The 57,671-nt window shown below is 55.6% G+C and carries 32 protein-coding genes (2 of these 32 only partly in view); 28 read left to right on the forward strand and 4 right to left on the reverse strand.

Annotated elements, in window-relative coordinates; all coding sequences use genetic code 11:
* Window positions 1-265 carry the 5' portion of a hypothetical protein gene (locus JSS75_02060; protein ID MBS1902473.1) on the reverse strand. Its footprint begins 209 nt before the window's first position, so 265 of the gene's 474 nt are visible here — the first part of the coding sequence; it begins with the start codon at window positions 263-265; the stop codon falls past the left edge of the window.
* Between the two features lie 216 nt (window positions 266-481).
* Between JSS75_02060 and JSS75_02065 the strand changes: the two genes are divergently transcribed.
* From JSS75_02065 to JSS75_02080, 4 genes are all read left to right on the forward strand, one after another.
* Window positions 482-2,560, forward strand: coding sequence for a hypothetical protein (locus JSS75_02065; protein MBS1902474.1), 2,079 nt, complete (start codon window positions 482-484; stop codon window positions 2,558-2,560).
* Between the two features lie 27 nt (window positions 2,561-2,587).
* Window positions 2,588-2,896 carry a hypothetical protein gene (locus tag JSS75_02070; GenBank protein MBS1902475.1) on the forward strand — a complete coding sequence of 103 codons (309 nt, stop codon included), beginning with the start codon at window positions 2,588-2,590 and terminating at the stop codon, window positions 2,894-2,896.
* A 478-nt stretch (window positions 2,897-3,374) separates the two neighbouring features.
* Window positions 3,375-4,922: a hypothetical protein gene (locus JSS75_02075; protein ID MBS1902476.1), complete on the forward strand. Its 1,548-nt coding sequence runs from the start codon at window positions 3,375-3,377 to the stop codon at window positions 4,920-4,922.
* A gap of 113 nt (window positions 4,923-5,035) precedes the next feature.
* Window positions 5,036-8,062, forward strand: coding sequence for a S8 family serine peptidase (locus JSS75_02080; protein ID MBS1902477.1), 3,027 nt, complete (start codon window positions 5,036-5,038; stop codon window positions 8,060-8,062).
* A gap of 103 nt (window positions 8,063-8,165) precedes the next feature.
* Here the strand turns inward: JSS75_02080 and JSS75_02085 are convergent, their stop codons facing one another.
* Both JSS75_02085 and JSS75_02090 read right to left on the reverse strand, forming a co-directional pair.
* Window positions 8,166-9,719, reverse strand: a complete 1,554-nt coding sequence (locus tag JSS75_02085) for a hypothetical protein (protein MBS1902478.1) — start codon at window positions 9,717-9,719, stop codon at window positions 8,166-8,168.
* A gap of 56 nt (window positions 9,720-9,775) precedes the next feature.
* Window positions 9,776-10,351, reverse strand: coding sequence for a tRNA-(ms[2]io[6]A)-hydroxylase (locus JSS75_02090; protein ID MBS1902479.1), 576 nt, complete (start codon window positions 10,349-10,351; stop codon window positions 9,776-9,778).
* 507 nt (window positions 10,352-10,858) lie between these two features.
* On the opposite strand from JSS75_02090, the gene JSS75_02095 reads away from it, so the two are divergent.
* The 8 genes from JSS75_02095 (at window position 10,859) to JSS75_02130 (ending at window position 22,697) form a co-directional block, all read left to right on the forward strand.
* Window positions 10,859-15,379 carry a T9SS type A sorting domain-containing protein gene (locus tag JSS75_02095; GenBank protein ID MBS1902480.1) on the forward strand — a complete coding sequence of 1,507 codons (4,521 nt, stop codon included), beginning with the start codon at window positions 10,859-10,861 and terminating at the stop codon, window positions 15,377-15,379.
* Window positions 15,380-15,521: 142 nt separating this feature from the next.
* A complete protein-coding gene (locus tag JSS75_02100; GenBank protein MBS1902481.1) occupies window positions 15,522-17,822 on the forward strand; it encodes a T9SS type A sorting domain-containing protein in 2,301 nt (766 codons plus the stop codon).
* A gap of 435 nt (window positions 17,823-18,257) precedes the next feature.
* On the forward strand, window positions 18,258-19,238 hold the full coding sequence (locus JSS75_02105; GenBank protein MBS1902482.1) for a hypothetical protein: 981 nt from the start codon (window positions 18,258-18,260) through the stop codon (window positions 19,236-19,238).
* Between the two features lie 176 nt (window positions 19,239-19,414).
* On the forward strand, window positions 19,415-20,224 hold the full coding sequence (locus JSS75_02110; GenBank protein ID MBS1902483.1) for a hypothetical protein: 810 nt from the start codon (window positions 19,415-19,417) through the stop codon (window positions 20,222-20,224).
* Window positions 20,225-20,267: 43 nt separating this feature from the next.
* Window positions 20,268-20,675: a hypothetical protein gene (locus JSS75_02115; protein ID MBS1902484.1), complete on the forward strand. Its 408-nt coding sequence runs from the start codon at window positions 20,268-20,270 to the stop codon at window positions 20,673-20,675.
* Window positions 20,676-20,684: 9 nt separating this feature from the next.
* Window positions 20,685-21,137: a hypothetical protein gene (locus JSS75_02120; GenBank protein MBS1902485.1), complete on the forward strand. Its 453-nt coding sequence runs from the start codon at window positions 20,685-20,687 to the stop codon at window positions 21,135-21,137.
* 121 nt (window positions 21,138-21,258) lie between these two features.
* Window positions 21,259-21,816, forward strand: a complete 558-nt coding sequence (locus tag JSS75_02125) for a YceI family protein (GenBank protein MBS1902486.1) — start codon at window positions 21,259-21,261, stop codon at window positions 21,814-21,816.
* The gene (locus JSS75_02130) at window positions 21,813-22,697 is read left to right on the forward strand and encodes a hypothetical protein (GenBank protein ID MBS1902487.1); all 885 of its coding nucleotides are present in this window, start codon (window positions 21,813-21,815) and stop codon (window positions 22,695-22,697) included. The genes JSS75_02125 and JSS75_02130 overlap by 4 nt, the downstream gene beginning before the upstream one ends.
* A 69-nt stretch (window positions 22,698-22,766) precedes the next feature.
* On the opposite strand, the gene JSS75_02135 is transcribed toward JSS75_02130, so the two are convergent.
* Window positions 22,767-23,153, reverse strand: coding sequence for a DUF302 domain-containing protein (locus JSS75_02135; GenBank protein ID MBS1902488.1), 387 nt, complete (start codon window positions 23,151-23,153; stop codon window positions 22,767-22,769).
* Between the two features lie 98 nt (window positions 23,154-23,251).
* Here JSS75_02135 and JSS75_02140 point away from each other — a divergent pair, with 98 nt between their 5' ends.
* The 16 genes from JSS75_02140 to JSS75_02215 form a co-directional block, all read left to right on the forward strand.
* On the forward strand, window positions 23,252-25,120 hold the full coding sequence (locus JSS75_02140; GenBank protein MBS1902489.1) for a TIR domain-containing protein: 1,869 nt from the start codon (window positions 23,252-23,254) through the stop codon (window positions 25,118-25,120).
* A 320-nt stretch (window positions 25,121-25,440) separates the two neighbouring features.
* Window positions 25,441-27,120, forward strand: a complete 1,680-nt coding sequence (locus JSS75_02145; protein ID MBS1902490.1) for a DEAD/DEAH box helicase — start codon at window positions 25,441-25,443, stop codon at window positions 27,118-27,120.
* A gap of 21 nt (window positions 27,121-27,141) precedes the next feature.
* Window positions 27,142-29,034 carry an ABC-F family ATP-binding cassette domain-containing protein gene (locus tag JSS75_02150; GenBank protein ID MBS1902491.1) on the forward strand — a complete coding sequence of 631 codons (1,893 nt, stop codon included), beginning with the start codon at window positions 27,142-27,144 and terminating at the stop codon, window positions 29,032-29,034.
* 632 nt (window positions 29,035-29,666) lie between these two features.
* Window positions 29,667-31,604, forward strand: coding sequence for a threonine--tRNA ligase (thrS, locus tag JSS75_02155; protein ID MBS1902492.1), 1,938 nt, complete (start codon window positions 29,667-29,669; stop codon window positions 31,602-31,604).
* Between the two features lie 203 nt (window positions 31,605-31,807).
* A complete protein-coding gene (locus tag JSS75_02160) occupies window positions 31,808-32,479 on the forward strand; it encodes a translation initiation factor IF-3 (protein MBS1902493.1) in 672 nt (223 codons plus the stop codon).
* A gap of 33 nt (window positions 32,480-32,512) precedes the next feature.
* A complete protein-coding gene (gene rpmI / locus JSS75_02165) occupies window positions 32,513-32,707 on the forward strand; it encodes a 50S ribosomal protein L35 (GenBank protein ID MBS1902494.1) in 195 nt (64 codons plus the stop codon).
* Window positions 32,708-32,878: 171 nt separating this feature from the next.
* Window positions 32,879-36,097: a hypothetical protein gene (locus JSS75_02170; protein ID MBS1902495.1), complete on the forward strand. Its 3,219-nt coding sequence runs from the start codon at window positions 32,879-32,881 to the stop codon at window positions 36,095-36,097.
* 241 nt (window positions 36,098-36,338) lie between these two features.
* Window positions 36,339-39,158, forward strand: a complete 2,820-nt coding sequence (locus JSS75_02175) for an IgGFc-binding protein (protein ID MBS1902496.1) — start codon at window positions 36,339-36,341, stop codon at window positions 39,156-39,158.
* A 6-nt stretch (window positions 39,159-39,164) separates the two neighbouring features.
* A complete protein-coding gene (locus JSS75_02180) occupies window positions 39,165-42,431 on the forward strand; it encodes an IgGFc-binding protein (protein ID MBS1902497.1) in 3,267 nt (1,088 codons plus the stop codon).
* A gap of 4 nt (window positions 42,432-42,435) precedes the next feature.
* Window positions 42,436-45,747, forward strand: coding sequence for an IgGFc-binding protein (locus JSS75_02185; GenBank protein MBS1902498.1), 3,312 nt, complete (start codon window positions 42,436-42,438; stop codon window positions 45,745-45,747).
* Between the two features lie 162 nt (window positions 45,748-45,909).
* Entirely contained in the window at window positions 45,910-49,170 is a 3,261-nt protein-coding gene (locus JSS75_02190; protein MBS1902499.1) for an IgGFc-binding protein, read from the forward strand.
* A 47-nt stretch (window positions 49,171-49,217) separates the two neighbouring features.
* Complete coding sequence (locus JSS75_02195; GenBank protein MBS1902500.1) at window positions 49,218-52,484, forward strand: T9SS type A sorting domain-containing protein; 3,267 nt, start codon at window positions 49,218-49,220, stop codon at window positions 52,482-52,484.
* A 132-nt stretch (window positions 52,485-52,616) separates the two neighbouring features.
* On the forward strand, window positions 52,617-53,540 hold the full coding sequence (locus JSS75_02200; protein ID MBS1902501.1) for a hypothetical protein: 924 nt from the start codon (window positions 52,617-52,619) through the stop codon (window positions 53,538-53,540).
* A gap of 1,509 nt (window positions 53,541-55,049) precedes the next feature.
* Window positions 55,050-55,892: a phosphoribosylglycinamide formyltransferase gene (purN, locus tag JSS75_02205; protein ID MBS1902502.1), complete on the forward strand. Its 843-nt coding sequence runs from the start codon at window positions 55,050-55,052 to the stop codon at window positions 55,890-55,892.
* On the forward strand, window positions 55,889-57,424 hold the full coding sequence (purH, locus tag JSS75_02210; GenBank protein ID MBS1902503.1) for a bifunctional phosphoribosylaminoimidazolecarboxamide formyltransferase/IMP cyclohydrolase: 1,536 nt from the start codon (window positions 55,889-55,891) through the stop codon (window positions 57,422-57,424). Before purN ends, purH begins: the two co-directional genes overlap by 4 nt.
* 57 nt (window positions 57,425-57,481) lie before the next feature.
* Window positions 57,482-57,671, forward strand: partial view of a rod shape-determining protein gene (locus JSS75_02215; GenBank protein MBS1902504.1) — the start only. It continues 830 nt past the right edge of the window; only the first 190 of its 1,020 coding nucleotides appear in the window; its start codon is at window positions 57,482-57,484; the stop codon falls past the right edge of the window.

Genomic DNA, 57,671 nt, shown 5'->3' on the forward strand with positions numbered 1-57,671 from the left:
CGGCGTCGCGAGGCGAAACGATACTCCAGCTCATGGTCAGTTTGTATTTGCCGGAGGTCAGCGGCTTGCCGTTGGCGTCGACGATGGTCACGGTCCATTCGCCCGGTGCAAGGCCGTCCGCGCTGCAGGCGCCGTTCGAGCAATCGACGGTCTTGGTGGATTGTCGCGGGCCTTTCATCATGATGTGAATGTTCTCGGCTGCGAACGATGCTGTCGTGCTTGCGGCGACGACGAGCGCGAGGAATACAGGAATGATGCGTTTCATACTGGTCTCCTTTGTTGGAACGATGAATGTGTATGTGTGTAACTTCAATACCGTCTTAACGGTTTGCGCCCCGCCGTTCGTGACAACGCGAGCGTGAATAGTTGTTCACGCCCCGGCGAGGGATGAAAAAAGAGAATTGGGGCGCATATTTTCACGAAATATGTCGTATGTTTGTATCACTCTCCAGACCTGACAGTTCACCGATCCATTACGAGCATGAAAACACTACTCGCAATTGGGCTTTGCTGTGCAGGCATGGTTTCTATCGGATCCGCACAGTCCGGCCTTCGCATTCTCGGGGCGCAACAATTCCAGGTTGACGACAACAATCCCGCTCACGTCAAGACATACCTCAGCAGCCTCAACGGGTCGCTCGGTATCGATCAGACGGGCTCGGTCACTCCGGGTGTATTCCCGAGTGCGTGTGCATTGCTCGATCTGGCAAGTACGACACAGGGCTTCCTGCCTCCGCGCATGACCTCGGCGCAGGAGTTGGCAATCTGTGGCGGCACACCGCCTGCCGGACTCGTCGTCTATAATACAACTACCAATACACTCGATGTCTATAACGGCACGATGTGGGGCGCATCGGGATGGGCACTGACGGGCAACACGCTCAGCGGTGGTTCGCCGTCGACACCTGCGCAATACTTCGGCTCGAACAATGCGTACGATGTCGTGATGAAGACGAACGGGACCGAACGAATGCGCATCGGATCGAGCGGATCGGTGTATGTCGGCAACCTCACCGGCTTCGGCCTGTTGAACATCGGCCGGACCATGACATCCACCATCGGGGCTGCAACGACTGATGCAGAAACGTCGCTCTCGCCGTCGGCTCCGAGCTCCGCTCAGTTCGATGGGATCCTCGGGAACATGCAGATCAACACTCCGAATGCACTGAGCGGCCAGGAGATCGGGATGTTCTCGACGGTACAATCGGCGACCGGGTCGACCGGCACACTCTCGACGATATTCGGCGCTGTTGGGAACGTCGGAAATTACTCGGGCGCGACGATCAATCGTGCTGACGCGGTGTATGCCCAGATCCAATCGCAGGGGACGGGCGGCATCATGACCGACGGCGCCAACTACCGCACGGGTTCGTTCATTGCGGGAACACAGTCGATTACGAACTTGCGCGGTCTCTACGTCACGAATCCTGCGGTACTAGGTACTGTGACCAACAGTTACGGCATCGACATCGACCAACTGACCTCGGCAACGAACAATACGGCCTTTCGCTACAATCATGCGACGCAGCCGGTGACCATTAGCGGTGCTGGCGATGTCCAGATCGGCGGCACGGGCTCGATCTTTTCACCGGTGCCGGGTCTGATGGTCAATCGAAATATCACATCGGTTGTCGGCGGCGCAAAGGTTGCGGGAGAAGTTCAGCTTGTGGCGAATCCGTCGGCTGCGAACTTCAATCAATACATCGGTCTTTACGCCCATGCCGATGCAGCCAACAGCAGCGCGATCAACGGCTCGCTCTATGGCTTATGGGGTGGTGCGGAGCTGAACACTACGGCGACTGCGCCGATCGGGTCGGCGCGCGGCGTGATTGCAGAGCTGTTCTATCAGACGTCGCAACCGCTGACCGACGGTGCGGGCATCAATGCAACGGTGGATGTCGAAGGGACCGGGACGGCGTCGAATCTCTCGGCAGTGCGCGCTACGTTCCAGAACAATGCGGCATCGACAATCACGGACCTGAAGTTGCTCAACGTGCTCGATCTCTTCTCGAATGCCGGGACGATCACGAACACATACGGACTCTACATCGGCGATCTGACGATCGGGACGCAGACGAACACGCCGTATTCGATCTTTGCTGTCGATGCCGGAACGCGCAGCTTCGTCGATGGTAAGTTCGGCTTCGGTTCATACTTCGGAGGTGGCCCCGCACCGGCAAGCGATCCGCAAACCACCGTCGATATTTCGGGCTCGATCGCCATTCGGTATCAGAACCTATCGTATTCATGGGGCGGCGGCGCAGTCTCGCTCAATACGAACGTGCAGGAAGGGTTTGTAGATGTCAACCCGACGGCTGCCGGTACGGTGATCAGTTTCCAGAATCCCGCCAACGGCAAAGTTTTGGTAATCCACAAGGTCGCAGGCTCAGCACAATTGACGATCTCCAATGAAGACGCCGCGGAAGCCACGCCGGCGAATCGCATTCATTGTATGAGCGGAGCAAACGTCGTCATCAACGGCGAAGCGCTCATCACGTTCATCTATCAAGGCAGTTCAGGCCTGAATCGTTGGCTCATTCAAAGTATCAGTCAGAATTAACTACGAACAGAAAGGAGTGTATAGAACATGAACAAGATCACACTATTTACGGCATCCGTTGTCGCCATCACCCTCGCATCGAATGTCCATGCACAACAAACGAACGACCGCCTCCTTAATCCCGTCGTCACGTCCACCTCGGTCGCCACAACGCCTGCGGCCATCCCTGCTCGTGTTGCCACGCCGGTGAAGGACGCACACATAGCGCCCACACCGAATACGGCGCCCCGAGCAGTCACAGTACAAGCCAAGCCACAGCATGTGCCTGCTGTGGCCGAGCCACTGCTCGTCCCGAACGCACAGGCTCGTAACACCGAGCAGAAAAAGCAGCAGTAGTTCTGCGCAGTTTTAGTAGTACGAATGCAAGCCCAGCTATCTCAGCCGAGAGATAGCTGGGCTTAGTATTGAATTCGAACCGACTCGGTTCAGGCGAGTAGCGGCATTGTTTGAACGCTTAACACAGACGTCATTCTGAGCGAAGCGAAGAATCCCTTCGGCGGAGCCTTACTGCGTTTCATTAAGGGATTCTTCGCTTCGCTCAGAATGACGTACCTATGGGATTCTTCGCTCAGAACAACGTACCTATGGGATTCTTCGCGGAGTTTACACTGAGCGCAGCGAATGTGTTCGGAATGACGTACTTCATAGAGTCAAACTGAGCTTCAAGCGCCTCCGAAGGGTGTAACAAACCATACGTTGCGTTGTTAATGACAATGCCGGACCACGTTTTGCCCCCGGCAATTATAGTATTGCTTATTTTTGTGCAATCCCACATTAGGGGCTGTATTCCTATTTTTTTGATCAACGAGTAACCATGAAAAAAATCGCTTCCCTGACTCTCGTTCTGTTTCTGGGCGCAAGCGCGTCGTACGGCCAGTCCGGCCTCCGCGTATTCGGCGCACAGCAATTTCAGCTCGACGACAATATTGCCGGTAATCCGAAAGGATATCTCAGTCTCAATAACGGATCGATCGGTATCGACGGCAGTGGTGTCGTGAACGGGACATTCCCGAACGCGAGCGCGCTGCTGACGCTGCTTGCCGGCTCGAAGACCACGAACCTTCGTGTCGATGGCGGCTCGACGTGGGGCATCGACGTCGTCAATACGAACAACTCTGTTCGTACGTCCGGCCGCAGTATGCTTGGCGACGGTTCGGGAGCGGATGACGCGACGTTTAATATTGGCACCGGAAACATTATCATCAATACACTTCCGGCGCCGGCGCTTCCGGCTCCGCTGTCGAACGTCGTGTATATGAACGGGTCGAACCAGATGAACATGACCCCGGGCGGCGTGAATATCGTCACCGGTTCCGGCACGACCAATACGCTTCCGCTCTGGACGCCGAACGGGTTTCAGCTCGGCAACAGCTATATCAAGCAATCGACGAATGTTGCAGGCGGTACGCTGACCTCGAGCGAGCGCACGGTCATCAACTCGACGGTCAATGGCGTCAATACGCTGACCGTGAACAACGCCGATAATACATCGACGGGCCTGAAGATCAATGCCAACGGCGGCATCGGTATCAACGTCGATCCGGCGAGCACGGGTATTCAGATCGATGCGACGACACTCGGTATTGACCTCGGTACGGGTGCGACGAAACCGGCAACGGGTATGAATATCCAGGCGAAGGGTACCGGCGAGTCGATCACTGTGAACGGTCTGACGAGCGGTAATGTGGGTTCGCAGGTGAATGTCAGTGGCGCCAACGGCACAGGGAATGTCGGGTTCCGTGCGACATTGTCGTCGGGCGGCGGCTCCGGTTCGTGGAATCGGGGTATCGAGTTGAACATCAGCGGTAACGGCGCAACGGGTATCTCTGCGGGCATTCAAAATACCGGCACCGTCAATCCGACGTTCGGCGGTTCGTTCAGCGTCACTGGCGGCGGCTTCTCGAACACGACTGGTCTCTCGGCCGATGTGAACGGCGTCAACTTCGGAACAGCCCGCGGTTTGTGGATCTTCACGAATTCGGCTGCAGGCTCGACCAACATCGGTGCAGAGTTGAATGTCAGCGGCGCAGGCTCGACGGGCCTGTTAGTCAGTGGCACGCCGACCAATGCGATTTCGGTTGCAACCGGTAACGTCGTGCTCGGTTCGACGGTGAACACCATCGCTTCCGGCGGTACCATCCCCGACGGTCAGGCAATCGTCGATGTCAACGACAACGGTGTCGGTGCATCGGTCGCGACCGTAACACTGCCGACCTCCCCGACGAACGGACAGGTTGTCTACGTGACCACCGAGGATCCGGACGGCGTAAAGATCACCGTCGGACTCGCCAGCGTAACGATCTCCAACGCCGAAGTCGGCCGCTTCATGTACATCAACGGAGCATGGCGCCTTGAGCACTAATGCGATTTGATCAACCAAGCAATGCCGCTGTGCGCATCGTTGTATGCGCACGGCGGCATTCGCTCGTTGTGTTTCGAGTTGTTGCCTTCTACCACACCTTATAAGGATTCACTGTGAAACGAGTCGTACTTGTCATACTTGCAGTCTTGTGTATCATCGGCGTACACAATACTCGCGCACAGGACGAACGCAACCGTCCGCAAGTTGCAGAACCCGGACTTGTCGAAGTCAAGATCGACGCTTCGGTCCGTAACGCCGTAGCTGCGGCAAAGGCAACGCGCACGCGTGCCGAACAAAAGTTAGCGACGTCGGCGCTCGAAGTACTCGCCCAGTACAAGGCCAACGGCAACAGCTTTCAGAAGGCGAAGCCGGAGCAGATGCCGCAGTCGCCGCTCGGGATCGTGCCGGTGACGATGGTAAAAGTCGATCGCAGCGACCGCGTGTATGTATACATCCGCATCGCCAAGGGGCACCGCATCGCGGAAGTGTTGCCGCTCGTGCGCAAGAACAAAGGCACGGCCGATTATTCCAACGACAAATTTCATCTGATCCAGGCATGGATCCCTGCATCGAAACTCACGAGCATCGCCGCAAGCGCTGCGGTCGGGTCGATCGAACTGGTCGTGCCGCCACTGCATAACACCGGCCCGGTCAATAGCGAAGGCGATTCGCGTCTGCATGCCGATGTTGCGCGTTCGGTCATGACCGCCTCCGGTGCCGGAATCAAAGTCGGCGTCATGAGCGACGACTGCGGCTCGACGGAGAACCTCGTTGCACCGCGAATTGCAAACGGCGAGCTCGGCGCAACGACAACCGTGCTCGACGACAGCAAGGGCGGAACACGCACCCATGAAGGGCTTGCGATGATGGAGATTGTGCAGGATGTCGCGCCAAGTGCGCAGATATACTTCGCAACTGCGTCCACCGGCGAAGGCAATTTCGCTAAGAACATTCAGAATCTTGCCAACGCAGGATGCCGCGTCATTACCGACGACGTCATCTATTTCGACGAGCCGGTCTTCGAAGACGGCATCGTCGCGCAGGCTGTCGATGCTGTGGCAACCGTGAATAACGTCGTTTATACCAGCTCGTCGACGAACGTCGGCAATTCGAGCTACTTCGGGACCTATAATCCGTTGGCGAACCAGCCGGTCGGTAACTCGGGCAACAAGAACGTCCACAATTTTTCGGGTGGGACGTATATCAATACATTCACGTGGCCGTCGGGTCGCACGCTGTTCTTCACACTGCACTGGGACGATCAGTACGGCGCCAGCGACAACGACTACGATCTCTATCTTGTCGATCCGGCAAACACCACGACATTCCTCTCGTCGACCACCACGCAGAACGGCTCGCAGAATCCGTTCGAGTCGTTTTCGGCAACGAATAGCGGTGCGACGGCGAACTACGCGCTCGTCATCGTTCGCAACGGCGTCTCGGGTACCGACCCGAATGGAAACGCACGGTTGAAGCTGACGATCTTCCAGGGGATTCCGATGACATACGGTTCGGCGGCATCGAGCACCTGGGGACATGCGTGCGCGGTGAACGCACTCGGTTGCGGCGCGATCGGCGCCGATCGTACCAGCGCCATCGGCGGCGAGAATAATTATAACACGCTCGAAGCATTCTCCGCGCAGGGACCGGTGTATATGGTGCAGTTCGGCGCGGGGCTTGTCGGCGGGAATCGTCCGCTGCTCTCGACGCGTACGAAACCGGATGTATCGTCGTTCGACGGCGTCACGACGAGTGTGCCGGGATTTGCGCCATTCTATGGCACGTCGGCATCGGCGCCGCATGTCGCGGGTGTGGCGGCGTTGCTCCTCGGGATGTTCCCGTCGATGTCGCATTCGAGCGCACGCGCCGCGATCCGAAACGGCTGTGTCGATTATGGCGCGGCAGGAATGGATAATGCCTTCGGCGCAGGACGCACCGATGCATTCAGAACCATCGCGTTAGAAAATGCATCGTCGAATCCGTCAACGTATCTCGCGGCGTTCTCGACGCCAAGCGCTGCAATTCCCGACAATAACAGTGGCGGCGTAACGAGCACGGTGACGATCTCGCCGAGTTGCACGAACATTACGCCCGATTCGGTTTTTGTGCTCGTTACGGTTGACGGCCATCCCAAGATCGGCGATCTCGTCTATTCGCTCAACGGTCCCGATAATCAAACCGTCACGTTAATGAATCGGCCCACGAGCGGCGGCGGGACGGCGACAGGGAAGAATCCGAACGTCGTCTTCGGCGATGTTGCCAGCAGCTCGATCCAAACGACGAACGCATCGGGTGCAGAGCAGGTCGGTTTCTATATCCCGGCGAACGTCCTTTCTTCGACATCCGGTTTTCGAGGACATACACTCAGCGGTACATGGACACTGACCGTGAGCGATAATGCCGCCGGAAATACCGGCGCGCTCAAAGATTGGGGATTATACCTGAAGGAAGGACAACCGCTGCCGCCGAATATGACGCTTGCGTGGAGTCCGCTCTTTCTATTCCCGAACGATCATACGCTTCGCAACATCACGGTGACGAACTCGGCGAGCGGCGGATGTTCGCCAACGCTCACGCTGCAATCGATCGTGAGCAACGAAGCCGACGCGAGTGCCGACCCCGGCGATGTTGCCGGCGATATTCAGGGCGCGACGCTCGGCACGAACGATCTGGCCTTTCAGCTTCGATCCGAGGCGCTCTCGACAGGGAACGGGAGATATTACACCGTGACATACCGCATCAGCGATGTCGGCGGTTATCAGCGCGATACAATGTTTGCAATTCCCGCATTCTCGACGCCGGGCCGCATCGATCCGTCGGCAACAGTCGCGGCATCGGTCGGATCGGTGACGATGGATGTCGCCCCGAGCCCGAATCCGCTGACGACATCGAGCACGATCTCGTACACGATCACGGGGCCGTCGAGTGCGCCGGTGCTCTTGACGATCGTCAATAATCGCGGCAAGTGGGTGCGCAATCTCGACTACGGCACCCGCTCACCCGGCACGTATGCGTTGACATTCGATGGCAATGGGGCCGACGGTTCGCCGCTGCCGAACGGGGTCTATGCCTACCAACTCACGGCCGGCGCTCCGTACAACTCACTCAATAGCGGCATCGTGATCGTCAACAAACCGTAAGCAATCTTCCGTAGCGATACGGAACGTCGTTCAAACAAAACGCCCTTCGCTACTTTGAAAGCGAAGGGCGTTGTAGTTTTCAGACGGTTCTTGCCGCAGCAATTTATCGCTCGACGATGAACGAGACGGTCGCTTCCTCGGGGTCGTCATCATAGAGAAACTTCGCACGAGCGAAATATAGACCCGGCGAAAGCTGCCGCACCGGTAGATCGACCGTCCGGCCGGATACCGATCGCGATTCCATCACCCGACGGGCCATCGCATCGTAGATCTCGATCGACGTGAAAGAGCGACGTTCCAGCAATTGAAGATGCAGGACGTTCGAACATGGGTTCGGATATGTTTTGAGCAGGATATGCAAATAGTCGTCATGGACGGACTCTACCCCGCGTAACTGATCTGCCTCGTCATAGCGAAATACGTACGTCTGTGGGTTGTTGCCCGGTGAGAGGACTGCGGCGATCCAGCCATGACGCGGACCCGAGAACGTTACGATCCGTCCGTCGAGATATTCGGTCTCGATGCGAAGCGTCGTCGAGTCTTCGTCCCACGTGTTGCCGTTGTCGAGTGTTCTGGCGATTACATGATGCGACTCACCCCCTTGGACCAGGTACGGACGTTTCGCGGTAATCCAGACCAGGCTATCGGCAACGGCCTCGAAACCCAACCTCGTCGTGCCATACGCATGTTGGGGCGCCCACGATGCACCATAGTCGGTCGAGTAGAGCCAATTGATGCCATACTGCGCGTCGGCCCATACCGAGGATCGCTGCTCGCTTAACGATTTCCCTTCACCATCGTGTCCGCTGAAGTAATACACATGCGGTGTGTTCGGAATGCATGTGAGTGTTCCATGAAATCGTTCGTTAATGGTTTCCCCGTCGATCGGTGTTGTATAGCGTCTCCATGTTGCGCCGAAATCCGATGACAGGAGGGTTGTGAAACCGAGCGGTGCGTCTATTGTAGAATCATCGTCTAATTCGTCGATGGCGGCTGTCCAATGAAACTGGTCGCTCACATCGAAGGAAAGGCATTGTGGTCCTCTTGTGGAAGTGCGCCGCGAAGGTAACGGCCAGATCGCGGAATCGAATACTGGGTTTGGCGGCAGCGCTGCAAAGGTGGTCGCTGCATCGGTTGACCAGTAGAGCCGACCCGACCTACGGTCATACGCGAGCACGTTCCTCTCGCGGAAGACATGAAGCGGTATCAGATCGACGTTCGAATTCATTCGTGTCCACGTCTTTCCGCTGTCTTCGCTGTGGACGATCCCGTTGTGTTGTATGCCGTCATCGCGAAGTTGTGTACTGATAAGATAGCGTGTACCAAGCGTCGGCAGAAAGATCGCAGGTGTGGGGAAGGGGAAATATATTAAATCCTCATTCGCTGGTGATAGTAGCGTATCGTTGACTCGTTGCCATGACCTACCACCATCTGAGGTTACAAAGTACACGTTGTGTGCTGTTATCAATCCTACTGGCTGCACGACCCCAAGATATCCGTGCAGGCTGTCCGCAAACTCCATTGCGAACGGGATCACAGAATCGGCAGGGATTCTGATATGTTGCCAGGTCGGCATTTGCGCACGCAGTAGTCTCGGAGACCACAGCAGTATGATCGCTAAGCTTGCGGCCAGTCGGATGCAGCGAAATTTCAGCATACTAACAATAATGTTAACCAGTTGCTGCTAATATACGACCTTCCTACGGAATCTGTTCAGCCGTGCATGGTCGGCTCGGAGGGCAGTGCTTGCACGATCGTTGCCTCGACCGCTTGTAGGTGATGCAGGCGCTGTTCGACGGCGGCCTCGGGGAAATACTGCCGTGCGAGTTTGAGAAAGAGATTGCGGTGTCGTGCTTCGCTTGCAAGCAGCGATGCGTAGAAGCTGCGCAGGTCTTCATCGTCGGCATGTTCGCTCAGCAGCCGGAAGCGTTCGCACGAGCGCGCTTCGATGAGTGAACAGACGATGAGCCGGTCGAGGAAACGGTCGGGTTCTTGTTTGCGGATGTGTGCGCTTAGTAGTTGGGCGTAGGGGTCGCCGGGGTCGCGTTCGAGTTCGAGTCCTCGCTCAGCAAGTTTGCGCGTCGCCATTTTGAAATGCGACATTTCCTCGATGGCAAGGTCGGCCATGGCGTCCACCAACGCGGTGCGCGAAGGGTACCGGTTCAGGAGTGAGATCGCCATCGTCGCGGCTTTTTTCTCGCAGTGGGCGTGATCGGCAAGCAGTGCCGACGCATTGGTGCGTACCCGCTCGATCCAGGCGGCGTTGGTTTCACAATGTAATCCGAGCATGGTACGAGAACACGACGGATGCGGTTGAAGCTCCGTATCGATTGGAAGGGTGCAAGCAAACGTCATTCTGAGCACATTCGCTGAGCTCAGTGTAAACTCCGCGAAGAATCCCTTGATGAAACCCTGTGAGGCTCCGCCGAAGGGATTCTTCGCTTCGCTCAGAATGACGTTATATTAAAAATGGCAGCAATCACCATGCTATAAAGTCTACATTGTGCCACTGACGATCGGGTAGGAATAGATTGGCCCCCACAAAATAAATGAATATTTATGCGTTCGGAATGCAGAATCGGGAATTTTTGTCATTTGAATGTACTTTTCTCTACTCAGTGAGGCATGCCATGGATACACTGTGAGGGCGAATTGTCTCATTCCGGGTACATTTTTTCGGTTTTGTGTATTTTTTCTTGTAACTTCGGGTAGGGTGGGTAGTTTTACCTTGTGTCGGTAATTCCACCATAATAGGAATTTCAATACATCATTTCTTTTCGGTAACACATGACGAACATGATGAAACGTACAGGGATATCGTTGCTTGTCGCGCTTCTGCTTCTGGTTGGTCTCGGCAGTCGTGGCAACGCACAGTCGCTTGGCGGCGGTTTGAACGCAGACGGTCGAGACTTCTATATCGGCCTGCTGTATCCCTCGTTCAACGCGCAGTCCATTAACTTCTTCGGTCGTAACGTCCAAGGCTTCTTCGGCGTGTACGCACTGATCTCGAGCTATGATGACAACACCATCACCGTCGGCTACTTCGACGATAATGGCAACGAGATCAACAAGCAAACCTACAACGTGGCGAAGCGCCGCGCGGTACAGGTCCCGCTCGACATTGCGCACATGCGCATGACCGAGCCGGGCGAAGTCGCCGAATACAAGGCCTGCCACATCACGGCGAAGAAGTCGATCAACGTACAGTTTTTCAGCACGGGTTCGTGCTCGGGAGGTAGCTACCTTGCCATCCCGACGAACGTACTCGGCAAGACGTATGTCGTCCAGAGTTACCGTGATAACGAAGGCGGTGTCGGCGGCGCACTCTCGAACGAAGACGCGTCCGGTTATTTCATGGTCATCGCACCGTTCAGCGGTACGACCGTTACCATCACCCCGAGTTCGACCACAAAGAAGAAACATGCCGGTGTAAACTGCGGAAGCGGTGCAACGGGTGTTCCGGCGCCGTTCACCATTGGTCTCAATCAGGGCCAGTGTTACATGGTCAAAGGCGCTGCCGACGGATCGGGATGCGATATCTCGAACTCGACGGTTATTGCGGATAAGCCGGTGGCAGTCATCGCCGGCCACGAAAATGCATTTACCGACGGCTCAGACCCGCAGCCAGGCGGTGCTCGCACGCTCGAAGCGCGCGACTATATGGTCGAGCAGATGCTTCCGGTTGAGTATTGGGATACGATGGGCTATATCTCAATCCCGTTCGTCGATTCGCAGGCTCCGTTCAATGCCGGCGAAGGCGACGAATACCAGGTCTTTACCGGTGTAATGAAAGAGTTGGGTGGTGTCGGTGGTTCGAACATTAATATGAACGGCACACTTCGTACATACAATGGTATCGGCGAGTATCAGGTGCCTCCGCCGCAGTTACTCAACTGGACGTCGCCGGTCGATTTCTATTCGACCAATGGCACAAAGATCGGCGTAGCGATGTACGATCAACGTATGCAGGGCGGCGGCGCCCCGTATCCGGCCCCGAGCCAGATGACGATCATTCCGAAGTCGCGCTGGAAAACATCGTTCCTCTGGTACGTCCCGAACAACACGTTCGAAATTTTGCAGGGCTACTATATCAATCTTATTTGTAATCGCAGCGATTACGATAATCGCAAGATCCTCATCGCGGTCAACGGCGGTAAGCCGGCGCCGCTTCCGAACGGACTGGCAGTCAAAAAGAAATACGCTGTCATCCCGGATTATCCCGAGTTGGTGGGGTATTCATTGTCACTCGGACCCGGTGCATATTATGCAACCGCCGATACTGGGAATACACATCCGTTCATGATCTATAACTATGGCTTTCGTGCTATCGACCCCGATCGTGACCTTGGCGACTTCTGCGGTGATGACCACTTCTTTGCGTATGCATTGCCGGTCGGCTTTGCTGCGAAAGGTGATTCCGGTCAGTTAGAGATCACCGTCGATACGCTCTGCGCCAAGTGGCATATCTGTATTCACGATCATCGCACGAAGAATCCCGGTATTAAATCGCTGCAGATTCTCGACGATGCGTCGGGCGACTTTGTCCGTCCGGGCCGTGTGTATCATAATGTTCAGTTCGACGAGTCGGTGGACCCGGACCAGACGCGTGAAATCGATCTGACCGGTACCGATACGCTCTATTGCGCAGACGTTCTCGTATCGAATCCGCTCGACACTGCATACGGACCGATCTATATCCTTGACAATCAAGGTAACGATTACCTTGTCGAGTTGCGCTACAAGGCGCCGAGTTTGAAGCTCGTCGTGAAGCCGAATTATCCGAACCAGAAGGACAGCGTTATCTATCCTGCGACGGTTCCGGGTGCGACCGATTGCGCGACGATCTACTACTATAACGGTGGAAAGAAGGGCGACAATACGCTCGAGATCGACAAAGCCGAGCTCAAGCGCAACGACGGCAACTTCACTATTTCGAGTATTACTCCTGCATTGCCGGTCACACTGGCTCCGGGAGATACGCTTGCCGTTACGGTGTGCTTCTCGCCGCAGGACAAGAACGTGAAGATCGATTCGCTGCCGCTGCATCTGGATTCGCTCATCATCACCACACCGTGCTTCAAGGCTCCGATGACCTTGGTCGGGCCGGTGGGTGTGCCGCTGATCTGGGCGTCGAATAAGAACTTCGGTTCGGTCGTCGTCGGCACTACCAAGTGCGATACCGTGACGGTTCGCAACGTCGGTAATGTGCCGTTCACGCTGACGGATTCGATCATCGATGCAACGCTGCTCGGCAACCACGACTTCACATGGGATGGGTCGTCGAAGTATAATAAGAACCGTCTGCCAGTGATCTTGCAGCCGGGTCAGGGAATCCCGATCAGCTTCTGCTTTACGCCGAGCGTGAAGGGCTTCGATTCGACGAATGCTCACTGGATCACCGATGTGCAGGGTAAGTATAAGGATTCGTTGAAATCATATAGCGGACTCTACGGTAACGGTATCCGTCCGGGCGTCGTATGGGATCGCATCGTACAATACGATACGACGATCTGCGACTCTGCACTGACGATCCGGGTCAACCTGATCAATACCGCTACGGCTCCGACACACGTTCAGAAGGTATTCTTCGACGGAGCGGATGCGCCGCAGTATGCAGTCGTGGATAACAAATTCCACTACTCCCCGCTTGAAGGCTTCACGATGAATGTGGGCGACACATTGTGGGTCGACTACAAGTTCACGCCGGACCTTTCGAAGGGATTTGCCCCGCGCCACTCACACTTGGTTGCAACGTTCGATGCGCCGGGTGGAATTACAGACTCGACCGTGATCGATATGACGGGTATCGTAGAGTATCCGGCATTGCTCATCGATCCGCCGTGCGTCGATCTCAAGACAAATATCGTTGTCGGTGTACCGACCCCAACGAACTTCCTCTTGACCGACACCGGAACGGCGCCGTACATCTTCTCGGCTGTCGATTTCTCTGCGCCGATCGTCTCGATCGTCGATGTCACGACGGGTGTTGCATTGCAGCCGGGTGACACGATCATGCCGGGGCAGCAGGTTGCAGTGACGGTGACGATCACGCGCAAGACCTACGGCGATACGACCGTGTATATGAACTTTGCGAGCAACAAATCGTGCGGTAATACACCGCAGCTCTGCATCGGGTCCAACCCGAGCCAGACGTCGCTATTGCTGACGGGTTGGCCGGCACCGGACACGTACATCAATTGCCGCGATCATAAGAGCACCATCCTCGCTCGTAATCTGAGCACGGTAGGTTGGACGCTGAAGTCCCTCACGCTCGAACCGGCAGGGACAACGACCGGCCTGAACCAGTTCGATCTGATCGATTCGAACAATAACTATCAGAAGCAGATCGTGTTCAATAAGTTTGTTCCCGGAAGCGGCACGAACCAGAACACGGTGACGGTCGGCGTCGTGTTCCATCCGGATCTCCAGGGCTCGGATAGCGTCCGCGTGATGGCAATTTGGGATAGCGCCGGCGTCACGAAGGACACCGTCTTCTCGGTACTCAGCGGTACGGGTATTGCCGAAGTGACGGCTGTCTCGGCGGCGAACCCAGACCCGAATGCACCGATCCCGGGCTGGTACGTCTACACGACGGGCGAGACCTCGAGCATTCCGCTGCACTTCGAAACGAAGGCATTGCCGGCAAGCGCGAGCGCCAAGCGTGTCACGTTCGATGTGACCTGGAAACAGGATGTATTCGATGCTCCTGCGACCGGTGCATTCGTACCGAATCGGCCGACCTATGACGGAACGTACACGCTGAATGCGGCAACACCGAGCCAGGCAACGGGCGCATCGATCGATGTATCGATCAGCAACGGTGTGATCACGTCGCTCGATGAAGTCGGACGGTTGAATCTCGCTGTGCCGGTGAACAAGGATACGACAACGCAGATCCTGATTTCGAACGTCAAGTTCTACGACGACCTCGGAAACATCATCTGCTACATCGCAGCCGACACGATTCCGGGTAACTTCGTCTCGAAAGACGTGTGCGGTAACCTGGAGTTGCGCGACTTCCTGCGCAGCGACGGCAAACAGGTCTCGACGCGTATCATCAGCCTGACGCCGAATCCGGTCACCGAGAATTCGACGCCGGTACTCAACTACGAGGTTCGCGAAGCCGGCGTGCCGGTGAAGGTTGAGGTCTTCAACATGCTGGGCGAGGTCGTCCGGACCGTTCGTGAGAGCGCTCCGCAGACGGTCGGTACCCATGCGTTGCAGATCAATACGACGGGTCTCGAAAGCGGAACCTACAACGTCCGAATTTCGACGCCGACGTCAACTCAAAACGCGCAGTTCGTGTTACATAAGTAACAGTTCGTGCGACCGCGGTCAGGACGCCGCGCGAGTTTGACAGAATCAGGAGCGGGTAATCCGCCGGGGCAATGAGCTCCGACGGATTACCCGTTTCATGTTATTAGAAGTTATATTTCATAAGACAGAGGAGAAGATGACGATGAAACAGCTAATTCTTTCCTGTGCAGCACTCCTGTGCCTCCTGAGCCTTGGCGTCAGTCCGACGTCTGTGCAAGCCCAGAACAGCATGATCTGGCATCAAACGAACGGCCCGCAGGGCGGGGCGATCCGCGATGTGGCAGTCGATTCGACGAGTGGGCTCTGGGTGGCCACGGGGCGCGCGGGTGCATATTATAGCGGCGACCATGGCGAGACCTGGGAGGCCGTCAATGCCGGCCTGCCGAAGATCGGTCTGATTACGATCGCTGCGGCGAAGGATCACTACATCTATGCGGCAAGCATCAACAATCAGGACCTCTTCCGCCTGAATGCGTCGCTGCCGAGAAGCCAGTGGCGTTGGGAAGCGGTCTTCCCCGATTCAACACAAGGACCGTATAACTATGTCGTGACACTTGCCAATAGCAACGTCTTTACGAATGTCGGCGGTCATGGCGTCATGCGCTCGACCGATCACGGCACCACGTGGGTACAGTTCATCGATACGCTCAAGACCACGAACTGCATCGCCTTTGCGCACGGCAAAAATCTCTTTGCGGTGATTACCGGTAACCCCAGCGGCCCGACATTGCCGCATCCGATTTGGTCGACGACCGGATCGGGGCAGAATAAGCCGTGGGTCAAACGGGCGGACTTCCCGGATTTCTATCCGTCACAGATCGTCATTGCGCATAACGGAAATCTCGTCGCTACGACGCTGATGAAGCATCAGGTCTTCACCAAGGATACCACGATCCATGGCGGACGCATCTGGACTTCGACCGACACCGGAATGACCTGGACGAAGACGTACGAACGGCCCGACAATTCGGAAGACGGCAAGGACGACATCGACGATATCGGACTTGTCGACCAGACCGGCACGATCTATGCGAATGCGCATGGTATCACGATCCGCTCGACCGATAACGGCATGACCTGGACGACGCTCGACTCTGAAAAACGCGGTGACGAACGCTTCAAGATCGCATCGAACCCAGACGAGACGCATACGTACCAGATCTGCGAACCCGATGGCGTGTTCCGCTCTGACGATCACGGTGCGACGTTCGTGGGGAAATACTCAGGGATCAAGGTCGAATTCCTCTACGGAATGGACATCAACTCGCGTCAGGATCTCTTCGCCCTTTACGAATTCGGGCTGTCGCGTTCGACCGATCACGGCAATACATGGGGCGAGGCTGTGGAGTTCGGCGAAACATATTTCCCGACGTTCATTATCTCCCGCAATCCTTCAACCCGAGACCATATTTACATCGGCTGTGAGTATGGGTTCTTCCGTTCGACGGATTTCGGCGAGACGATTCTGCCAATTCAAAGCTCGGGCGGAGATACGATCTTCCGACAGCTTGGCATGACCTCGTCCGGAAAACTCTTTACCTACTTCACATCGAGCAACGGTTCGCGTGTGATGTATTCGACAAACGAAGGCGACAGTTGGACGCCGATCACCAATCTGCCCGATCCGACCGACGACATCCGAGGGTTGGCCGTGACGAGCGATACGATCGCACTTGCCGGCACCGGCCCTTCGTTCTATCTCTCGGTCAATGGCGGCGGCAAATGGACGACCTCGACGACAACAGCCCCGTTTAATCAGCCGTCGAAGATGCTCTTCCATCCGGATGGCTCGCTCTTAGCCCTTGTTCCGGGAAATGGGTCGAAGTCGGGATGTTGGCGCTCGACCGACGCCGGGGCGAACTGGACGCATATTTTCCCCTTTGTCGATGCACCCACAGAACAATTCCGGAATGATTACTACTCGCTCAACGTAGACGATCTGGGACAGATCTTCATCGGTTCCGACAGCGGTGTTTGGCGTACGTCGTTGCCACCGTATACCGTCTGGAAGAACGTCAGCACAGGCTTGACATGGCCCGATTGGGATCGGCCGCTGTTCGTCAATGTGTCGGATGTCGTCCAGGATCCCGTCTCGCGCAAATACTACGCAGCGACGCGCGGGTTGTCGGTGTACGAAAGTGTACCGAACATGGACGATGTACCGACAACACCGGTAACGGCAACCGGCAGCCGGGTCGTGAACTATCCGAATCCGTTTGCTCACTCGACCTACATTGCGTTCAACCTCGACGAGCCGTCGCAGGTCACTCTCGATGTGTACGATGCAATCGGACGACATATCGGCCAGACCGTGACCTCGTCGTTCGATGCAGGCCAGCACCAGCTTCCGTTCGACGGAAGTGCATTGCCGAACGGCAATTATCTGGTGAGCTTGCGCATCAACGGCGCCATCCGTTCGACATGGATGACGATCGCTCGGTAATCGATCATCTCCGATCTCTCTTCAAAGGGCAGCCAATAGGCTGCCCTTTTTGTTTGTCCGATATCGAATTGGTTGGAAGTCCAATAAGAAGTGTAGAGGTGTATTCTAAGCACGTCATTCTTTGCAACGCGAAGAATCCCTCGATGAAACCCTGTGGGGCTCCGCCGAAGGGATTCTTCGCGTTGCTCAGAATGACGACTTCTTACACCGTTTCAAACTGAGCCACGAACGTCAAGGGACGACGGGAGCAAAAGAGCATAACATATTGTTGTATATGTTGTAAAATTGGAACTATGGGCACCTATCCGGCGGTGCCGATCAACAATCAATCACCCCGCGCAGTGTTCGAGACGCAAGTGCTGTACTACATGTGCTCACAACAGTGGTATAGTATTCCGTCATCACCGTGCACTCGCCATATCGCACACAGAACCCATGTTTGAAACAGAGATTATTACCCCCGAAGAGCTCGGCCGTTTGGCGGCCGAAGTGCCCGAACCGAAGACCGTCGGCGAATGCGACGGCGTGACGTTCAAGACCGAAGAAATCACACTCTATCGTTCTCCGAGCACCGCGGCATCGCGCCGAACAGCGGCCCGTGTTGGGGGCATGCTTGCTCGAACGGCGCCGGTGATGATGCTCGACCGGCTTGGCTCGAAGAATGAAATGCTTCGTGCATATCACGAAGCAAAAGAAACGGATCCGGAATGCGCACTCTTTGAGCTTCGGCATTTTCATGGCAAAGAGGTCACGGACGAACTCGACGAGATCAAGCAAGCGCTTGCTGGGGGCACATTCGGTACGATTATTCTATCCGATTTGGAGCGGGCAACCGACACCGAGCGGCATAAACAACTGCTCGTCTCTCGGCTGATCGACTGGGCCAAGAGTTTCGGCTTGGCGGTGATCGTCTTCTCCCGAGACGGCTCGAACAAATCGGAGGCAGGCCGCTATGGCCGCGGTGCGATGGGCAGGCTCGTCGGCAGTACCGACCGCATCCTCGTGGCCGTCGATCCCGTTCGCCAGGCACAAGAAGAAGCCGAGCGACGCAAGCCGGCCCCGAAGAGGGTTACCTACCGTGTCATACAGGATTTTTGGAATTGCAAGCAGCGTCTTGGAAAAAGTATCGGCCAGGTCACGGACCCGCGAGATTATGAAGTTATTCTTCAGGGATTGCGGGATAAAGAAGAGCTCGTTCGAGGCGGCTATTGGCTGATGAGAGGGGTAACCCGAAGCGCATTCGAGAAGATCAAAGAGGAATTTTACACCTCTAATGCACAGGAAATAAATGAGTTAGAAGAGTGCGTGTGTCGGCGTGGCCCTCTGAAAACCTACGAGGAAGAGCTCCGCGAAGAAATGGAAAATCCCTTCCTCGACGAGCCCGAACCGGACGAAGGACTGGCTGCGGCGGCATAAGAATGCAGGCGGATGAAGTATTTTTCACCGCCCGTGGTGAAACAACACCTGCGTACACGGGTCTAAGAAAGGAGGGTAGGTGCGGCAGGATATGCCAACCCCATCCCCATGGAAATAGACAGTTGCTGACCACCCGTTTTATTCGCGTTTACCCGCTCCCCAGAATATTATTCATGATGCAGAAGTATTTGTTGTCAGTTGTAATCGCAGTGATCTTCGGGTCGGTGTTGGCAGTGTCGCTTGACTCGTGTAAGCACGATGCGTTTCATCCGCTCTCGCCTGCGGACACAACCGGAAAGCACGACACCACGGGCAACGGTGCCAAGGATACGACCGGCACCGGCGGAAAAGATACTACCGGCACCGGTGGCGGGACGAATTGGGGCTTCGATACGTCGCTCTATGTTCCGAGCCATCCGTGCAGTTCGGACAGCGTCTATTTCACCAACGATATTTTACCGCTCATTGGCTCGAACTGTGCAATGAGCGGATGCCATGACGGTGGGCAAGGCGAAGGACGCTTCGCGTTGAATTCGTACCCGAGTATCAAAGCGTATGTCCGCACGTCGAGCCCTACGACGAGCAAGCTCTACACGGTGCTCAGCGCGCGAGGGGAAGATGCAATGCCGCGCAACGGCACTCCGTTTACTGCCGCGCAAAAAGCGCAGGTGCTGAAATGGATCCAGCAGGGCGCGAAGAATAATAGTTGCGACGGGAACTGCGACACGGTCGCAACCTATTCTCAAACGATCGTTCCGATCATGCAGAATGCATGCCTTGGTTGCCATGCCGCTCCGGCCACTAACGGAGGCGGATTTGTGCTCGAGACGTACAGCCAACTACAGGTGTACGTGAAGAACGGGAAACTCATGGGAGACCTGACGAAAGCACCCGGCTATAATGCCATGCCCCAACAGGGTGCGATCTCTCCGTGTGACCTCAATGCGTTCAAGATTTGGGCCATGCATGGTGCGCCGAATAATTGAGTCGTCATGTAGCATTTACAACTGATTTCGTGTCTATACAATAATGATGAAGCATTCTGTCATCCTGATGGTGCTCGCCCTGGTGTTTCTTGCGAGCTGCTACTACGACAACGAGGCCTCGCTGTATCCGCCATCGTCGAATTCGATCGATACGACGGGCGGCGGCGGATGCGATACGTCGAACGTTACCTATGCCGCAACGATCGCACCGCTCGTTTCGCAGCGATGCTTGCCCGCCTGTCATTCGGCAACGACCTTTGCCGCCAGCGGTGGCAATGTGAATCTCGATGGCTACAACAACATCAAGATCTATGCCGGCAATGGCCGCCTGCTCGGTGCGACCACGCACTCGCAAGGCTACGTCCCGATGCCGAACGACAATACGACGCTCACGTCGTGTCAGGTCGCATACTTCCGTGTGTGGATTCGCGCAGGGTTTGCCAATAACTAAGGAGCCGGTATGAAACGTATATGGAAGATCCTGATCGTCGTCGTCGTGCTTGGTGCCATCGGCGCAGGCTACGGCTACTACCAGTTCAGCCGTCCGAATAAAGATCTTGCAACGGCACGGCCCGATGTTACCGTCACCGCTTCCGATCTTGTGAATGCCTACAGCGCCGACGAGACTGCCGCCACAGCTAAGTACGCGGCGAGGGATAAGGTAATTCTCGTGCGCGGAGTACTGAAGTCGATCGAACGCGATTCGGCAGGCACGGCGAGCCTGGTGCTCGACGGCGGCATGCCGACGTCGGTTGTCTCGTGCCAGCTTGCGCAGGCGCACATCGGCGATGCGCAGTGGGTGCATGCCGGTGACAGCGTCTCGGTGATCGGGTCGTGCAGCGGGTTCGAGAATCTCATCGACGTCCGGGTCGTCATGACCCGATGTGCCGTCGAACGTCCGCATGCCGAGTAGGGGAAGATGAGAAATTGTTCATTTGTCGTGAGGATCAGCCTATCGAAGATCGATACTATGTGTTTCTAGTGTTTATCATGCCGTGACCACATTGGTCATAGCAATTTTACGAATGACTACTATGAACAGGATCCGGATCATCACGACCGCAGTGCTTGTCGTTTTGGCGTCGCAGGTGCTGGCGCAGGGCAAGTACTTTACAAAATCGGGCTACGTGCATTTTTATGCGTCGACTGCGGTCGAGAACATCGAAGCGAAAAACAACAAGGGTACATGCGTCCTCGATGCCAAGACCGGCGCCGTCGAGATGCAGATTCTGCTGAAGGCCTTCGAGTTCGAACGCGCACTGATGCAGGAGCACTTCAACGAGAACTACGTCGAGAGCGACAAATATCCGAAGTCTACCTTCAAAGGTTCGATCTCCAACATCGCATCGATCGACTTCTCGAAGGACGGGACGTATCCCGTCGAGATGAAGGGCACGCTCACCATTCACGGCGTAACGAAGAACATCACGCCGAAATCGAAGATCGTGATCAAAGGCGGCAAAGTAAACGCGCTCACCTCGTTTACGATCTTGCTTGCCGACTACAATATCGAGATTCCGTCGGTCGTGGCCGATAAGATCTCGAAGACCGTGAAGATCGACGCCAACATGTGGCTGGACCCGCTGAAATGAAAACACGAATCGCACTCTTCGCCGCGCTGCTCCTGCTTGCGGCCACGACGACGCGCACCTTCGCTCAGGAAAGCGGAGACTTGTTAGATCTTGTGAAGGACACGACACAAGAGACCGAGTACGTCAATAATGCGTTCAAGTCGACACGTGTGATCAACGGACAGTCGATCGAAATGCTCGGCGCCGGAACGCTCGACTTCCGTATTCTTCATCGCTTCGGGGCGATCAAGACCGGGGTGGACGGCTTGTGGGGGCTCGACCAATCGACGATGCGTTTCAGCTTCGATTGGGTGCCGATCACGGACCTGCAGGTCGGTGTCGGACGTTCGACGGCCAACCGCGAATACGATGCACTCGTGAAATACCGTCTGTTGCATCAATCCACTGGCGCCCGGAATATGCCGGTCTCGGTGGTGCTCGATGCGGGTGTAACGTGTTGGACAGGACCGTGGACCGATCCGACGCGGCCAAATTACTTTTCGTCGCGCCTGTCGTACTATCAGCAAGTGCTCGTCGGTTCGAAACTCAGCGAAGACCTTTCGCTGCAAATCTCGCCGACGCTCATCCATCGTAATCTTGTGCCGACGGCCGGCGATCCGAACGATATCTTCGCGCTTGGCTTCGGCGGACGCTTCAAGCTGACGAATCGTATCGCGTTCGTCGTGGATTATTACCACGCCTTCAACGGCATGGTGAAGGATCTCAACTACGATCCGCTATCGATCGGCTTCGATATCGAAACCGGCGGACACGTGTTCCAACTGCATATTACCAATACGAAGGGCATGAACGAACGAGCGTTCGTGACCGAAACGTATCAGAATTTCTTCAAAGGCGACATTCAGTTCGGCTTCAACATCAGCCGCGTGTTCCAGCTATAACGAACGATACGTCATTCCGAGCGCAGTGGGAAACCGCATTCCAACGCTCAGAATGACGACGCCGCTTGATTAGAGCGATTCGATCACTCGTTTGAGCTTTGCTTGCACTTCGGTTGCGATCGGCATGAGCGACTCGTTCTCCACCGCTTGCATCGAGGCAATAGGATCGATCGCCGAGACTTCGATGCCTCCGTCGTCGTGCTGCTGAACGATGACCGAGCAGGGGAGCATGGTGCCGATTTTATCTTCCGCACTAATCGCCTTGTGCGCGTAGTGCGGATTGCAGGCGCCGAGAATGCGGTAGTTGCGAAAATCGACATCCAGCTTCTTTTTCATCGTCGCCTTGACGTCGATATCTGTAAGAACGCCGAATCCCTCGGTTGCCAGCGCTTCGGTCACGCGGGTGATGGCTTCGTCGAATGAACACTGCAAGTTCTTGGTGAAATAGTAGGGCATAGTTCTCCGGTTGTTCGTTTCTCATTAGATGCGCCATCTGCGGAAACGATGCGGCCGGAGGAAGACTACCGTAAATTTGCCCTTCATTCTCAATTCGCATGGCCGACGTATTCATCTCGTATTCTTCCGCCGATCACGACGAGGCGCTCGCCTTGGCCGGACGGCTTCGTGCGGCCGGCTATACCGTTTGGATCGACGAATCCGCCATCGGCGCCGCGTCCAAATGGACAAAAGAGATCGTCCTTGGCATCGAGGAATGCAACGTGTTCATCCTCCTGATCAGCAAGCATTCGTTCGCGTCGCATAATGTGATCAAAGAATTGTCGCTTGCATCCGAGGCGAACAAGAGCATCGTTCCGGTGGACATCGAAGCGGTCGAGCTCACACACGATGTAAAGTACCAACTCGCGGGTATTCAGCGAGTCCCGTATTCCGATAGCGCCCGCATCATCGAAGCCGTCGGTCGCTTCCTGGTGCCGAAGGCACCAGTATCGAAGTGGAGCAAGCTGCGCAGCAGAATCCGCCTTGCGCCACGACTCAAGAAGAAGCTCGTGCGCACGGTCATCGTGCTTGCGTGCCTGATCGTCTTCGGAGAAGTATTCGATCTGCTGACGCCATCCGACCCGAAACATGCGGTGGCTGCGACGACGACGAAAAAGATGGTCGTCGTGCCGTTCCAGAGTTTGTCGTCGAACAAAGACGACGAGTTCTTTGCCGACGGGTTGACGACGGAGCTGATTGCCACGTTGTCGCACCAGTCGGATCTCGACGTCGTCGACCGGCAAACGACGATGCAGCTTAAAGGCCGCAAGGACGATGTGAAGGAGATCGCGTCCGATCTCGGCGTGCGCTATGTGGTCGATGGCACGGTGCGTAAGCAGGACAAAACCGTTCGCATCACCGCGGAGCTTGTCGATGTGCAAACCGGAAAGGTGACAAACCTGGAGAACCTCGACGGCAACACCGACGATCTGCTTGAATTGCAGACGCGGTTGGCAATGACTATCGCATTTCAGTTGCAAGGGACGATCGGAGAGGGTAGCTTCCTCGACTCGACGACGATGCGCAATGCAACCTCGAAGCTGGAGGCATACACCGCACTTGCCGAAGGACTCAAGCATTTTACGCGAGTCACAACCGACGAGCAGCTCCAGCGCGGCTTCGCGTCGATGCAGGCGGCGTCGAAGATCGACCCCAAGTACGTCTATCCGTACTTCCTGAGTGCCGGAGGGTATCTCGCGCGATTCTCGGGCTTCACGCACGATCCGCGCGACTTGCAGAAGGCGGACTCCTTTGCACGGGTCTGTGTGCGTACGGATCCCAACTTCTTCGAAGCGTATACGTTGCTCGTGCAGACGTCGCTGATCCGTTCGCAGTTCGACTCGGCAATCTATTTCGCTCAACGAATCGTCGCGCTGCAGCCAAAGCAAAGCACCGGGTATTCGTTGCTCGGCAGTACGTACTACAAACTCGGGAGGTTCGACCGCGCGGCGGAGAATCTCGAACAGGCGGTTCGCCTGAGCATCACCGATCTGCCCGACTGGAGCACGCTCATCGATTGTTACGGGGCGCTCGGCGACACCGCACATCGCAACCAGCGTATCCACGATTCTAAGCCGCTCTACGATCTTTTCCTGCAACGCTACCCAACTAACACGGCCGTGCGGCTGCAATACGCAGTAAACCTCGCTAACTTCGGCGACCGCGCGGGGACTCATGCGCAGATCGAACGCGTGCTCTCGGCAAGCAAGCTCGAGCCGACGGAGATCTACAACATTGCGTGCTGTTATGCGCTGCTCGGTGAAACGAACGAAGCGCTTGCGATGCTTCGTCGCTCACTCGACGCAGGGTATGACGAGGGCGGAGATATCGCAACGGATCCGGACTTCGCAAAGATCAAGCACCTCGCCGAGTTCAAAGAACTCGCCGCGAAATTCGCCGCATCGAAAACTTCCGCCAAACGCTAAGACCTCCGGCATTTCGGAGTGTAAGCAGATGTCATTCTGAGCAACGCGAAGAATCCCTCGATTCAACGCAGTGAGGCTCCGCCGCAGAGATTCTTCGCGTTGCTCAGAATGACGATTGGAATAGAGCCAAAACTGAGTCATTACCGCCGATTTGCGGCTGAATTACCTTGTCGGCATCGGTGTTATAGAAGCGTTGGGAATCTTGCTCTTTGTATTTTGCGGCAAGCGGAACAACCCGCATATTGGATCGGAAGCACGTTTGTCACGCCGCATTCTCTCTGGTATGTACTCACACAATACCTTGACACAACACTGTTCTTATGGGTTTTGAGGAATTACAAATAATCGAACCGATCCTGAAGGCGCTTCAGGAAGAAGGCTACAAACAACCGACGCCGATCCAGGCACAAGCCATCCCCATCGTACTGGAAGGCCACGATCTCCTGGGCATCGCCCAGACGGGCACCGGCAAGACCGCCGCATTCGCTATTCCGATATTGCAAAAGCTGCACGCCGTGCGGCCGCAGGGCAAAGAACGTCGCATCCGCGCACTCGTCGTTACGCCGACGCGCGAACTTGCGATCCAGATCGAAGAAAGCTTTCGGGCATACGGCCGGCACCTGCACCTTACGTGCACCGTCATCTTCGGCGGTGTCAACCAGAGTCGCCAGATCGCTGCGTTGCGCAAGGGCGTGGATGTTGTGATCGCCACGCCTGGTCGCTTGCTGGATCTCTTCCAGCAGGGGCACATCTCGCTCGACGACATCCACATGTTCGTCCTTGACGAGGCCGACCGCATGCTCGACATGGGCTTTCTGCCCGATGTGAAGAAGCTTGTTGCGCGCTTGCCGCAGAAACGGCAGTCGCTCTTCTTCTCGGCAACCATGCCGTACGTGATCTCGCAGCTTGCGCATCAGATTCTCGATCATCCGCAGCGTGTCGAAGTCACGCCGCCGTCGACCACGGTCGAGCGTATCGATCAGACGGTCTATTATATCGGGAAGCCGAAGAAGTCGCAGCTATTGATTCATCTTCTCGACGAGCTCAATATCGAATCGGCCCTCGTCTTCACGCGCACGAAGCACGGGGCCGATGTGGTGACCCGCATTCTCAATCGCGCGAACATCGCCGCCGAAGCGATTCATTCGAACAAGACGCAGAACGCCCGACAGAAGGCGCTGACGGCGTTCAAAGCCGGGCGCATGCGCGTACTCGTCGCAACCGACATTGCCGCACGCGGCATCGACATCGACGATCTCGAGTACGTCTTCAACTATGATATTCCCGATGTAGCGGAAACTTACGTGCACCGCATCGGCCGCACAGGTCGCGCAGGGGCGGCAGGAAAGGCGATTGCGTTTTGTTCGTCGGACGAGCGCGATAACCTTCGCGCGATCGAGCGGTTGACGGGCAAGAAGATCGAGACCGTACCCGATCATCCGTTTGCGTCGAGCGACGTCCCGGCGCACCGACCGGCAGTAGCAAAGACGCCGCCGAACGCCAGCGCCGATGTGGTCGCCGAACGCATGCGCGAACTGGCGAAGCACTCGCAGCAAGGCGGCGCCAAAGCGCCCACAGAACCTCGCGAACGCAAAGACCGCAGCGGCGGCGGCGAACAACGACAACGCGGCGGCAATGCGCGACGCGAGCGTCCGCCCGTTGAGCACGGTTCACGCCGTCGAGAGATGACACGCGAACGCGAAGAGCGCATCCGGGGCGAGCATACTCCGCACGAAGGAGCAAAACCGCAACGTCGCGACAACGAACAGAAGCAGCACGAGCCGAAGTCGAATCGCCAGAACGATCATCGTCCGAAAAAGCAGGGCGAGCACACCGCTCGTAAACCGGCCGAACACAAACCGGTTCGCCGCGAACATGCCCACGAGCATTCCCAGGAACACAAGCACCCGACACACTCGCATCCGCATCAGGAGTCGGGAAAAGCAAAAAAGAAACGCGGCGGTTGGCTCGGCGGGATCTTCCGTCGGAAGAAAAAATAAGACGCAGATCCCTTCGCGCACATGCCTGTTCTTTCGGTTAACAAAGTCAGCAAGGACTTTCGGTACAAGCCGCTCTTTAGCGACGTCACGTTCAGCATCGACTGGTCCGAACGACTCGGGCTCATCGGTACGAACGGCAGTGGCAAGAGTACGCTCATGCGAATCGTCTCCGGCGAAGTCATCCCCGATAGCGGCGAGGTCGTCGTTGCAGAGTCGAGCCACGTCGGATATCTGCCACAGAACCCGATCTTCGATCCCGAGCACACCGTGCTCGATGCGATCTTCTCGCGTAACTCCGAAGCGCTCTCGCTCATACACGATTACGAGCAGGCCTGCGAAGACCTGATTCATAGTCACGGCGATGCAGCAGTTACGCGCCGTGTCACAGAACTTGCCGCCAAGCTCGACGCTGCCGGAGCATGGGACGTCGAGACGAATGCGAAGGTCATCCTTTCGAAACTTGGGATTACCGATCTCACAGCCAAGATGGGGACGCTCAGCGGCGGTCAGCGCAAGCGCGTGGCCCTCGCTCATGCGCTCATCGTGCAACCCGATCTCTTGATGCTCGACGAGCCGACGAATCATCTCGATGCCGAGACGATCTCGTGGCTCGAACAATATCTGAAACGATACAGCGGCGCGCTCTTGCTCGTCACCCATGATCGTTACTTCCTCGATCGCGTCACCGATCACATCCTCGAAGTAGATCGCGGCACCACGCAGGTCTTCAACGGCAACTACCAGTATTACCTCGAACGCAAGGCAGAACAGGAAGAGCTGCGAAAGGTCGAAGGACAGAAACGCCGCTCGCTCGCAAAGCGCGAACTCGCGTGGCTCAAGCGCGGCGCCAAGGCCCGCACGACGAAGCAGAAGGCCCGCGTCGATCGCGCGACAGAGTTGATAAATACGCCGCAAGATCAGGAGAAGGAAGTGCTGGAGCTGAAGATCGCTCCGAGGAAGCTCGGTTCGAAGGTCGTTGATTTCGAAAAGGTGACCAAGTCGTTCGGCGATAAAGTTCTGCTCAAAGACTTCACATACTCGGTCACCAAAGGCGAACGCATCGGCATTATCGGTCCGAACGGTTCGGGGAAGACGACGCTGCTCGAGATGATCTCCGAGCGCATGAAGCCGACGAGCGGGAAGATCGAAGTCGGTTCGTCCGTCGTGATCGGATACTACGATCAGGAAAGCCGCGACCTCAATGAGAACTCGCGCGTGATCGACTACATCAAAGAGATCGGCGAAAACCTGCCGACCGCCGACGGCGGGACGATCTCCGCGAGCCAGATGCTCGAGCGATTTTTGTTCGCGCCGGAGATGCAGTACTCCGTCATCGGCAAGCTCTCGGGCGGCGAACGGCGCAGACTCTATCTGCTTCGCCTCTTGATGACAAATCCGAATGTGCTGCTCCTTGACGAGCCGACGAACGATCTCGACATCCCGACGCTCGTCGCGCTCGAAAGTTTTCTCGATGATTTCGAAGGGACGCTTGTCGTCGTGAGCCACGACCGGTATTTCCTCGATCGCACGATCGATCACATTTTCCGCTTCGAAGGCGAAGGTCGCATTCGCGAATATCCCGGCGATTACTCTGCCTTCCTCGAAATCCGCGACCGTGAAGAACGCGAAGCTGAAGAGCATGCTCGGTCACAATCGAAGAAACAAGCGGCTTCGGCCACGCAAGAGCCTGCAAAGAAAGCCAAGCTCTCCTTTAAAGAGCAAAAGGAATTCGAGCAGTTGGAAAAAGATATTCCAACAGCAGAGGCACGCAAAGCAGAACTCGAGTCGCAGCTATCGAATGCCGGTTCCGATTACGAACTGATCCAAACGGTCTCGAACGAACTCGGCGCACTCAGCACTGCACTCGACGCCAAGGTCGAACGGTGGATGGAGTTGGCGGAGTTTGCGAAGTAATCCGAAGTAGCGCCGACTTTAGTCGGCGCCTGCAAGTGACACTCCGGATCCGCCAACTGAAGTGTGCGCATATAGAATGCCTATCGTATGCGCCGACTGAAGTCGGCGCTACTTATTTTGCAGTACATTTGTGTCTTTCATGATCGATGTCATTCTGAGCGAAGCGAAGAATCCCTTTCGGTGAGACACGACCGTTCGGGCAGTTCCGAAGGGATTCTTCGCTTCTGCTCCTGTGGTCGCAGAAGAATGCTCAGAATGACGCATGTATCCGATGGAACCCCAGTCTCAATTATGCGTTAGCATTAACGATGAATAGCTTCAACACTACGACCACGACCACGACGCCCTCCGGCGCCCGGGTCTGCTCGTAGTTCTGCAAGCACAAAGTGTGATGCGAACGGCAGGCCAGAAGGCCTGCCGTTTTGCGTTTGGTAGCAACGTCACGTGCCAGTGCCATTGCGAGGAAGACGCGAAGCGTCGACGAAGCAATCTAAAAACTTGACCCGAGGTGCAAGCTCGAAGATTCCAGATTGCTTCGTTCGGGCTAAAGCCCTCCTCGCAATGACATTCGAGAAGAACGAGCCGGAAAACTGCCGGAGAGGAAAGTCCAAGTTTATTGTTTCACACAACCTATGAGTTCGAACATCAAAATTACATTCCCGGACGGTGCGGTGAAGGAATTCGCCGCTGGCACCACCGGCATGCAGATCGCCGAATCGATTTCACCGCGGCTGGCGCAGGTGGCGCTGGGCATTATCGCCAACGGCAAGCCGCTCGATCTTGCTACGCCTATCACGGAAGACGCCGCCGTGAACATCGTCAAGTGGGAATCCGACGAAGGGAAGTCCATCTTCTGGCATTCGAGCGCGCACTTGATGGCCGAGGCCGTCGAAGCGCTCTATCCGGGTACGCGGTTTGGTATCGGTCCGCCGATCGAGAACGGCTGGTACTACGATATGCAGCTTCCGGAAGGCGTGAAGTTGCAGCCGGACGATCTCGTGAAGATCGAAGAGAAGATGTACGAACTCTCCTCGCGTGACGTGCCCTACAAGCGCATCCCGATCGAATGGGACAAGGCCGTTGCATATTTCAAAGAGAAGAACGACTGGCTGAAACTCGAACTGCTCGATGGCCTCAAGGGAGTGCCCGTCACGTTCTACGAGCAAGGCAACTTCGTCGATCTATGTCGCGGTACCCACGTCCCGTCGACGGGGAAGATCAAATTCCCGAAGCTGCTGTCGATCGCAGGCGCATACTGGCGCGGCGACGAGAAGCGGCCGATGCTCACACGCGTGTATGGCATCAGCTTCCCGACGAAGAAAGAGCTTGAAGAGTATTTGAAGGCGCGCGAGGAAGCCGAGAAGCGCGACCACCGCAAGCTTGGCAAAGAGCTTGAGCTCTTTATGATCACGCCGAAGATCGGCGGCGGCCTGCCTGTGTGGCTGCCGAACGGCGCCGTCGTGCGCAATCAGCTGGAGACCTTCCTGCGCAAGGCCCAGCAGAAATCGGGTTACCTGCAAGTCGTCACGCCGCACATCGGCAACATCGAGTTGTATAAGACCAGCGGACACTACCCATATTATAAAGACAGTCAGTTCACGCCGATCGAAGTGGATGACGAACAGTATCTGCTCAAGCCGATGAACTGTCCGCATCACCATATGATCTATGCGTCGAAGCCGCGCAGTTATCGCGATCTACCGCTTCGCTTCGCCGAGTTCGGTACGGTGTATCGCTACGAGCAGTCGGGTGAACTCAACGGTCTTTCACGCGTGCGCTCGTTCACGCAGGACGACGCGCATATTTACATGATGCCCGAACAGTTGAAGGACGAACTGATGAGCGTCATCAAGCTCACGCAGTTCGTTTCGACGACGCTCGGCTTCAACGACTTCAATATCCGCCTGTCGTTCCGCGATCCCGCCAACACCACCAAGTACGGTGGAAGCGACGAGCAATGGATCCAGGCCGAAAAGGACGTAAAGGAAGCAGCCGATGCGATGGGTCTTGACTACAAGATTGGCATCGGCGAGGCCGCGTTCTACGGGCCGAAAATCGACTTCATGCTCAAGGATGCGCTCGGCCGTTCATGGCAGCTTGGCACGGTTCAAGTAGACTATGTCATGCCGGAGCGATTCAACCTCGAGTACATCGGCGCGGACAACCAGAAGCATCGCCCGGTGATCATCCACCGTGCACCGTTCGGTTCGTTCGAGCGGTTCATCAGCTTGCTCATCGAGCACTATGCCGGTAACTTCCCGGTCTGGCTTGCCCCAACGCAGGTTGCAGTGCTGCCGATCACCGATGCGCAGACCCCCTACGCCGAGGAGATCGCGAACATTCTTCGCGAAAAAGGAGTCCGGGTCGTGCTCGACGCCTCGAACGAGAAGGTGAACGCCCGAATCCGTGACCAGGAGGTCAAGAAGGTGCCGATCATGTTCGTGGTCGGTGGCAAAGAGGCCGAGGCACGTTCTGTGGCCCTCAGACGCCACGGAAAGGGGAATTTAGGAACGATTCCGCTTGAGGAAGCATTAACGCTTGTCACATCGGAATCCGCGATTCCGGAATGAGTTCAAGGATCGGGGCGGGAGTGATTCCGCCCCGTATCCGTCATACGAACAAGGACATATACACTAAACAAGAACGTATTTGACACTGGGTACTATTTGCTCGGTATGCTTAGACCATCACGACTCCAATAATGGCTAAGATACCGTTTACTCCGACACTAACACCGAAGCCGAATCCGCGGCAGAATCGCTTCAGCCGCGAAATGCCTGTCAAGAATTTCGGCGTTCGACTCAACGAGCAGATCCGCGTTCCGCAGATCCGCGTCGTCGACGAAAATGGCGCACTGGGAGTGATGACTCCGCAGGATGCGCTTCGTATTGCACGCGAGCGTGGCGTCGATCTCATCGAGATCGCCCCGACGGCAGATCCGCCGGTCTGCAAGCTCATGGATTTCGGTAAGTACCGATACGAGCAGCAGAAGCGTGATCGTGTCGCGAAAGCGTCGCAGCATAAGCAATTGATGAAAGAGCTGCGCTTTCATCCGGGTACCGATACGCACGACTTCGACTTCAAGCTGCGACATGCACGCGCCTGGATCGAAGAAGGCCACAAGGTCAAGGCGACGGTACAATTCCGCGGTCGACAGATCGCGTATAAAGAATTCGGTGAGAATCTTCTGAAGAAATTCACCGAAGCGCTGAGCGACATCGCGAAGGTCGATCAGGACGTCAGCCTCTCGGGCAAGCTCATGACCATGGTGTTCTCACCCGGCAAAGGCAAGAGCAAAGGCAAGGGCGGCGACGGCAGCGACAACGACGCGCCGCGCTCGAGCGAGCCGACCGAATTCGCGCTGAAGTTGAAAAAGGCGACGGCCGCACAAGCGCCGGCCCCAGCCCCTGCTGAAACGGATGCGGAAGCTCCGGCGTCAGAATAATATATGAAGTGTAAATAAATACTAGAAACGACAATGCCAAAGCAGAAGACTCACTCCGGCGCGAAGAAGCGCTTTACGGTAACCGCTTCCGGTAAGGTGAAGCGCGAGAAGCCGTTCCATAGCCACATCTTGACTTCGAAGACGCAGAAGCGCAAGCGCTCGCTCCGTCAGTCGGCGATCCTCAACGGCACCGACTCGAAGATGATCAAGAAACTGCTTGCCGAGTAACCGTTCGAACGTGTACGGCAAGGGAGGTCTGCGCCTTCCTTGCCGCCAAACGGTTTTTCCTCCCCGGTTGTTTTTTTAGGCCCCACACAGTCCTTCTCCATGTGTGCGGTGCGTCCTGACGCTATTTCCACGTCCCCATTCGTGTGTTGTATTTGTGTTGTTTGATGAACCATGAAACGATCACTCTACGTACTACTTGCTATTCTATTGCCCGTTGTAAGTATTGCTCAACGCGGTATCCGCAACGACGGTCGTGAATTTTATCTTGGGTTGCTGACTCCGGGAAATGTGACGCAAGTACCGAACGGGGCGAACCAGTTCAATGCGTTCGCCGAGGTCTATGCCGTGAGCGGCGCGACGGTGCGATTCTCTTATTTCGATGAACTGGGAAATGAAGAGATCCTGAAAGTGGTGAAGGTCGCTGCCCGCCAGAGCACTCAGGTGCAGCTTGATGTGCGCAAAATGCGCATGCGCGATACCGGCGAAGTGCCCGAATACAAAGCCTGCCATGTGGTTTCTGACGCTCCGATCTCACTGCAATTTTTGAGCGCCGGTCCGTCCGACGACGGCTCGTATCTCGCGCTGCCGATGCAATGCCTCGGCAAGAAGTATGTGGTCATGTCCTATCATGACAATGTCGGCGGCTTGGGCAGCTTGCTCAAACACCCCGACGATCCGGGAGCGAACACCGCGGGATATTTCCTGATCATCGCTACCGAAGATGGCACTTCGGTGCAATACGCACCCAACGTTACGACGGCAGCAGGAAAAGTCGGCGCCCATGGCTATCAGGCAGACGGCTCCGTTCGAGTGTATGGGACGGTGCTCAATCGCGGCGATTGTTATCTCGTCAAGTCGCCGGCATCGAGCGAGACCGACGACATCTCGGGCTCGCTCGTCGAGACAAGCCGTCCGGTCGTTGTGCTTGCCGGTCACGAGAATGCCTACACCGATGGCAGCGATGTCGGGACGGCATCGGTCGAGCAGCGTGACTTCATGATCGAGCAGATGATTCCGTCCGACTGTTTCGACACGATGGGATATATCACGATCCCGCTGATCGATTCGCCGCCTCCGACCTCCGGCGGTACGGGCGATGAATTCCACATTTTTGTTGCCAACGACAAGACTGCTGTGGCGACCATCAATAATGCATACGATATTAACGGCGCCTACTTCGCGAGTACCGTCCAAGGGATTCTCGGCATCTCGACACCGGCCGTGATCCATGCGAAAAACGGCGTGCCGTTCGGGGCAATGATGTACGATCAGCGTATGCAAACAACGACCCCGAACGCAGCAAACCCGGCACCGTCGATGACTTCGATCGTCGCAGAATCGGGATGGAAGTCGGAGTATGCGCTTGCATTTCCGAAGGATACGAATTCGACTGCCTACCAGCAATACTATTTGAATATCATCTGCTCGTCGTCCGATTGGAACCGGCAGTTGATCCAAAATATCTACAATGGCAAACCGTCGCAACCGGTCCAGAGCTCCGGTCTGCTTGTCAAGAAGACATGGGTCGTCCCCGGTGGCGAAGGATTGATGGGAGCGCAAATCTCGGTGCCCGTGAGTTCGAACTGTTACGTGTACAGCGTACCGTTCGGAGCCGATACCGTTCGCCCGAAGTTCATGGCCTACGTGACAGGGATGCGCAACACCTTCGGTACATACTCCGAGTTCTCGAACCCTGCGGGCATGGCATGCAACCGTATCGGCGCGCCGGACCCCGAACTCGCTCTGTCTGTCAAGCAGAACTGTGCAAACTGGAATATCTGCGCCGAAGTGAAGGGCGATTCGGCAAGCGCTGTTCGTTATGTCGAACTGCTGAACTACACCAATAATACGTTCTATCCCACGGCTCGGGTCGCGAAGAATATCGTGCTCGATCCGTCGCTCGATACGCTCGGCAAAGGCGATATCATTCGTTCGGATAATGCGAAGAAATTGTGCTTCGACGTCTTCACGCCGAACCCGGCGGATTCGTCGTATGGGACCATTGCAGTCTACGACAATTCGGGCTACGTGCAAACGGTAACACTGAACTCGAAGCCGATCATCAATGCCGCGATTGCACCCGGTATGACTCGAATCGCGTCCGATACATTCGCATTCCCGGTGTTTGCGGCAGACAGTGAAGGCTGCGGTTATATCGATATTTCGGCATTGTCGAAGAACGAAGCGATCCCGTTCGGTATCGATAGTATCTATGTCAAAGGCGATGCGGCGAGCATGCGCATCAATCCGCCGATGACGAACTTCCCGATCACCGTGCAAGCAGGCCAGTCGCTGCGCGTACCGATCTGCTTCCGGCCGGACGATACGAGCAACTACTCCGCGCAGATCGTCTTTGCAAAAGAGTGCGGCGGAACATTCCGCTTCGTGGTGCAAGGGAAGGGCGCAACTGGCTTGATCCAAGCGACCGACCTTGCGATCGGTGCGACGGATTCCAACGATGTTAACTGCGGGAAAGTCACGATCAGTAACACCGGGACGCGTCCGTACACGCTCACCGGTGCGGTCGTCAGCGATCCGATGTTCACCGTCGACCCTGCATTCCTTGCGACGCTCCCGAAAACGTTCGCACCCGGAGATCGTGTCGATGTACAAGTCTGCTTCAAGCCGACCGATCGCGAATTTCATACTGCAACGATCACGTGGCAGACGAACCTTTCGCCGAATGCACGCCTGGCTGCGGAGACCAAAAACATCTCGTTCCTCAGCGGTCAAGGGTACGATCCGAGCGTTTTGTGGTCACCGCGTTCCGTTGTTCTGCTCGGCGATACGAGCAAGCCCACCTTGCAACCGAAGATTCGTGTCTACCTGACGAATCGAGGCGCTCTCAAGCGTATACAAGTTCATAGCATTACCCTCACCGGGGAGAATGCATCGGAATTTCAGATCACGGATAACGAATATGGGCTCAGCCCGCTTTCGAACTTCTACATCAACGTGAAGGATAGTATGTGGGTCGAGGTACAGTTCACACCGAATCTGACGAAACCATATCCTGCGAAGTGGGCCGATCGCTCGGTATTCCTATCCGCATTATACGATATCGAGAATTCGGGCGTGAAGAACAACACCCTGCTCGATCCGCTCACCGGTCGTTTCCTGGAGCCGGATGCCGTGTGGCTGCGACCGGACGCGCCAGGGTCGCTCTATGCAGTCATGCAAGAAGGTCGCATCCTGATTCTCGCCGCGAACGATGCGCACCGTGCCTTCGAGTGCTCGCTCTACGATCTGCTCGGCCGCAAGGTTGCCGATTGGGGAAGCGTCACGCCGCCGGGCGACGGCAGCTACCTTGCGTTGCCGACGAATTCGATGCCGTCTGGCATGTACATCCTGCGTCTTGGCGCGGCAACAACCCGCGTGATCAAGCGCTGACGACTTATTGCTCTGCGGCCCAAGGTCCAGATGGACCTTGGGCCGCAGTGTGTTCAACGTGTGTCGTATGATTTTTCGGTCCGATTCCCTCGTAACTTGACGGGGGGCTGAGCGTTCTCCTTCTGAGAACGCTCAGCTATCTATGAAGCACAGTTCCTCTATATCCTATTCGATTATACGTCGGTTGATGCCCTCTGTGCGAGTATGGTTGTTGCTCGGATGTTCGTTGCTGGGCCTGCCCGTGGTACAAGCACAAGGTGTTTCGAATGAGGGGAGGGATTTTTATCTCGGGTTACTTAGTCCTTCATTTAATAAACAATCGGTCAACTACTTCGGTAAAAACTTGCAAGGGTTATATAAGGCGTATGCTGTTGTATCCACTTATTCCGACAATCAGATCACTCTGAACTACTTCGACGATAATGGCTACGAGGTGAATTTTTCAAGCTATTCAGTCGCAGGCGGACATAGTATCCGTATCCCGCTCGACATAGAGCGTATGCAGATGGCAGAACCTGGGGAGGTAGCGGAAATGAAAGCGTGCCACATTCGCGCTGTAAAGCCTGTGACCGTCCAGTTCTATTCGGCAGGTTCGAATTCCGGAGAGAGTTATCTCGCATTGCCGACCGCTACGTTAGGTAAGGTATACGTGGTTCAGAGCTACTTCGACAACGAGGGTGGCATCGGTGGTGTACTGAGCAATGAAAACGCCTCGGGCTGCTTCATGGTAATCGCAACATTCGATGCCACGACGGTTACGATTATTCCGAGCTCGACCACGATAAAGAAACATCAAGGGGTCAACTGTGGAGCAGGAAATACTGGCATCGAGGAGCCGTTCACCGTCCGGTTGAACCACGGTCAGGCGTATCTGGTGAAGGGGAAGGCCGATGGGTCGGGATGCGACATGTCGAATTCGCAGGTTATTGCAGATAAACCAGTCGTAGTAATTGCCGGTCATGAGAATGCGTTCACAATCGGAAGTGACCCGGCACTCGTCGGGTCGTCAGGACTTGAAGCTCGTAACTACATGGTTGAGCAGATGCTGCCTGTGAATATTTGGGATACGATGGGATACGTGTCCATCCCGTTCCTAGATTCACCGGGCGCGTCAGCAGGGAAGGGAGACGAGTTCGCATTTTACTCCGGCGTCATTCCCAGTTTAAATTTGCCGGGCCCGTCGGGCACGAAGATCAATGTTACGCCAAGCCATTATCTCGATGACGTAGCGCCGTATGCTGTGCCACCACCGGACATCATCGGTGATACCATGCCGATTGAAGCGCACGCAACGAATGGTGTGAAGATGGCGATGGTGCAATACGATCAACGAATGCAAGGCAGCGCACCGCCATTCCCGGCGCCAACACAGATGACGATCGTCCCGATGTCACGCTGGAAGCGAACCTACATCCTCAACGTCCCAAACGATTCCGTCGATCAGGGACACTCGCACTTTATCAATGTAATCTGCAACACATCGGATTATACATCAGGATACATCACGGTCTCGAAAGATGGTGCGCCGGCCGTAGCACTCAATGCATTTGGCACTGTGCGAGCGACGTGGCCGAAGATACCGAACTTCGATTCGCTCTCAGGATACTCGATCGCTGTAGATCCCGGCACGCTTCTCATCCGAGGTGCCACAGCATCGCCATACATGGTCTATAACTATGGCGACCCGACATACGACTTCGACAGCATGTCATTCAAGATCAAGCCGGCCGTTTTCGCAACGACCTATTCGAATCCTGCTGGATTCATGCTTGCCGGGAATGGACAGTCGATCGGCAGTAGCGTCGACACACTTTGTGCGAAGTGGCATCTGTGCGCACAGATTCCAACCGGAGAAAAGCGGGCAATTCAGAGTTTCCAAATCGTCGATGATGCGAAAGGAGATTTCCTTCCTCAACCCGGCCGGTCGTTCAACGTGCGGCTATATTCGTTGATTTTTCCAGATCAGATTGGGGAGATTGCGTTCGGTGCACGCAATCGCTCCGAGTGTGCCGATATAGTGGTGGAGAACCCATTCGACACAGCCGAGGCGACGGTTCAGGTCAATGACGATCAAGGCAATACGGAGATTGTGCATCTTCATTGGTCGCCCATGCCGGTCATGGTTTCGACAATCCCTCGGACGGTTCTTCAACATGATACGGTGCGATTCCCTGTCGTCTCTCTTCACGGAGATACTTGTGTAACGATTAATTACTCGGTACATGACGCCGACACATCGGTGCGCATCGAGGCATTATCTCTTACGCATGGCGACGCTGGTTTTCGAATTGCTTCCACCACGCCCGCACTTCCGGTCTCACTCTCGAATGGTGATTCGTTGGCTGTGACCGTGTGTTACTCGTCGGTCGATACAGTACATCGCGCAGATTCGCTCGTTGTTAGATTGTCATGCGCAAACCAATATATAGGGGTTTTCGCGCGCGGTGGAGTTGGGCGTTTCTCGGCAGGAGATCTGAGCATCGACAGTGTGCCGCTTTCGGCGATCGGTTGCGGCGAAGTCGAATTACGTAATCTTGGAGATTTCCCTATAAGCATCACTGATACAAGCATTGTCGGTGACGGAGCGATCACCTGGGATCCTGCGAACACCGTCCGTCTTCCGTTTACGATTCCACCTGGTGGCAGCGTTCCAGTCCGGTTTTGCTTCCATCCGGTCGTTGCCAAGAGCGATACTGTTATCGTGTACTGGACCGTTGCCGATGCAGATGGAGTAAGGTATGCGATCAAGTCCACTTCTTCGTTGCGTGGTTCAACACTTAATCCGGCATTGGTCTCATCTCAAGGTGAGTCCTTGCACCGGATGTATGCAACACAAACGAACGGTCTGTTAAGGGTGAAGATGACAGAAGATGTCGGTGCGGTGTCGTCAGCAATGCTCTACGATGTCCTCGGACGCTGTGTCGGTGTATGGGCTCGCGATGAAATCAGTATCGCAGGCAACGAGCTACGGGTGCATTTGCCGCCGCTTGCGGCTGGCTCGTATATCCTCCGAGTGGATGCAGGTAACAATCCAGCTACATTGACGATCATCATCTTCTAACACATCATGAAGATTCGAAATATCTGTGCTGCAGCGCTTGCGCTTGTCGCCGCCCGGATCGGTACAGTCGACGCCCAGGGCCTCAACTCCGACGGTCGTGATTTCTATGTGGGATTTCTTTCTCCGTCGGTGTTGAACCAGCATATCGACACGAACTTTACGCGCTACTTCGGTGCGTACGCTCTCGTGTCGAGCTATGCCGACAACGAGGTGTCGGTTTCGTATTTCGATAACAGCGGCAACGAGACTGCGGCGAAGACCTATACAGTAGGTAAGTTGCGGGCCGTTCAGATCCCGCTCGATACCAGGCAGATGCGCATGAGCGACCCCGGAGAAATACCGGAGTACCGTGCTTGCCATATCAGCGCGCGAGGGCCGGTGAACGTTACGTATTTCAGTGTCGGGCCGTGTTCCGGCGGGAGTTATCTCGCAAGTTCGACGGCTGCACTCGGCACGAAGTACGTCGTACAGAGCTACCACGATAATATCGGCGGGGTCGGAGGGCTTGTATCTCGTGAAAACTCCGCGGGCTACTTCATGGTCATTGGTGCATTTGACGGGACGACGGTCACCATCACGCCGAGCGCAACGACAGCCGGTGGACATACGGGCGTGAACTGTGGTGCCGGTGCGACGGGAGTGCCAGTGCCGTTCACGATCGGCCTCAACCGCGGACAGTGTTACATGGTCAAAAGTGCCGCAAGTGGTACGGGATGCAATATCTCGGGCTCGACCGTCGTATCCGACAAGCCGGTTGCCGTTCTCGCCGGACATGAGAATGCACTGACCGATGGGAGCGATCCGCAACTGGGTGGCGGACGTGCACTCGAAGCCCGAGACTATATGGTCGAACAGATGTTGCCGGTTGAATTCTGGGATACGTCGGGATATTTTTCCGTGCCATTCATCGATTCGCAGGAGCCAGCCAACGCAGGGCAAGGGGATGAGTACGAACCCTTCACCGGAATAATCCCTGGGCTTGGCGGCCCTGGTCCGAGTGCCTCGAATATATCTATGAATACGGGTACCAAGACGTACACAAACGTAGCCCCCTACAAGACGCCGCCGCAGTTGTTGAACTGGGCATCGCCGGTCGACTTCACCTCGACGAACGGCACGAAGATCGCGGTTGTGCAATACGACCAGCGAATGCAAGGCGCGGGTGCCCCGTATCCTGCACCAAGCCAGCTAACGGTCATCCCTCGATCTACGTGGAGATCAAGCTACGCATTCTTCATCCCGAATAATCAGTTCGAGATCCTGCAGGGGTATTATTTAAACCTTATCTGTTCTCGCTCAAGCTATGACAATCGGAAGATACTCGTGAGTGTGAACGGCGCGAAGCCCGCACCGCTTCCCAATGGGCTGGCGACAAAAAAGAAGTATGCTGTTATCCCTGACACACCGGAGCTTGTTGGGTATTCTCTTTCGCTCGGACCCGGGAGTTATTATCTGACCGATACATCGGGACAGCCGTTTCAACTGGTCAACTACGGCTTCCGAGCATTCGACCCCGACCGTGATCTTGGCGACTTCGACGGTGACGATTTCTTCTTCTCGTACGCATCTCCGGCCGGCTTCGTCGCGAAGGGTGACTCTGCGTCGGCAGGGAAGCTTGTGGTCACGGTCGATACACTCTGTGATCATTGGCATATCTGTGCAATAGACCGCAGAATCTACATGCCCGGTATCAAAGCATTTCAATTGGCCGACGATCCGAACGGCTACCTGACTCAGATGCCGATCGCGCGGCACAATCTTCGCTTCGATCCGACGGATGCCGGGGTGATCGCTCACTACCCGTACGAGCTGATTCGTAGTGGTTTCGATACGCAACTCTGCGCGGACATGTATCCGGAGTTTCCGGGCGATACGGCTTACGGTTCGGTGTTCATCGTCGATAACGCCGGACATTCATACCGTGTCGATTTGCGCAGTATGCCGAAGCACCTAACAATCACTGCGTCGCCGAATTATCTTAGTGGCCGCGATACGCTCTTCTTCCCGAGCACGCTTGCTGGTGGCGATACGTGTGCAACATTGTTCGTGATCAATAACGGGAACAAAGACGATTCGTCGATTATAGTAACAGCGGCCACACTCGACAATACGTCTCGGTTCGCTGTCGCAGGTCTTGCACCGACGCTGCCCATAATGCTTGCGCCTGGCGATTCGCTCAGGATTACAATCTGCTATACACCATCGGCTACCGACACTGCCAATGGGATGCTACACATTCAGACCCTGTGCGGCGAGACCGACGTGACGCTTCGCGGTACATCCGGCTATCCGGTGATTACCGCAACCGATCTGAACTTCGGAACGCTCGGTATCGGGAAGACGTCGTGCAAGCCGCTTACCGTGACGAATATCGGTGCAATACCATTTACACTCGTGAAGGGTATACTCAGCGATACCGTCCATTACTCCATCGATCCGCAAAGCCTCAGCCGATTGCCGATGGTACTGACGCCCGGTCGGATCGACACGATTACTGTCTGCTACCGTCCGAACGGTGCATCGGCCGATTCGGCTCGGATCGATTGGGTCACCGATCAGAAGAATCAGAGTACGTACGGACTGAAAACCTTCTCGATGCTTACTGGCTTCGGACAGAATCAGGATGTTCAATGGACGAGCGACTCGCTCACGATCGCTGCCGATACGACGATTAATCCCGTCGAAGGAATTGGGATCGCAACCCTCTGGAATGCACGCTCAACTACGGCGTTCATTCGCGATATTCACCTGAGTGGACCGGACGCAGCGGAATTCCAAATTGCGGAAAATCAACGCGGGATCGATCCTCCGCGAAACTTCAACCTGACTTCGGGCGAGATGATGTGGCAGAAAGTACGGTATTCGCCGGATCTGTCGCGGGCATGGGCAAACGTCGCTCGCCATGCGTTGCTCGTCGTCTCGTTCAACAACGAAGCCGGGACTCGGGTCGACTCGGATGTCGTAGCGCTTACCGGGACGTTCAAGGAGCAATCGTCGTCGGTGTCAGTTGGCGACGAACTGCATACGCCGCCCACCGTTCGGGTGGTAGGGAAATATCTCGTTGTGAGTATCGCACCCAAGGCGGACGACCCTGCTACATTCGAGCTGTTCGATCTTCTCGGCAGGAAGATCGCGATGTGGCCGCAGTACTTCCAACCCACAACCGAAGGCAACGTAGTGCTCCCGTTGCCTCAGCTCACGGGAGGGTTATATGCACTACGCATCTCGTGTCGTGCGGAGCAACATGTGTCCAAGATCATTCTTGCACCATAGAACAATGAAGTGTATACTGTGCGCGCTAATCGTCTGTGTCGTGTCGGTTTCGATCGGCCACACTCAGGGGCTCACGTCTGAAGGGAGAGACTTCTATCTGGGGTATGTCGAGCCGTCGTTCGTTCGACAGACGTTCGCGAATACTACGAATGCCTACTACGGCGTGTACGCGCTCGTGAGTAGCTACGATGATGCCCAAGTCACGGTTTCGTATTTCGATCAGAACGGAAGCGAGCATGTGAGCGGGACGTATCAGATCGCAAAACGACGCTCGGTGCAGATCCCGCTTGATCTGAGCAAGATGCGCATGAGCCTGCCGGGTGAGGTGGCGGAGTATAAAGCGTGCCATCTTTCGGCGAACCGACCGATAGCCGTGACGTATTTCAGCACCGGCGCGTGTGCCGGAGGCAGTTACCTGGCGGCAACGACTGCCGCGTTGGGGAAAACGTATGTCATACAAAGCTATCGTGACAACTCAGACGGGATCGGTGGCGTCATGACCCACGAACCGTCAGCCGGATACTTTATGGTCGTCGGCGCATTCGATGGGACTCATGTGCAGATCATTCCAAGCAGCACAACCGCCGGCGGCCATGCAGGTGTAAACTGTGGCAACGGAGCCAGCGGTACGCCGCGACCGTTCACGGTATCACTTTCGCGCTGTCAATGCTACCTTGTCCGAGGTGCTCTCGATGGGTCGGATTGCGATCTGTCGAACTCGGTTGTCATCGCGGATAAGCCGGTCGCCGTGCTTGCCGGGCACGAAAATGTATTCACCGATGGCTCCGACCCGAATCCGGGCGGAAAGCACCTGCTCGACGCTCGCGATTTTATGATCGAGGAGATGCTGCCGGTCGAGTACTGGGATACGATGGGCTATATCTCGATTCCCTTCATCGATTCACAAGCTCCGTTCAATGCCGGTGAAGGTGACGAGTATCGGTTCTTTACGGGTGTAATAAAAGAGTTGGGTAGTGGCGGACCTGGTGGTTCGAATGTCACCATAAACAATCATATCCGCGACTACAATGGTATAGGTGAATACCAGATCCCTCCGCCGCAGGTGATCAACTGGATGTCGCCAATCGATTGCTATTCGACAAACGGTACAAAGATAGGCGTGGCGATGTACGATCAGCGGATGCATGGTGGAGGCGCACCGTATCCGGCACCGAGCCAGTTGACGATCATTCCGAAATCGCGGTGGAAATCGTCGTACTTGTTCTATGTGCCGAACAACCCGTTCGAGGTGTTGCAAGGATATTATGTGAACCTGATCTGCAACAGGTCGGACTTTAGCAATCGAAAGCTGTTGTTGAGCATTAACGGGGGCAAACTTACGCCCTTGCCGGCTGGGTTAGCCACAAAGAAGATATATTCGGTGATACCTGAATTCCCGGAGTTAGTCGGTTATACGTTCGCTATCGGACCAGGATCGTACTACATTACTGCCGATACCGGAGCTGTCCAACCCTTTATGGCCTATGCCTACGGTAACCGGGCAGTGGATAGCGATAACAACCTCGGGGATATGGACAGCGACGATTTCTTTTTTAGTTATGCCAGTCCGTCCGGTTTCTCAATGCACGGCGATTCGAACGAACGGCTGAGTGTCACGGTCGATTCGCTCTGTGCGAGATGGCATCTCTGTATTCATGACAGTCGCAGCAAGAATCCGGGCATCAAGGCGATCGAGATCGTGGATGATATCAACGGGAATCGGATCAAGCCCGGCTATCAATATCACAATGTGCGGTTCGACGCATCGGTTGATCCGAACGGCACCCGCGAGATCGCACTGACGGGCAACGATTCCGTGTACTGCCTCGATGTATGGATATCGAACCCTTTCGATTCGGCGTACGCACCAATCTACATCGTCGATAACGAGGGCAACGGGCGGCTGATCGAATTACATTACAAGAAGCCGAACATCACTATTGGGGTTGTACCGAATTATCCGAATCAGCGCGACAGTATCGTCTTCCCACCGACTCGCTCCGGGGAGAGTTCGTGCGCAACAATGTCGTATGTCAACTCAGGGAAGCCGGGCGAACCCAACATCGAAGTGGATAATGTAACCCTGTTACATAGTGACGGTAATTATTCGATCACGAGTATAAAACCTGCACTCCCTGTCATGCTCGCGCCGGGAGATACACTTGCAGTTACCGTGTGCTACCATCCACAGAATATTTCAACTCGCACCGATTCATTTCCTTTATATGTTGACTCGTTGGTGGTATCCACACCGTGTCTGCGTGCCCCTATTACGTTGGTAGGTCCGCTGGCTCTGCCGCTGATCCATGCGACAGACAAAGATTTCGGGAGGGTGGTGATCGGCAGCTCCAAGTGTGATTCTGTGACAGTGCGTAATATCGGGAATGTTCCGTTCACACTTACCGATACGGTGATACTACAGAGCGTCTTCCACAATAACAACGACTTCACGTGGGACGCATCGTCGAGATTAAACAAAAACCGGTTGCCGGTCGTCCTGCAGCCTGGACAGTTCGTACGCGTCAGCTTCTGCTTCACTCCGAGCGTGAAAGGATACGACTCCACCGCAGTTGATTGGAAAACCGATGTGCAAGGTGGACTGAAGGATTCAGTAAAGGCGTGGAGTGGCCTCAGAGGCACGGGGATCGCACCCGGATTACTTTGGGATCCTGACAGCAGCATCCGAATGGAAGACTCTTCGATAACACCCATCAGCGACCGAGTTAGAGTTCTATTGATACAGACAGGGACTTCGAAAGTACACTTGCGGCAAACACTGCTTGAGGGGCAGGATGCTGCGGAATTCCAACTTGGCGCAAACAAGCTGAACTACTATCCTCTGGCGGATCTGGATATTCAGGTTGGAGATACCATTTGGGTCGACGTTGATTGGCAAGCTGATCTGACGATTCCGTATCCGAACAAATTTCGAGACCGAATAGCGTTGCTGGTGGCGACGTTCGACCAGTCCGGTGGAGGGGTAGACAGCACGGTGATAGTGCTTGTCCGGAAATTCGTAAGTACAGGTCAAGGGGTTCCGACCCATGTTGCTGAACAATCTGCGGCGCAGGTGCAGGCATTTGTCGTAGATGGGAGGCTCGTAGTTCGCATCCCCACAGATTTCCATGACGCCCGGCTCGAACTGTTCGATCTGCTCGGCAGAAGGATCTGGCGTGCCGAAGCCGAAGATTTGCCGGTGTCTGCCAGCGGCTACTCCGTCTGTTCGGTACCAACGCTGCCATCGGGGATGTATTCGCTTCGCGCAGTTGGTATTGACGGGAAAACGGCTGTTGGAAAAATTCTCATAGAAAAATGAGAAATACTGTGTCACGTGTCGGATATTCAGGTGTCCTTTAGGGGACAATAACAAGCCGGCGGCACGCTGCCGACTTGCATTTAAGTAATGTCAGTGTAACAAACGGGGTAGTAGACGGTTGTTCCTCCAGGAGTAGCTTCTACTATCCCCCTCGGTTCGACTATGAAACGCATACTCATTCTTGTTCTTGCGATCGTACTTGGTTCTTCGGTGAGATCGTGGTCTCAGGGTCTCAATGCAGACGGCAAAGATTTCTATCTCGGCTTGCTCTATCCCTCGTTCAATGCACAGTCGATAAACTTCTTCGGACGAAACGTCCAGGGATTCTTCGGCGTGTACGCACTGATCTCGAGCTATGAGGACAACGTCATCACCCTCGGCTATTTCGACGACAACGGTAACGAGATCAACCAGCAGACCTACAATGTGGCGAAACACCGCTCAGTGCAGGTCCCGCTCGACATTGCGCACATGCGCATGACCGAGCCGGGCGAGATCGCCGAATACAAGTCCTGCCACATCATGGCGAAGAAGCCGGTCAACGTACAGTTTTTCAGCACTGGCTCGTGCTCCGGCGGAAGTTATCTTGCGCTATCGACAGGGATGCTCGGGAAAACGTACGTCGTCGAGAGCTATCATGATAACGAAGGCGGTGTCGGCGGTGCTCTCTCGAACGAAGATGCCTCCGGCTACTTCATGGTCATCGCAGCGTTTGATAGTACCACTGTTGTAATCACCCCGAGTTCGACCACGAAAAAGAAGCATGCCGGTGTGAACTGCGGAAGCGGTGCGACGGGTGTTCCTCAGCCGTTCACAATAAATCTCCATCGTGGGCAGTGTTACATGGTCAAGGGCGCAGCCGACGGTTCGGGATGCGACATCTCGAACTCGACCGTTATTGCCGATAAGCCGGTAGCAGTCATCGCCGGGCATGAGAATGCATTTACCGACGGTTCCGACCCGCAACCGGGCGGTGCGCGCACGCTCGAAGCGCGTGACTATATGGTCGAGCAGATGATCCCGGTTGAATACTGGGATTCGGTGGGCTACGTATCGATTCCTTTTGTCGATTCACAGGCTCCGTTCAATGCCGGTGAAGGTGACGAGTATCAGGTTTTTACCGGTGTAATCAAAGAGTTGGGTGGTAGCGGGCCTGCAGGTTCAGATATTAAGATGAATGATGGAGGCCGTTTCTACAAAGGCATCGCGGAATATCAGGTGCCCCCACCGCAGTTGCTCAACTGGACGTCGCCGGTCGATTTTAGTTCGACCAACGGTACGAAGATAGGCGTAGCAATGTACGATCAACGTATGCAAGGCGGCGGTGCGCCGTATCCGGCTCCGAGCCAGACGACGATCATTCCGAAATCGAGATGGAAGAAGTCGTTTTTATGGAACGTCCCGAACAACACGTTCGAAATTATGCAAGGCTACTATATCAATCTGATTTGTAATCGTAGCGATTACGATAACAATAAGATACTTATCGGGGTCAACGGGGGCAAGCTGGCGCCACTTCCGAATGGATTGGCTGTCAAAAGGAAATATGCCACTATCCCGGATTATCCAGATCTTGTCGGCTATAGTATTGCGCTCAGTCCGGGCGCATATTATGCTACTGCCGATACGGGTAACACACACCCGTTCATGATCTATAACTATGGCTTCCGCGCGATCGACCCCGACCGCGACCTCGGTGACTTCTGCGGTGACGACCATTTCTTCGCGTACTCGTTGCCCGTAGGCTTCGATCTGCCGGGCAAACAGATTCCGATGGGCGCGACGGTCGACACCGGTTGTGCTACTTGGCACGTATGCGTCCATACGTCGCACGGCATTCGGCAGGTGTCGTTGCTGCGTGACACAATCGGTACGTTCACTACGAGCGGTGGGATATCGTATAATACGGAGTTTGATCCGACAATCGACGTGAACGGGACAGGCGAACTGAACCTCAGCGGCAACGATACGACGTACTGCTTCGATGTTCAGGCAATCCAACCGCTCGATAGCGCGAGGGCGGTCGTCTACGTACTTAACTCAGAGGGCAACTGGTACTCGCTCGACCTTCGATCCACGGGGACACGCTTGACGCTCGACATCCCACAAAGCTGGCAGGGGCCGACCGGCGGAATCGTGTTCCCGCAGGTGCTTGTCCCACACGACACATGCGTGACTGTTCGTCTGTATAATAATGCATCCAAAGGCTCGGCGGGCGAGACGGTCAGTGATGTTCGATTGGCGACGACCTCATCCGCTATCAGACTGACGAACGTCAGTCCCGCACCTCCGCTCGTACTGAGTCCCGGCGATTCACTCACTGCGACGATCTGCTTCACGGCGCTCGATACGATGCCGGCGTACAACGAACTCCGCATCACCACATCGTGCCCGCTCTCGAAGATCCCGATCACTGCGCAGGGGAGTATGCCTCGGATCGCTGCGACCGATCTCCGAAATCTTGTCAGCAAGATCGGAGACCGTAAATGCACGACGGTCGTGGTTCGAAACGTCGGTAATGTTGCGATCACACTTCGCTCCGCCGTCTCGACGCAGGGAAGCCGCTTCCATTTGGATACTGCCGGACTCCCGCGCCTGCCGTACTATCTGCGTCCGCACGACAGTGTAGCGTTCGGTGTCTGCTTCCGTCCCGATAGCATCGGCACATTCAACGACACAATCGAGTGGCTTACTGACGTCGCACCGCCGCTGACCGATTCCATCAAACGTTTCTCCTACTTGCAAGGCAAAGGCGTGCGGCCGGTGCTCACATGGTCGGGGGATGAGATTTTCATTTTTGCCGATTCGCTCACGAATTCACCTGTTGGCATCCGTCGTGCGATATTGTCGAACCAATCGACCACCGCCGCGGTCGTGACGAGAGTCGGGTTCATCGGCGGCGACCAGAGCGAGTTTGCGATCGTCGGCAATCAGCTTGGCTATTCGCCGCTCTGGAATTTCGGCATGGGGCCGAACTCCAGCATTTGGGTCGATCTTGGTTGGAGTCCTGACGTGACTAAGCCGTACCCCGATCGGTACGCTCAACGCCTGACCCGAGCATACGCATCGTATTGGCTCAACGACACCGAGACTATCGCCGATACTGCGTTCATGAAGGTCTTCGGGACGTTCGACGTACGTTATGCCGATGTCATTCCCACGCCTCCGGCGAAACCCGGGCGGCTGTCGGTACAGGCTTCTGCCGGTTCGCTCTTTGTCCGCGTACCGCAGGAGCTTGCAGGTTCGAACGATATCGAGCTGTGCGATCTGCTCGGTCACGTTGTCGCACGCTGGCCTGGGGTGATGTTGGCGCAGGACGAAATGGCAAAATTTGTGTTACCCAACCTTGCGACAGGTGTGTATATTGTCCGCAGTACACACAACGATCTGATCAGGAGCGAAAAGCTTCTGATCAGTCGATAGACGAGACAACCGAACTCTCGAATAACATCATCTCAAGCCTGACATCGATGAAGAAATATGTGATCAGTCTGTTGCTGCTGCTTACAGCAGCGATGCCGTCGTACTCGCAATCGAGCGACGGACGGGATTTTTATCTCGGTTTACTCACGCCGTCGATCAATCGACAGACCATCAACTTCTTGGGGCGCAATATCACTGGGTTCTATGGCGTCTATGCGTTGATCACGTCCTACGATGCAAGCGTTGTAACCGTGGGCTATTTTGATGATAACGGAAACGAGATCAACAAACAGACATATAATGTGCTCGCTCGGCGTAGTGTGCAGGTGCCGCTCGATGTTGCTCATATGAGACCGGACTCGACGACTGGTGGGATCGCATATACGACCTGTCATATTACTTCAAATAGGAATATTTCCGTTACCTTCTTCAGTACGGGTGCGTGTTCCGGTGGGTCGTATCTCGCGCTGCCGACGCCCGTGCTTGGCACCCGATATACGGTGCTTACGTACCACGACAATCCAAATGGCTACGCGAACGGCACGCTCAGCAACGAAAATGGTCGGAGCGTTGCACAGGTGATCGCGGCGTATGATAATACGACGGTAACCATTACACCGTCGACAACGACGGCTGACGGGCACATCGGATTTCTCACCGGCGCACAAAGCAACCGGCTCGATCCGCATCCGTATAAGATTACACTCAACCGAGGACAAGCATACACGTTCTATTCAACGGGAACGGATGCGTCGTTCGACCTCAGCGGTACATCCATCGTTGCGAACAAATCAATCGCAGTGATCGCTGGTAACGAGAATGGTTTTGTCGATGGCGGCAATCCGGACCCAGGGCAGGGCAAAGCCCTCGACGGACGCGACTTTATGATTGAGCAGATGCTCCCAAGCAGCGCGCTCGACACTGCCGGATATTATTCGATACCATTCTATCGGCCCGTGACTCAGACGACACAGTTCGCAGGCGACTCGTATGTCGTCACTGCGGCGACCGACACGCTCGGCGCAGTCGTCGTTGGTACGGGCGGTTCGGTTGCCGCGATGGGCGCCGGGCCATACAGCGTGCATCAGGATTCGAACGTGACCGGACCCGTCGAATACCATTCGACCAACGGACAGAAGTTCGGGGTCATTGCTGCGGAGCATCGGTATCAGGGATCGACATCGCCATTCTCGTCTCCATCGATCATGACACTGGTGCCGCGCTCCAGATGGAAGTCGTCCTATCTTTGGTACGTCCCGAACAATACGTTCGAGATCATGCAAGGATATTACGTGAATGTGATATGCCGAGCGGTGGACTTCGACAACGATTCGTTGTTCGTTGCAACAAACGCCGGGAAGTTGGTTTCCGTACGAAGCAGCGGACTTGCAGTGAAATCGCGCTATAACGCTATCCCGAACGCACCGGATCTCATCGGGCTGACACTCTCCGTCGGCCCCGGTTCATACTATATGACCACGACAGGATCGATGCCGTTCATGGTCTATCAATACGGTTTTCGTGCTATCGATCCCGATCGCGATCTCGGGGATATGGATGGTGACGATTTCTTCTTCAGCTACGCAGCGCCCGTCGGCTGTGCAATCAGTGATAGCTCGGCGAACATGAGCGTCACTGTTGACACAAGCTGTGCAACATGGCATGTCTGTGTTCGAGACCATTCCGGCCTTTCTTCGGGAATAAAATCGATACAAATACTTGATGACGCTGCCGGAGATTTCGTTCGACCAGGGAGAAAGTACTACAACGTCCAGTTCGATCCTTCGGTCGATCCTTACGTCACGCGCGAGATCGATCTGCCTGGCACCGACTCGGTCTATTGCTTTGACGTCCTCGTGAGCAATCCGTTGGATTCTGCGTATGGGCCGATCTACATTCTCGACAACAATGGCAACAGCGTTATCGTGGACCTGCACTACCGTACGATCAAGATGGCAGTCATGGGGTCGCAAGGGCTAACGTATAGGGCTGACTCGATGGTGTTCCAGCCAACTGCGATCGGATCTTCGAATTGTGTCACGATTCAGTACGTGAACAACGGAAAACCGGGTGATCCGCCGCTGCAAATAACCGACATCTCTCTTAAACGTAACGACCCGGCCTACTACATCGACAATACGACGCCGAAGCTCCCGGTGAGTCTGGCAAGTGGCGATACGTTAACGGTTGATCTCTGCTTCCGTCCGCGAGATACGAAGATCGATGAGTACAATCCCCCTGTCCATCTGGACTCGCTCGTGCTTACCACACCATGCTTTAAGGCACCCATCACGCTCGTCGGGCCCGTGGGCGTGCCGTTGCTCTACGCGACCGACAAAGACTTCGGTTTGGTTGTGGTCGGTAATTCAAAGTGCGATACCGTAACGGTAAGCAATATAGGTAATATACCAATCACCGTGACCGATACGATCATCAACGCGAGCCTGTTCGGCAATAAGGATTTCTCGTGGGACGGCTCGTCGAAGTACAATAAGAACCGCTTACCCGTAATCTTACAGCCCGGTCAGTACGTGCGGGTATCGTTCTGCTTCACTCCGAGCGTCGTCGGCCACGATTCCGCGTCTGTCATCTGGCAAACGGATGTAACGGGTTCGATGCGCGACTCGATCAAACGCTGGAGCGCACTCAAAGGCACCGGCATCATTCCAGGCGTCAAGTGGGACCGCAAGACGCAAGTGGACTATGTTGATACACTCGCAGCCTCCCCGCAATCCTATCGTCGAGTGAATCTGCTGGGCGGTGCTACTGCACCGACCCATGTCCAGCGGGTGTTCTTTGACGAAGCCGACTCATCTGAATTCCACATCGTTGCAAATAAATACTACTATCAGCCGCTTGAAGGCTTCGTTATGAATGTTGGCGATACCTTGTGGGTGGACTATATCTGGGCACCGGATCTCACAAAAGGTACCTACCCCAGACACGCACAGTTACGCGCAACATTTGACTACCCAGGTGGCCGGCTCGACAGCACGGTCATCGACATCACCGGCTCGTTCGATAGCAAAGACCGCGACGGTGTTGCTATGAGTAGTTCGGCCGACGGCAGGTTCACAGCGTATTTCATTGGTAACGCACTCGTGATACACAGTGGAACAGCCAGCCCGAGCATCACTCAGATTGTGATCTATGATGTGCTGGGTCGCGAAGTCCAGCACACGGCGGCGGAGGCAATTGCAAAAGGCGATCACGAGATCGTGTGGCCCCTACCGCAGCTCGCAAGCGGCACGTACTTCGTCAAGCTCGTTGCCGACGGCCGGATGTATTCGTTACCAATAAACAAGCTGCGCTGAAGATGACAACGGGGGTGCTGCACCAGTTACAATGGAGGTCTGTCGTCCGCTCGGCGAAGCTCGTTCGCTGAGCGGGGCTTGGGTGTGGGGAGGCGATGCCTTATATTTGTAGTCTCACGAACCCATTCAGTTATGACGTTTCGCTCCGTTTGTGCCATCGCTATCGTTGCTGCACCGCTTGTGTTTGCCGCGTGCAGTTCGAGCTCTACATCGTCGGACCCATCGAATTCTACCCCCGTCCCGACCGGGATCATCGACCTGAATGTATCCGACTCGTCGGATTACGTTACGACGGTCGATCTCGATACCAAGAAAGTGACGAACCCATTCTTCGGCTATGCACCCGATCGTACCCACGACGGGAAATTGGTGTACCGCGACAATTCGGGCGATCTGATCGAAGGAAACCCCGATGGTACGGGGCGCAGGTTGATCGTCAAGCAGAATCTTGACGTCCCGTTCGAGGATCATCACGACGATTACTTCGGCAATCCGCGCGCATCTGCCGACGGCAAGTATGTTGCGTACGAGGGCATCGGAGGCAATCTCTATGTTGTCGATCGCTTGAACGGTAATGTCATTGCATCGTGGGAGTATTCGGGATCGAATCCTGCCGGGTATCGCTGTCCGTCATGGTCAAGCACGGGCCGGCTGATCGTTCAGGGCGACGTGTCGCTCAATCCCGGCCTCTACGAGTTGAACATTACTACGAAGACGGCGACACCGATCGGAAGCGGGCTTAACAAGCCGCAGTATCCGAACGTCTCGGGCGACGGTCATATCGCATTTGTCATGAACGGGTACGTGTATACGATGCTTCTCGACGGTTCGTCGAGTTCGCTCAAGCAACTCACCGATTCGAGCATTACGTGGATCAATACGGCGCGTTTCCCGACCTGGTCGCCGGATAGCAAGTTCGTTGCGGTGTATGCGAATAACAGTACCGTGAAGTTGGTCCCGTTCGTCAGCGGCGCGTCGATCGTCGATATCCGGACGTTCATTACCGACCCGAACGTGCAGATCGACAATACATCGACGCACATCAGTTGGCGCTGATCGATCAGCGGAGTTAAACTTCAGGCGCAAGTCGGGCTCTAAGCGATATGATCAAAACCACCCTTGTCTTGGGAGCGCTGTTGGTTGCCATGACGCTGCGGGCGCAGCCGACGAACGAGAATCTGCCGGGCGGTATCCTCTTCGATGCTGAGCCCTCGCTTGCCGTAAATCCGACCGATCCGAACAACATCATCGTTGCTTGGATGTCGGAAGTGTTGACCGATCTGCAGATTGGCATTCGTACGTCCATGACGACCGATGGCGGCCGCACCTGGAGCCAAAGCACTGTGCTTCCGCACATGGGGCAGAAGTGGCACTCCGCCGACGTCTCGATCGTCTTCTCGACACATGGTATTGCATACCTAAGCTATATCGACTACCGTCAAGCGCCCGATAGCGGCGGGGTGATGGTGACGCACTCGACCGATGGCGGGGCGACGTGGTCATTGCCGGACCAGGCGTTCGACGTGACGGAAGTAGCAGGGAAGTCGGCGATCGATCGGCCCTGGATTGCCATCGATAACTCCGGCACGGCAAGCGATGGATGGCTCTATATCACCACGAAACCGGCACCGTGGATCCTACCGTCAAAGAGCTCTCCGAACGAACCCTACTTCAAACGCTCGACCGATCACGGAAAGACGTGGAGTGCAGTTGCCCCGCTCGATGGCGCCCCATATCCCACCGGTTATTTGATCGCTGCACCCATGGCCACACCGAACGTAACAGCCTCGGGAGCTTTCGTTGCAGTGTATCCCAGTTACGAACTACTGCAACCGGCGCGCCACATTATCGCGCGTTCTTACGATGGAGGGATGAATTTCGAGCGATCGGTCGTCGCAGAGAAAAAGACCGCGAATATTCAGAGCGATACGCTCTCGAAACTCGGCTATTGCCTACTCGCGAATCCGTATGACAGCAACCGGTTGGCACTCATTTTGCCGAACGACTCGCTCGGCGATTGGGATGCATTTGCCATTGGTTCGAACGATGGCGGCCGAACCTGGAGCCATCCGATGCGCATCAATGACGATGTGATCGGGAATGGCGTAGTGCAGGATCTCGTCTGGGGCGCATACGCAGCAAACGGCGATCTCGTCGCTGCATGGCGTGACCGACGCAATGCAAGTGGTACCGGCTACCGTCAGGCCGCCGACATATACTTTGCGGTGTCGAAGGATAACGGAATAAGCTTCGGGAAGAACATACGTCTCTCAAGCACGACCGCCGACTATGCGAGCGTGCTCGATGGCAATGGAAACGACTTTCTTTCGTGCGCGGTCTGTCGCGATTCGATCTGCACGGCATGGGGCGATACACGAACGGGCAAGTTGAAAGTATATTTTGCGAAAGCCGCTCTCGCCGATGGGATTGCGTCGGTCTCAGAGATTGGCACCGACGAACCGGAACTGGTTATTACACCCTCGGTCGTACGGACGTCGTTCGATTGTGTGTTGTCGTTTGGTTGTGTCAACGAACCTCGGGTATCCATCACGGATATTGCAGGTCATGTGTTTGACATCGTGGCTACCGATAGAACCGAGAACAAACTGCATATCGAACTGCCCTCGGGGATTGCGTCGGGAACATATATCCTTACGGCTGCATGCGGATCCTCCCGGACTGCCGGAAAGCTCGTCGTCGTTCGATAATTCGTACCGGCGGTCGCGTTCTCCATATCCAATTCTTCATTCTCAAATCATCTCGTCACGACGTGTCGTAAATTTGTGTTTTCCGCTTTTGAACGCAGTGTTCCGGCTGGCCGTCTTTGCTTCGGGGAAAGGATCGAATCTTCGGGAGATTGACCATGCGATTACGTCGGGTCGGTTAACCGGCATCGAGATCGTCCTTGTGCTGTCGAACAATTCGACTGCCGACGCGCTGGAATACGCTCGCTCGCGCGGGATCGATGCCGTTCACTGCTCTGTCGTTACGGCCGGTTCCGAAGTTGCACACGAAACGCAGATGCTTGCGGCCCTACGAGCCCACTCGGTTGACATCATCGCGTTGGCAGGATACATGAAGCAGATTCCGCCAGCCGTCGTGATGGCATACGAGGGGCGGATGATCAATGTCCATCCGGCGTTGCTGCCGGACTTCGGGGGGCAGGGAATGTACGGCATGCACGTCCATCGGGCTGTTGTCGAAGCGCGGCGTAAGACCACCGGTGCGACCGTGCATTATGTCAGCGATGAGTACGACTCGGGCACGATCATTGCACAAGCCGAATGCCCGGTTGAGGAAAGCGATACGCCGGAGACCGTCGCGCGCAAGGTCTTGCAGGTCGAGCATGAGTTATACCCGCGCGCATTGCAGATCGTCGTGGACCGATTACGCCAAGCATCAGAATGACACATCCGATCAAGATCAAGACCGCCGTACTATCCGTCTCCGACAAGACGGGCCTCAAAGAACTTGCGACCGAACTGACGCATCATGGCGTCGAACTTTACTCGACCGGCGGTACCGAACGGTTCCTGCGCGATCATGGCTTCGCTGTGAAAAGCATTTCGGACCTGACGAATTTTCCGGAGATGATGGACGGCCGTGTCAAAACACTGCATCCGGGTGTGCATGGAGGCTTGTTGTTCCGCCGCGACGATCCGGTGCATGTCGTGCAGGCGAGCGAACACCGCATCGTTCCGATCGATCTGCTCGTCGTCAATCTTTATCCCTTTGAAGCGACAGTCGCAAACCCGAAGTCCACGCACGATGAGATCGTGGAGAACATCGACATCGGCGGTCCGGCAATGTTGCGAAGCGCAGGAAAAAATTACGAGTTTGTGACACTGCTGACCTCTCCCTCGCAATATCCGGCATTCATCGAAGAGCTGACGAAACACGAAGGGAAAACCACCGGCGAATTACGATTGACGTTGGCCGCCGAGGGCTTCGAACATGTGGCCCGCTACGATCGCGCCATTTCGGATTATTTCCTCGGCTTTACCGGCGCGAAACTGCGCTATGGCGAGAATCCGCACCAGAACGCCATCGTCAGCGGCGCCGCATTGCATGAATTATACCATCAGTTGTGGGGCAAAGAACTCTCGTTCAATAACTATGTCGATGCGTCGGCATCGCTGGAGTTGATCGGCGAATTCCTGGATTCCGACAAGGCGGTCGTTGGTATCATCAAGCACACAAATCCCTGTGGCATGGCCGAGGGGAAGGACGTGCTCGATGCATTCGAGCGAGCGTTCAGCACGGATACCGAAAGCCCGTACGGCGGCATCATCGTCATGAACCGTCCGTGCTCGAAGGAATTGGCGCAGCGTGTGAACGAGTTCTTTTCCGAGGTCATCCTGGCCCCAAGTTTCGAACCGGAGGCTCTCGACCTGCTGAAGAAGAAGAAAGACCGCCGCCTGTTGCGGTTCGACTCGGCGACGCTTGCCGAGACGCTGAAAACCGAAAAACAAGCCCGTTCAATCGTCGGCGGGACACTGACCCAGGACCGTGACACGCCGCTCTTTGCCGTCAGCGACCTCAGCTCGGTCACCGACCGGCGCGCCAACACCCAAGAACTGGAGGCAATGGTGTTTGCGTGGAAAATTTGTAAGCACGTAAAAAGCAATGCGATTGTTTATGCGCGTACCGAATCAGGGTATGCACGGACGATCGGGATCGGCGGCGGCCAGACGTCGCGCGTCGCCTCGAGTCGTATTGCCGTATCGAATGCCCGCCGATTCGGCCATGACCTCGCCGGTTCGGTCGTTGCCTCGGATGCGTTCTTCCCGTTCGCGGACGGACTCCTCGAAGCTGCCGATGCCGGTGCCGTTGCCGTCATCCAGCCGGGCGGATCGATTCGCGACGAAGAGGTGATCACCGCCGCAAAGGAACGCGGGGTCTCGCTCGTTCTCACGGGCATGAGACATTTCAAGCACTGACATATCGGAGCCGCACGGCCGGCGCCGACATACGAATCGTTCTTCTCTAGAGTGAGCATGCTCAATCTTTTCAGCGCAGATATTGCGATCGATCTCGGGACTGCCAACACCCTCATTTACATGAAGGGCAAAGGCATCGTCCTTAACGAACCGTCGATCGTCGCCTACGATACGACAACCAAGAAGATCATTGCTGTTGGCCGCGAGGCACAGGCAATGCTTGGCCGTACGCATCGCGACATCCAGA

This window comes from Bacteroidota bacterium (genome assembly GCA_018266755.1).
Taxonomy (GTDB): Bacteria; Bacteroidota; Ignavibacteria; order Palsa-1295; family Palsa-1295; genus JAFDZW01.

Excerpts from the sequence above, each read along its gene's own strand:
- JSS75_02065 (MBS1902474.1), top strand. The coding sequence starts at position 482 with ATGAAAACACTACTCGCAATTGGGCTTTGCTGTGCAGGCATGGTTTCT.
- JSS75_02070 (MBS1902475.1), top strand. The coding sequence starts at position 2,588 with ATGAACAAGATCACACTATTTACGGCATCCGTTGTCGCCATCACCCTC.
- JSS75_02075 (MBS1902476.1), top strand. The coding sequence starts at position 3,375 with ATGAAAAAAATCGCTTCCCTGACTCTCGTTCTGTTTCTGGGCGCAAGC.
- JSS75_02085 (MBS1902478.1), bottom strand. The coding sequence starts at position 9,719 with ATGCTGAAATTTCGCTGCATCCGACTGGCCGCAAGCTTAGCGATCATA.
- JSS75_02090 (MBS1902479.1), bottom strand. The coding sequence starts at position 10,351 with ATGCTCGGATTACATTGTGAAACCAACGCCGCCTGGATCGAGCGGGTA.
- JSS75_02095 (MBS1902480.1), top strand. The coding sequence starts at position 10,859 with ATGATGAAACGTACAGGGATATCGTTGCTTGTCGCGCTTCTGCTTCTG.
- JSS75_02100 (MBS1902481.1), top strand. The coding sequence starts at position 15,522 with ATGAAACAGCTAATTCTTTCCTGTGCAGCACTCCTGTGCCTCCTGAGC.
- JSS75_02105 (MBS1902482.1), top strand. The coding sequence starts at position 18,258 with ATGTTTGAAACAGAGATTATTACCCCCGAAGAGCTCGGCCGTTTGGCG.
- JSS75_02110 (MBS1902483.1), top strand. The coding sequence starts at position 19,415 with ATGCAGAAGTATTTGTTGTCAGTTGTAATCGCAGTGATCTTCGGGTCG.
- JSS75_02115 (MBS1902484.1), top strand. The coding sequence starts at position 20,268 with ATGATGAAGCATTCTGTCATCCTGATGGTGCTCGCCCTGGTGTTTCTT.
- JSS75_02120 (MBS1902485.1), top strand. The coding sequence starts at position 20,685 with ATGAAACGTATATGGAAGATCCTGATCGTCGTCGTCGTGCTTGGTGCC.
- JSS75_02125 (MBS1902486.1), top strand. The coding sequence starts at position 21,259 with ATGAACAGGATCCGGATCATCACGACCGCAGTGCTTGTCGTTTTGGCG.
- JSS75_02130 (MBS1902487.1), top strand. The coding sequence starts at position 21,813 with ATGAAAACACGAATCGCACTCTTCGCCGCGCTGCTCCTGCTTGCGGCC.
- JSS75_02135 (MBS1902488.1), bottom strand. The coding sequence starts at position 23,153 with ATGCCCTACTATTTCACCAAGAACTTGCAGTGTTCATTCGACGAAGCC.
- JSS75_02140 (MBS1902489.1), top strand. The coding sequence starts at position 23,252 with ATGGCCGACGTATTCATCTCGTATTCTTCCGCCGATCACGACGAGGCG.
- JSS75_02145 (MBS1902490.1), top strand. The coding sequence starts at position 25,441 with ATGGGTTTTGAGGAATTACAAATAATCGAACCGATCCTGAAGGCGCTT.
- JSS75_02150 (MBS1902491.1), top strand. The coding sequence starts at position 27,142 with ATGCCTGTTCTTTCGGTTAACAAAGTCAGCAAGGACTTTCGGTACAAG.
- thrS (MBS1902492.1), top strand. The coding sequence starts at position 29,667 with ATGAGTTCGAACATCAAAATTACATTCCCGGACGGTGCGGTGAAGGAA.
- JSS75_02160 (MBS1902493.1), top strand. The coding sequence starts at position 31,808 with ATGCCTGTCAAGAATTTCGGCGTTCGACTCAACGAGCAGATCCGCGTT.
- rpmI (MBS1902494.1), top strand. The coding sequence starts at position 32,513 with ATGCCAAAGCAGAAGACTCACTCCGGCGCGAAGAAGCGCTTTACGGTA.
- JSS75_02170 (MBS1902495.1), top strand. The coding sequence starts at position 32,879 with ATGAAACGATCACTCTACGTACTACTTGCTATTCTATTGCCCGTTGTA.
- JSS75_02180 (MBS1902497.1), top strand. The coding sequence starts at position 39,165 with ATGAAGATTCGAAATATCTGTGCTGCAGCGCTTGCGCTTGTCGCCGCC.
- JSS75_02185 (MBS1902498.1), top strand. The coding sequence starts at position 42,436 with ATGAAGTGTATACTGTGCGCGCTAATCGTCTGTGTCGTGTCGGTTTCG.
- JSS75_02190 (MBS1902499.1), top strand. The coding sequence starts at position 45,910 with ATGAAACGCATACTCATTCTTGTTCTTGCGATCGTACTTGGTTCTTCG.
- JSS75_02195 (MBS1902500.1), top strand. The coding sequence starts at position 49,218 with ATGAAGAAATATGTGATCAGTCTGTTGCTGCTGCTTACAGCAGCGATG.
- JSS75_02200 (MBS1902501.1), top strand. The coding sequence starts at position 52,617 with ATGACGTTTCGCTCCGTTTGTGCCATCGCTATCGTTGCTGCACCGCTT.
- purN (MBS1902502.1), top strand. The coding sequence starts at position 55,050 with ATGTGTTTGACATCGTGGCTACCGATAGAACCGAGAACAAACTGCATA.
- purH (MBS1902503.1), top strand. The coding sequence starts at position 55,889 with ATGACACATCCGATCAAGATCAAGACCGCCGTACTATCCGTCTCCGAC.